This window comes from Fontibacter flavus (assembly GCF_042432905.1).
In the GTDB taxonomy this organism is placed as follows: Bacteria; Bacteroidota; Bacteroidia; order Cytophagales; family Cyclobacteriaceae; genus Fontibacter; species Fontibacter flavus.
Genome location: NZ_JBHLWI010000006.1, coordinates 1 through 57,671, shown reverse-complemented (window position 1 = coordinate 57,671; position 57,671 = coordinate 1). Strand labels below are relative to the sequence as shown.

The following is a 57,671-nucleotide window of genomic DNA, read 5'->3' as shown; positions in this document are numbered from 1 at the left end:
ACGGTGTCAATGTAGCAGATTTCATGAATGAAGCCGCGGTATTGGGCAAATGTAAAACAGTACATAAATTTTACATGGGCACTCCGGCACCTACTGAAGCCAGGGATGTGGTGGACCATAGTTATCAGGTAGCCTGTACCCTGTTTTTCAAGAGTAAAGAAGATCAGGATGCCTACCAAGTGGACCCAGATCATTTGAAGTTTATTGAAAGAAATTCAAACAAATGGTCAGCTGTGAAAGTATATGATTTTGTAATTTAAAACTATTATGAAATGGACTTCGTTATTAGTCCAAAAATACAGCTTAAATCAATGAGTACATTTAGAGTAAAAATTTGGAGTATTTTATTAGTGTTTGTAGTAGGATTCTCCTCCTGTAATCCGGAATCAGAAGAAGTTGAACCGGTGAAAGTAGAAGATACTATCAAGAAAGCGATTTTTGATAGTATGAAGGAATGGTATTACTGGACGAATGATTTGCCTACATCGGTTGATGTATCAAGTTATGCTTCTAATGCGGATTTGTTGAATGACCTGATGTTTAGACCTCTGGACAGATGGTCTTACCTGACCACAAGCGCTGCATTTAATGCTTCCTTTACAGGACAGGCATCTGGGGCTCATGGATTCAGTTTTGCATTTGATGAAAATGAGCGTCTTTTTGTCGCTTTTGTTTACGATGAAGCTCCCGCAGGAAAAGACGGTTGGCAAAGAGGATGGGAAATAATTGAAATTAATGGAAGACCTATTTCTTCTTACAGAAACAGCAATGGCAGCTATTCTTTTGATTTGGGGGCAAACACCGTTGGGGTTAGAAATACTTTCAAATTTAAGCTTCCTGATGGCTCTGAAACCACTAGAACTATCGAAAAAGGAGCATTTCAGACGAATTCTGTTTTACTCCGAGATGTATATGAAGTTGATGGCAAAAAAGTAGGACATTGGGTGTATCAAAGTTTCCGTGCAACAGCAGGCCTTACGCCCACAAGAAGTCAGGAAGTTGATGACTCATTTGCGTTTTTTCAGCAGCAGGGGATAAATGAATTGATCATTGATCTAAGATACAATGGGGGAGGATCTGTAGCTGTTACAGAACAGATTCTGAACTATCTCGTGCCTTCTTCAGCTTCTGGCAGAACGATGTACACCAATAGGCACAATGGCAATAAGTTTGAAAACAACAGAACAGTTAATTTTAACAAAGTTGGAAATCTGAATTTGAGTAGAATTATATTCATTACTTCTAGAGGTTCTGCTTCTGCATCTGAATTGCTTATTAATTGTCTAAATCCATATATGAACCTGCATATCATTGGTGATGATACTTATGGTAAGCCGGTGGGCTCTTTTCCACTTTCTTCATTTAACAGGACTTTGGCTACAAATGACGTAGAATTGGTTCCGATAACATTCGCCATTGCAAACGCTGACGGTAGGGCTGATTATTTTGATGGTTTCCCGGCTAATTTTAAAGTTGGCGATGATCCTGCAAGAAACTGGGGAGACCCGCAAGAAAGAAGGTTGGCGGCTGCACTGGACTTCATTAGAAACGGTGGGGTAAATTCAAGAATGACTGCCACTTATTATAAACCTATATGGGAAATGATCGATGCTTTTGAAGGCTTGCAAAAAGAGTTTCCGATGTATTGATTGAGGTCTATAAAACCAAAAAAAGCGGCATTTGCCGCTTTTTTTTGGTTTTTAGGTCGATGTTTCAGTCTTCTTCAACTTCCCAATCCCCTCTGTTTTTGATGATATCATGTGCCTCCATGATTGCAGCCCTCATTGAACCGTCGTCTGCAATTTTTTTACCCGCGATATTGTAGGCTGTGCCGTGGTCTGGAGAAGTCCTTACTATAGGTAGTCCTGCAGTGAAATTTACACCCGTTTCAAAAGCAAGGGATTTAAAAGGAATCAAGCCTTGATCGTGATACATAGCCAAAACCCCATCAAACTTTTTTTGGTGCATCATGCCAAAGAAGCCATCTGAAGAATATGGTCCGAAGACCAAGTGCGCTTTGTCCTTGTATTCCCTAATGACTGGTTTGATGATGTTTTCTTCTTCATCTCCCAATAAGCCATCTTCTCCTGCATGGGGGTTAAGACCTAAAACTGCCACTCTTGGTTTGCCAATACCAAAATCATTCTGAAGAGATTTCAGCATGATGTCCAGCTTTTTTCTGATGTTTTCGGCTGTCACATGCTGCGCGACTTTTTTCAATGGCATATGCCCGGTCACCAATCCAACTCTAATATCTTCTGCAACGAGAAACATCAAGCTTTCCTTTATTTCAAAAGCCTCAGTCAGGTATTCTGTATGACCAATGAATTTTTTTTCAGGACTGTTGATATTGTTTTTGTTGAGCGGGGCAGTTACTAATCCATCTATTTTTCCATCTTTCAGATCTTTGATGGCGTGGTCCAAAGCAGCCAATGCCATTTTCCCGGCTTCCTGAGTTTCCACACCAGGAATAACTTCAGGGCTTTCCTCTACCACATTGATGACATTGATTTTTTTATGGTGGACTTCTTCAATACTTCGGATTTGCATAAAGTTGAAATCTTCAAGTTCCAACTGCTTACGGTAAAAGGTTATTACCTTTCCATGACCGTATATGACAGGTGTGACCATTTTCAACAACCTGTTGTCCAAAAGTGCCTTGATGGTAACTTCAGGTCCGATTCCATTAATATCTCCTATACTTATTCCGATGACGGGTTTATTTTTTCTTGGGTTCATTATACTTAAACAATAGCTTCGTTTTTAAAATTTATTTTTATGATCTCCTACATATTTCTGGTCCCGGTTTGATTCACCGGCCATTTAAATGTCACTGAATTGAAGAGAATGAGTTCAAGGTTTATAGTAAGGCTTTGTGATAAATCACTTATTTTTGAACTGCAATTTATATAAAATAATCATAGCAAAGGCAATGGAGAAGGTCAAACCCAAAAAACACCTTGGACAGCATTTTCTGACGGATCTCAGTATCGCTGAAAAAATCGCCAAGGCGGTGACAGGGCACCAAGGAATCAAAAAAGTCCTTGAAATCGGACCTGGTATGGGGGTACTTACTGATTTTCTGATGTTAGGTCCTTGGGATCTTTATTTGGTTGATATTGATACAGAATCCATTCAATATCTCCATCAGAAATATCCATCCCTTAGTGAAAAGATCATTGAGGCGGATTATTTGAAAAAGGATTTTGGATCAATCATGCAAGGGCCCTATGCAGTTGCAGGGAACTTTCCATACAATATTTCTTCTCAGATTTTCTTTAAAATTCTGGAGGAAAGAAATATGGTGACAGAGGTGGTCTGTATGTTGCAAAAAGAAGTTGCGCAAAGGATTGCTTCCCCAAAAGGCAATAAAGATTATGGTATTTTGTCTGTCTTATTGCAGGCATTTTATGATATTGAGTACCTGTTTACTGTTCCTCCGGGTGTGTTCAATCCCCCTCCAAAGGTAAATTCTGGTGTGATCAGGTTAAAGCGCAATCATGTGCAGCAACTTGCTTGTAACGAGAAACTGTTTTTCCGAGTGGTCAAACAAGGCTTTGGAACCAGAAGAAAAACCCTAAGAAATTGTCTAAAGTCCTTTGGTCTGACGGATGAACTTAAGGAAGATCCGATTTTGGACAAAAGGGCAGAACAGTTGGGTGTAGAAGAATTTGTTTCACTGACAAATAAATTACAGGAATCTTGGAACCAATAAAATCATTTGAATTATCCAAAGAATACCTGGAAAGCCTTCGGGAAGGCATAGCATTTCAGGATAACGATTTCATCATTGAATCATTTGATGGTGCCAATGTAGCTGATATTGCGGCACTTTTGGATGAGCTGGATTTAGAGGAGGCTATTTATGTTCTTAGACTTTTGCCCTCTGATACAGCAGCGGATATCCTGATTGAGTTGGATGAAGATTCTTTGATCAAAGTGATCAGGGAAATGGAGCCTTCGGAATTGGCTGCACTGATTGATCAGATGGAGTCTGATGATGCAGTAGATATATTGATCCTGATGCCTACCAAAGAAAGGGAGGATGTGATTTCTTATCTTCAGGAAAAAGAAAAGTCAGCCAACATTCTGGACCTGTTGCGTTATGATGAATATTCTGCAGGTGGTCTGATGGCCAAAGAATTTATCAAAGCCAATCAAAACTGGAATGTAGTTCAGACTATCGAAGAGATCAGAAGGCAAGCTGAAAAGGTAGAAAAAATCTATTCTATCTACGTGGTAGACAATAAGCAGCATTTATTGGGAAGGGTTTCCTTGAAAAAGATCATCCTGGCCTCTTCTGACACCAAGATATCTGACATATACGAGCCGGAACTGATTTCTGTCCCTACCCATATGGAGGGAGAAGAAGTAGCAGAGATTATGCGTAAGTACGATTTGGAGTCAGTTCCAGTTACCAATGCCAAAAACAGATTGGTAGGAAGAATTACTGTGGATGACGTCCTGGATTTGATCCGTGAACAATCTGAAGAAGATATGCAGGCTATGACTGGTATATCTGCCGATGTAGAAGAATCTGATTCCATATTCAGGATTTCAAAAGCACGCTTGCCCTGGCTTCTGATTGGAGTGATTGGTGGATTAATGGGCGCACAGATTATTGGTTTTTTTGAAGATGGTTTGAGCAAGTATATCGCTTTAGTCTCATTTATACCTTTGGTAGCTGCTACAGGTGGAAATGTTGGGATCCAATCCTCTTCTCTGGTGGTTCAGACCTTGGCCTCAAAGTCAGTTTTTAATGATACTCCATGGCAAAGGTTTATCAAAGGTCTCTTGATCGCCTTGGTCAACGGTATTGTTCTTGGTTCATTTGTATTTTTAGTAGTTGTATTTATATATGGTTTTGAAAGCATATTTGGTCTGACAATAGGCCTGGCTATGTTTTGTGTAGTTTTATTGGCGTCTTTTATGGGTACAGTTACTCCTTTGGTTTTGGATAGATTTGGTATCAATCCCGCTATGGCCTCAGGCCCTTTTATTACCACTGCCAATGACCTATTGGGATTGGCAGTTTATTTTGGTGTTGCCATGGCTTTGTTGAAACTTTAAGTGGGAAGGATCGTGGAGGTTTGAAAAAGAGATTCACCAAAAAAGATAACTGGTAGCTTATAATATCGAGCTGGGTTAAAAATTATGAATTCAATGAGATGATTGTGTCAAAGAAGGTATTGATCATAGATGAAATGCACCTTTCGATTATTCCAATGTTGGAATCAGAAGGGCTGACTGTGGATTACAGACCCGAAATCAAGCGGCAGGAAATATTGGAAATAGTAGGGGACTATGTCGGTCTGATCATCAGGTCAAAAACACCAATAGACCGGGAACTACTTGAAAAAGCAACAAAACTGAAGTTTATCGGAAGAGCTGGAGCCGGCTTGGATAAGATTGACCTAGCTTACTTAGCAGAACACGATATTCAGCTTTTTCATGCAGCGGAAGGCAACAAAGATGCTGTAGGTGAACATGCTATTGGAGGATTGTTGGCTTTGTTCAATCATATTAATCGCGCAGACCTTCAAGTCAGGAAAGGAGTTTGGAAGAGGGAAGAAAATAGGGGAGAAGAGTTACAGGGAAAAACGGTTGGCATAATGGGTTATGGAAATATGGGTTCTGCCTTTGCCAAAAAGCTAATTGGTTTTGATGTCCGTATCATTGCCTATGACAAATACAAGAAAGGATTTGGAAATCAGTTTGTGGAAGAGGTGGATTTTACTGAATTAGTTGAACATGCTGATGTTTTAAGTCTACATGTGCCATTGACACCGGAAACGAAGGATTTTTTAAGTTTGGAGATCCTCAATAAATTCAAAAAACCCTTTTATCTCATCAATACTGCGAGAGGTGAGATTATTTCGTTTGAAACATTGAATAAGGCTTTAGATCTGGGGGTATTGAAAGGGGCGGTTTTGGATGTTTTGGAAAATGAAAAATTCAGTGCGTTTTCTGAGGAGCAAAAAGCTTCCTTTGCTAAATTAGCCAAAAGAGAAAATGTTGTTTTCAGTCCCCATGTAGCCGGTTGGACCTTTCAATCCTATGAAAAGATCAATCAAGTACTAGTTGAAAAAATGAAAGTGAGAGGTGTGATTTATTGATCAAATCTGTAAGCAGTTTTTCTTTTGAGGCCATATATTGCTTTCTGAAATTGATTTGATTACCTTTGTTTCATTACATAAGCAAAAAGTATAGGAGAAACGGTTTCAGCAATGAGACCGTTTCTTCTATTTTTCATAGCACATATAATTTTAATACCATGGGAAAAATACAGTATTATACTGAAGAAGGACTTAGGAAGCTGAAAGAGGAGCTTCAGGAGCTGAAAACCAAAGGACGTGCGGATATCGCAAAACAGATCGCTGAAGCAAGAGATAAGGGCGATCTGAGTGAAAATGCTGAATATGATGCCGCTAAAGATGCCCAAGGGCTGTTGGAACTTAAAATTGCCAAGCTTGAGGAAGTTGTGGGTAATGCTAGGGTAATGGACAACTCTAAATTGGACACCTCCAAAGTAGGTATCTTAAGTACGGTGAAAATCAAAAATGTCAAAAACGGAATGACCGTGACTTACACTTTGGTATCTGAAGAAGAAGCAGATCTTAAAGCAGGTAAGATTTCTTTGGGTTCTCCGTTTGGAAAAGGATTGCTGGGCAAAACCGTTGGTGAAATTGCTCAGATCAATGCACCGGCGGGTGTTTTGGAATTTGAAGTCCTTGATATCAATTATTAAATATTATACAGTCCCGATGGTTTCTCCCTCGGGATTTTTTATTTTTACCCCATGGCAAGCATATTTACAAAAATCATCAACAGAGAAATCCCCGCAGAAATTATTGCAGAGGATGATAATTACATCGCTTTTCTGGATATTATGCCTTTGGTCAGAGGGCATGTTTTGGTTGTTCCAAAGGCTGAGGTGAACTATATTTTTGATTTGGAAGACGATGTCTTGGCGGGATTACATGTTTTTGCCAAGAAAGTTGCCAAAGCCATTGATAAAACAATCAAATGTACCCGAGTAGGGGTGACAGTGATCGGGCTGGAAGTGCCGCATGTACACGTGCATCTTGTTCCGCTTAGGACAATGGACGATATCAATTTTACAAGACCAAAATTGAAATTGACACAAGAAGAACTGGCTGAGATTGGTGAGACGATCAGGAAAGGACTAGCTTAAAAAGTGCTGGTTTCAAAGCCACTTGATAATCCTTTATCATTGATTTGAAATGGTTAAATTTTCAATTGTAAACCGCTTATAAAACTTATTTCAGTAGTATAATGCAAACGTTTTCCATATTCAGGAAAAATGGATAATTTGCTACACTCTAATTTTATTAAACCTATTAAAAACCCAAAATTTATGTCTAAGACTTATTTTCCAGGAATTGACAAGATCAAGTTTGAAGGAAAAGGCTCTAAAAATCCCTTTGCTTTCAAATATTATAATCCCGATCAGGTTGTGGCAGGAAAGGCCATGAAAGATCATTTTAAATTTGCTATTGCCTATTGGCATACTTTCTGTGCCACCGGCGCTGATCCATTTGGTCCTGGTACAATGGCTAGACCTTGGGATGCTTCTTCTGATGCTGTCCAAAGAGCCAAAGATAAAATGGATGCAGCCTTTGAGTTTTTTACCAAGATTGGTGCTGAGTATTATTGTTTTCATGATGTTGACTTGATTGACGAGGGTGCTACTATAGAGGAGTATGAGGAGCGCATGCAGATCATCACAGATTATGCGCTTCAAAAACAAAAAGAAACAGGTGTGAAATTGCTTTGGGGTACTGCCAATGTATTCAGTAACCCGAGGTATATGAACGGAGCTTCCACCAACCCGGATTTTGATGTAGTGGCATGGGCTGGCACGCAAGTGAAGAATTCGATCGATGCAACCATCAAATTGGGCGGGGAAAATTATGTGTTCTGGGGTGGCCGTGAAGGTTATATGTCCTTGTTGAACACCGATATGAAGAGAGAAACTGAACATTTGGCCAAATTCCTCACCATGGCTAGGGACTATGCAAGATCTAAAGGGTTTAAAGGGAATTTCCTGATTGAACCTAAGCCAATGGAACCTACCAAGCATCAGTATGATTATGATTCTGCCACTGTGGTTGGGTTCTTGCGTCATCATGGATTGGATAAGGATTTCAAAATCAATATTGAGGTCAATCACGCCACTTTGGCCGGACATACTTTTCAACATGAATTGCAGGTAGCAGCTGATGCAGGTATGTTGGGCTCTATTGATGCCAACCGTGGTGATTATCAAAATGGATGGGATACAGATCAGTTTGCGATCAACTTACAGGAATTGACAGAAGCCATGTTGGTGATTTTGCAGAGCGGTGGTATACAAGGTGGAGGTGTGAATTTTGACGCCAAAGTGAGAAGAAATTCTACAGATCTGGAAGATTTGTTCTTGGCACATATAGGGTCTATGGATGCATTTGCAAGAGGATTGTTGATTGCAGATAGAATTTTGGAAGAATCTGCCTATACAGAATTGAGACAAAAGCGTTATGCTTCATTTGATTCCGGTAAAGGAAAAGCTTTTGAAGAAGGCAAGCTTTCATTGGAAGATCTTAGGGCGCATGCAATATCTGTTGGGGAGCCAAAGCAAACCAGTGGCAAGCAGGAGCTTTACGAGAATATTTTGAATGAGTTTATTTAAAATAGGATTTCGAAAGTCGGATTTCGAAAGGGCCAGCAGGGAAAACTCTGCTGGTTTTTTTAACTTAACTTGTTAAATCATTCTTTCTGATAACCTGATTTTTATGGAGTTTATCCTTGTAGTTTTTTGAATTGTAAGATGAGGAATTGTAATTTTGGTATCGATGAGTCCTGATCCTAGCCATAACCTCAACCAACTCTCTGATCATCAAGCATGGGAAATGCTGAGGTCTGGTGATGTAAAGGGGCTTGAAGTGATATACAGAATTTTCTCAGCTGAGCTTTTTAGGTTTGGAATGTCCTTGGTCCAAGACGATGCATTAGTACTGGATAGCATTCATGAATTGTTCTTAGATTTATGGAGGTACCAAAAGAATCTTTCTGAGCCAGAAAACCTTAAATTGTATCTTTTTAGATCCCTGTCAAATAAAATTAAAAGGGCAAAAAAATCTCAAGCCAAACAGCCTAAAGTTGGATTTACTGGTAAAGAAGATTTATTTTCTATAGGTTCAGCTGAAGATGAGTGGATTTCAAGACAACAAGATGAGGATTTAAAGAGGAGATTGGCCAATGGTATCGAAAACCTTCCGCTTAGACAAAAAGAGGTCATCCAATACTTATTTTTTGAAAAACTGAGCTACGAAGAATGCTCCAAAATTCTGGAAATAAATCTTAGATCAGTTTATACTTTAGCCTGGAAAGCAATTAAAAGCCTGAAAAAACACTTGGGCTTCTTGTGGCTTATATGTTTACTGGAAATTCTTTTTAACTTTTTTTAAGATCGAAGGATAACTTTCAGGTCTTCTTGACTCATGTATTCAGAATAGTGAATTATGAGCAGAAGCGATTATAGCATAGAAGACTTTGTCCTCGACCCGGAATTTAGATTATGGGTCTTAAATCCCAATAACGCTAATAGAACCCTTTGGGAAGAATTTCTTCTTGAGCATCCCCATAAACAAGCAGATATCCAAAAAGCAAGGATTTTGGTCATCAATATGTCCAGAAAAGTAAATCCTTGGACAGCCGAAAAAGAAGAGGCATTGTGGCAACTAATTGAAGATTCAGTATCTACCGTAGAAATAGCAGGCAAAGAATCAAAAGTGATTTCAATAGTCCCAAATGTGCGGGTGGGCATGAAGGACAGGGAATTAGTGAGACCAAGTATTCGTAAAAAAAGAACTTTTGTCAATTTCACATTTTTGCTGATTTTTTTGATGGCGGCCGGTTTGACATACCTTTTGATGACTTCCGATGCTTTCAAGCCTATGGAAGAAATAGCTCAGTTGGAATGGGTAGAACACAAAGTTCCGAAAGGTCAGAAATCTGTTTTTATGTTGACTGATGGTACCCGGATTACCGCCAATGCTGAAACTGTATTGAGACACTTGAAAAATTTCGAAGGAGATAGAAGAGAAATTTATCTTGAAGGTGAAGCCTATTTTGAAGTTGCAAAAGACGAGCTTAAGCCATTTTCAGTACATTCTGGAGATTTGGTAACAACAGCGTTAGGTACGGCCTTTAATATTAAAGCCATTGAGGGTAAGGAACTGAAAGTTTCTTTGCTTGAAGGTAAAGTAAAAGTAGCTACACCGGAAGAAGAAGAATTTTTATTGCCTGGTAAAGCAGCTTCCTATTCGGATGGTGATAATGGTATTAAAGTGTCTGATTTTGATGAAGAGGAGGTTTTGGCGTGGACCAAAAAGATTATCTACTTGAAAGACACCGACATTAAGGAGGTTTTTGATATTCTCGAAAAATGGTATGGTGTGGACATCACTTTTGTGAACAGCCCCAAAAAGGAAATAAAAGTTACCGGAAAATACCAGGATCAGACTTTGAAAAACCTGCTATCAGGTCTCAGCTATTCTGCTGGGTTTAATTATGAAATCAATGCCAAACAAATCAAAATAACTTTCAAATAAACTAACGTTAATGCCTATGGAATTAAGCATCATTTGATTATCAACTGTCTCTGACAGTTAATACACCACAACTATTGAAGGTGGAAACCAACGATTAACACAATCCAAAAACCTTAAAAAATTATGAAAAATATTTTACGGCGCTATGTTTTTAACATGCTAAAATTATTTTCTATTGCTTTAGCTTTTCTTTTAATGGGGATAGGTGCCAAAGTAAAGGCTGCTGATGACCAAGCTAAAAGCATAGAGAATGTGTATCTTTCAGTTTCATTGAAAGAGCAAAATTTATCCAAAGCTTTCGAAGTCATTGAAAAGAATGCTGGATTTAATTTTGTTTATGTCAACCGAGACGTGAAAGATGCAGGGAAAGTTTCGGTAGAGGCTAATTCCATGTCTCTTTATGATATCCTAAGTGAAATATCTGTTCAGACCGGTTTGGATTTCAAACAGGTCAACGAAAATATACATGTAAAGAAATCTGATTCGAGACAACCAGTTCAGGTAGTATTACAACCTGAAGTTACGGTTACCGGAACCGTAGTTGACCCATCCGGTCAGCCATTACCAGGAGTGACTGTTGTCGTAGAAGGAACCAGCAGAGGTACTGTTACTGACATTGATGGTAAATATTCCATTGATGCAAATCCAGAAGATGCTTTGGTTTTTTCATTTGTAGGCTTTGAGACACAGCGTTTCGTTATTGGAAATACCAATACCATTAATGTCACTATGCGTGAGGATATTTCTTCTTTAGGCGAGGTGGTAGTCGTAGGTTATGGTACCCTAAAAGAAAGGGATTTGACTTCCTCAATAGCCACACTTAAGACGGATGTGATCACACAAACGCCAACTCCTAATGCTATGCAGGCATTGCAGGGAAGGGTAGCGGGTGTTCAGATTGTCAGTAATGGTGCACCTGGCGCTTCTCCAACCGTAAGGGTTAGGGGCGTTGGTTCATTTGAAGGCAATGCAGCACCATTGTATGTGGTGGATGGAATGTTTTTTGACAATATTGACTTCTTGAACCCAAATGATATCGAGACCATTAACGTCTTGAAAGATGCTTCTGCTTCTGCTATTTATGGTGTGAGGGCATCCAATGGTGTGGTGCTGATTGAAACCAAGTCAGGAAAGTATAACCAAAAACCAGAAATCATTATCGATTCTTACTATGGTACCCAGGTTCCTCAGAATGTTTTGAAAATGGCCAATGCCCAGCAATTTGTCCGTTATATTAATGAAACAGGATCTACTGCTGATATAGCCTTCGTCAACAATGCCATGCAGAGATTTGGTAGGAGCAGGATTGACCCTAGTATCCCAAATGTCAATACGGATTGGTATGCAGAGATCATGAGTCCTGCAGCCATTCAGAACCATAATTTGAGTTTTAACGGAGGGAATGAAACTACCAGGTACTCTTTGGGAGGTTCTTATTTCGACCAAAAAGGTCTTCTAAATGATACCAGAAATGAGTACAAAAGATTGAATTTTAGGGCAAAAATTGATACTGATGTCAGAGATTGGCTAACCGTTGGAGGTAATTTCAATGTCAGCGTTGCCCGTCAGTATAACGGTGATGACGGAGCTTGGTTCCAGGCTTATTTTGCTGTTCCAATTCTTCCAGTGTACGATGACCTGAATACACAAGCTGAGCCATTTAGACTTTCCAATGCACAACGTCTAGGTTACAGAAACAGACAGAATCCTTATTATAGTTTGTTATACAATGATAACCGAAACCATGTCGGTAAGGTATTGGGTAATTTCTATGCTGATTTTGAAATTCTGCCTAGCAAACTTTCATTCAGGACAGCCTATAATTATGCTCTTGAAATTATCAACTCAAGAAATGTAGGTTTTGATTTCAACGATGGTGTCACAGATTTCCAGTCTTCCATCGGGAGAACCAATTTTGCAAGATTTGACCAGGTTTGGGATAATTTCTTTACCTATACCGACTATATCGATAAGCATAGCTTCACTGCTGTTTTGGGCCAATCTTTCAGGAGTGAATATTCAGAAGTTTTGTTTGCAAGAGGAACAGGTATTTCCCCAATTCCGGATAGGACTTTAGAGAACTTCTGGTATTTGTCCAATGCAACCAACTTTGATATCAATGGAATTGGAGATACTGGAGATGTTATCAATTCCAGGCTTTTCTTCATGTCTTATTTTGGCCGATTGTCATACAATTATGATGACAGATACTTGCTTTATGGTACCTTCAGAAGAGATGGGAACAATAAGTTTCAGCAGAAGTGGGGAAATTTTGCCACTATAGGTGCAGGTTGGGTGGTGTCCTCTGAAAGATTCTTTAATGTTTCGGCTATTGACTTCTTTAAGCTAAGGGCTTCTTGGGGGCAGTTGGGTAATGATGGCATCAGACCGTCTGTGGGAAGGCCAACGATACAAGAGACTTCCACAGCCATCAATGATGTTCTTATATTCGGTAGAAGGTTGAATCCAACTTTTGACTTGATCGATAGATGGGAAACCACAGTTGAAAAAAACTTCGGTTTCAATGCTAAATTCCTGAATAATAGGCTGTCATTAGATGCAGACTACTTCATCAGAGATACTAGAAATCTGGCTGTAAATATCATTCCTCCTGTATTTAGGGCAACAGAAAGAAGGAGTGTGGGAGAAATTAGAAATCAAGGGTTGGAATTTACGTTGAATTGGGAAGATAGGGTGAGCAAAGATTTCTCTTATTATATAGGGGGGAATTTTGCAACGCTTAAGAATCAGGTGCTCAGTCTAGGAGGACCACAATATTTGGATGGCGGTTCTGCTGAATTCCGTCAGAGATCTATTGTTGGTCAGCCGTTTCAGGCATTCTACGGTTATCAGGTAGCTGGTGTATTCCAGAATCAACAGCAAATTGACCAAAGCGGATACACTTCCCAATTTATCGCTGAGAATAATTTACAACCTGGAGATTTTCAATTTGTGGATCAAAACGGTGATGGAATCATCAATGATCAGGACAGGGTAGTTTTGGGCTCATTCTTACCTAAACTTACCTATGGATTCAATATGGGATTCACTTACAAAAATTTCGATGTTTCAGCATTGGTACAGGGACAGGCTGGATATAGCATTCTGAATAGAAAAAGAGGGGAGTTGATCTTTACCAATGACACCAACATTGATGCGGAATTGGCAGAGAATCTTTGGAGAGGTGAAGGCACTTCAGACAAATATCCCTCTGCTGCTGGGTTGAGAAAAGGTTGGAACCAAAATATGAGCGACTACTTTGTGGAAAGCGGATCTTACTTCAGGATACAAAACGTTAGAGTATCTTACAATCTATTGGACAAATCTCTTTTTGGTGTTCCAATGCCGGCGACAAGGGTGACATTTACCGCTGAAAGGCCGCTCACCTTGTTCAATTACAACGGCTTCAATCCTGAAGTTGCCAATGGTATCGATAGGCAGGTATATCCTATCCCAGCAATCTACACTTTGGGTCTGAATATCAAACTTTAAAGCGCACTACCATGACTAGAAATATTAAAACTAAAATACTTATTCCATTAGTTGCTGTCTTATTTGGGACTTCCTCTTGTATGGACCTTCTTGACCAACCTTTGGAAAACCAAATAGTAGCTGATGGAACTGACTATACGCAATCAGAAAATATGGTTCTGATGCTATATGGTTCTTATGCAGAATTAAACTCATTGCAATGGGAAACCTTCCCGATCATCTCTGTGAGAGGCGATGATGTGAATGCTGCAGGAGATCAATTTCCTTTGACGGAAACAGATCTGTTCAGGTACGACCGTAATTTTTGGATGTATAATTCCACTTGGTTGAATTTATATACCGATCTGCTTTATTGGCATGGAGCCATGGAAGAAATCCAGAAATATCAGGATGCAGGAGCTAATGCTACCTTGGCGCAACAATACATTGCGGAAATTAAAGTGATGCGTGCCTTTGAGCTATTTCAATTGGCCAGGCTTTGGGGTAATATCCTAATTCCGAATTCATCACAACCCAGCGCATTGTACAATGTAGAAGTGTCTTCTTTTGAGGACGTACTACAACATATTGTTTCCCAGATGGATGAAGCAATTCCTTCTTTGCCAACAGTACATCCCAATCAAAGATCAGATGTCAGAGGAGGAATTACCGCTTACACTGCACTGGCAGTGAAAGCAATGGCCAACTTGGAGCTTAAAAATTATCAGGCAGTGGCTGATGCTACTGGTCAGATTATCAGTAGTAATCTATTCGCTTTGGAGCAGGATTATTATAACCTGTTCAAAATTCCAGGAAAACTTAACAGAGAGAATATTCTAGAGCTTCAATACTCTGATTTTGGTACTCCTACAGGTACCAATACCAGATACCTATGGGATTTCTTTGGACCTGCCAGCTGGACACCGGCAGTAGCAGGTGCAGGTGGTGGTTGGGGCTTCTGGGAGCCAAGTATGAAATATGTGAAATTCCTGCTTTCTAGGGGAGAGCAGACAAGGGTTCAGACTTCAATCTTGTTTACTCCGGATGCCATCACCGAATTGAGAAATGATCCTGATTTCCAAAACTTACCTAGCTGGGTTTCACATATTACTCCTGATGGGGATGTTTTCAACAATCACCCTAGGTACAAAATGTTAAGTGGTAAGTTTTATTTGCCATCAACCCAACTTACTCCAGGTAGGTTTACTTATGGCGAGAATAAAAACTTTGCAGTCATCAGGTATGCGGAGATTTTATTGATGCATGCAGAGGCATTGGTGAGCGGTGCAAACAGTACTGTTTTATCAGCCGAACAGGCAGTCAATCAAGTCAGGTCAAGGGCAGGTTTGGCTACAGCCTCATCGGTCAATTTGGATGTAGTCTTGGATGAAAAATATGCAGAATTTGGTACTGAATGGGGTATAAGATTTTATGATTTGGTGAGACATGGAAAAACCTCAGAGTTGAATTATGAAGGCAGGTCATTCCAGCAAGCCCAGCATAGATTCCTTCCTTATCCGTTGGAACAACTGGATATTATTCCACAATTAAGAAATGCCTCTAATGGAGGTTGAGTATTCATTAACCAAAATAACTGAGTTATGAAAAAAATGCAGATAATTTTACTAGCTGTAATCTTTGCTTTTGCAGGGTGTACAGATAGCTATATAGACGATATTGTAGCTGTTGATCCAGGACCGGACAATGCTGCTCCTGAAATCCTGATCAATTTCCCGATTGAGGGTGCCTTAATCAGGGTGGTAGAGGATGTGACTTCCATTGATATCAATTTCGAAGTCAGAGACGATATTGAAGTAGATGTTGTCACTATTTCTCTGAATGGCAATCAACTGGAATCTTTTAATGATTTTCTTGACTACAGAAGAGTGGTAAAGACCTATACTTATCCTTCATTGGGGAACGGAGAACATATACTTTCGATCACAGCGACAGATAAATCAGGTAAATCCACAGTGGAGACTGTTAGGTTTGAAAAAGTAGAGCCTTATCGACCTGTTTATGAAGGGGAAGTTTTCTATCTCCCATTTGATGGAGATTATACGGAGTTGGTGAATATCAGAAATGCAAATGTTTCTGGATCCCCTGGATTCGTAAATGGCATTTCAGGAAGAGCCTATTCTGGGGCTTCTAATGCATATTTGACTTTCCCAACAGCAGGCTTGTTAGGTCAGGAATTCTCTGCGGTGTTCTGGTATAAAGTGAATGCATCGCCTGATAGGGCAGGTTTGTTGGTGATAGGACCACCTGATCCAAATAATCCGAATAATCCAAATAATAGATCAAAGGGTTTCAGATTTTTCAGGGAAGCAGCAGGTCCAAATCAACGTTTCAAATTGAATGTAGGGAATGGTGGATCTGACAACTGGTTTGATGGTGGGGCTGCTGCAGACCTCAATCCTGCTGATGGAGAATGGGCCCATTTGGCATTTACCATTTCAGGAAGTCAGGTGACTGTTTATATCAATGGAGAAATTGTGAGTCAGGGAGGTTTCCCTGGAATCGATTGGACAGGATGTGATGTATTGTCAATTGGATCAGGAGCACCACGATTTACAGAATGGGGTCATTTGTCTGATCAGAGTTATTTTGATGAACTGAGGTTATTTAATAAGGCATTGAGTCAAAATGAGATCAGGACAATTATTGATGCCGAAAAACCATAAACTTTAATTAAGCAAAGGGGTCAGAGGACTCCTTTGCTTTCTCAAACCCATGTGACCATGAAGCACCTTGCGCTGTTTTTTGTTTTGTTTTTTTTACTTGTATCCTGTGGTGAACGAGGAGAAGATGTGCCAGCGTTTACATTGTTGAAAGTAGAAGTAGGTACTGAAACAATCAATTTGGATCCGCCTTATAGTGAAGGTCTTCCTTTGGATAGGCCGATAACCATGTATTTTAGCAGGCCTGTAGATGAAGGTGTGCTCAATCAAGGGATTATTTTAAGTAGATTGAACGGTAATCCAGTAAATGTCAATTTTGCCACATCTTCCGATAATACAAATGTCATTTTGAGGCCAATTGGCGCACTGGAAGCGGGAGAAACGTATTTGTTGTCTATTTCTGATTTCTTAAGAAGTGAATCAGGTCAGACTATTTTGTCCAGACAAATTCAATTTAAGACCCAAGAAGATGGCTTAAGGATTGAAAGTATTCAATTTGAAGGAGGTCGGTTGGTCAATTCCAATAGGGTTATAGATGTGAATGTTGACCTCAATATTGAAATCAATTTTTCAGCGCCGGTGGACAGATCTACTGCTCAAAATGCCTTCCGAATAAGTGGTCAGGCAGTTCTGGGACTGCAAGTCGAATATTCAAATGAAGACAGAAAAGTTACTTTGAAATCATCAGGCAAGCTTCCCTACTTTTCTAAATTTGAGCTTGAAATTTCCAATACACTTAAGTCTGCATCAGGTGCTGCATTTCCGGAAGAAAAGCGTGTATTTTACACCGGACCAGATGGAGTTTTGAAATTCCCTCTGATCTCAGATGATGCATTATTGACCAAAATCCAGGAACAGACCTTTAAGTATTTTTGGGATTTTGCCCATCCTGCAAGTGGTATGGCAAGAGAGAGGAATACCTCGGGAAATCTGGTAACGGTAGGTGGATCTGGATTTGGCGTGATGGCAATCATTGTGGGTATTGAAAGAGGCTTTATTTCTCGGTCAGAAGGTGTTCAACGCTTAGCTCTGATTGTGGATTTTTTATCCAAGGCTGATAGATTTCATGGTGTCTGGCCACATTGGTTGGATGGTAATACAGGTAAAACCATTCCTTTTAGTCAAAAAGATAACGGAGGAGATTTGGTTGAAACTGCCTTTATGATACAAGGACTTCTTACTGTAAAGGAGTTTCTCCAACCATCAATTCCAACAGAAAAGATTATAATAGATCACATACAGCAGTTGTGGGAGGAAGTAGAATGGAGCTGGTACACCAGAGGTAGTCAAAATGTGCTTTACTGGCATTGGTCGCCAGATTTTGGCTGGGATATGAATTTGCCAATTCAGGGATACAACGAATCATTGATAGTTTATGTTTTGGCTGCTTCTTCACCTACCTTCCCAATCTCCAAAGAGGTTTATGATCAAGGATGGGCTAGAAATGGTCAAATGAAAAATGGAAACAGTTTCTATCAATTCAATCTTCCATTGGGAGAGGATTTTGGAGGGCCCTTATTCTTTTCACATTACTCCTTTTTGGGATTGGACCCGAGAAACCTGAAAGATGCTTATGCAGATTATTGGGAGCAGGGAAAGATGCATACCAAAATCAACCGTGCGCATGCAATCAACAATCCAAAAGGATTTGCCGGTTATGGGGAGAACAGTTGGGGTTTTACAGCAAGTGATAACCATCAAGGTTACAGTGCCCATTCTCCCATTAATGACCTTGGCGTCATATCATTGACAGCAGCACTCTCTTCTTTTCCTTATACCCCAGAAATATCAATGGAAGCATTAAGGTTTTTTTATTTCGAAATGGGAGATAGGCTATGGGGCCCATATGGTTTCTACGATGCTTTTAATGTTACGGAGTCCTGGTATGCGAACTCTTATCTGGCCATAGACCAAGGCCCTATTATCCTAATGATCGAAAACCATAGGTCTAGATTGTTATGGTCATTATTTATGAGAAATCCTGAAGTCCTTTCAGGATTACGGAATTTAAATTTCACCTATTAAACTTTAAAAAATGAGATATTTATTCTTTTTGATATTATTGATCAATTTGACTCAAATCTGCTCCTGTAAGGAAAAGAAGGGGGAAGTTGAGTTGGAAACCAATGTCATCAGCGATGACTCCCTGATGACATTGGTACAATATAGGACGTTTCAATATTTCTGGGAAGGAGCTGAGCCTACCTCAGGAATGGCCCGCGAAAGAATTCACATAGACGGAGATTATCCACAGAATGATCAAAATGTAGTCACTACGGGAGGTTCAGGCTTCGGTCTTATGGCGATATTGGTTGGGATTGAAAGAGGTTTTATTACCCGTGATGAAGGCTTGAAAAGATTAGATAAAATCGTGGACTATCTTGCCAAGGCAGACCGGTTTCATGGGATTTGGTCACATTGGATTGAAGGTGAAACAGGAAAGGTAAAACCTTTTGGAAGAGATGATGATGGCGGAGATTTGGTGGAATCTGCTTTTTTGGCCCAAGGCCTCCTTACGGTAAGGCAATATTTTCAAAATGACCATCCTTCGGAAAAACTGCTTGTAGAAAAGATCAATCAATTATGGGAGGAAATGGAATGGTCCTGGTACATTAAAAAGGGAGACAATGTCTTGCTTTGGCACTGGTCTCCTTCTATTGGATTTCAGAAGAACCACCCGATTAAGGGATATGATGAAACCCTGATCACTTATATTTTGGCCGCATCTTCTCCAAATTATCCAATTACTGAAGAGGTATATCATGATGGTTGGGCAAGAAAAGGTGAAATTGCATTTAATGCAGAACCTTATGGTCATCTTTTGGAATTGAGACACAATGGTGCGGAAGAATTGGGAGGACCCTTGTTCTGGGCGCACTATTCCTATTTGGGTTTGGACCCTAGAGGATTGAAAGATCGATATGCGGATTACTGGAGACAAAATGTAAACCATACCCTGGCCAATAGGGCCTGGTGTCTGGAAAATCCTTTAGGTTTTGCTGGATATGGAGAAAAATCCTGGGGATTGACAGCAAGTTATTCGGTAAATGGCTATGCAGCCCATGCGCCAGGAGAAAATAAAGATAAGGGGGTTATATCCCCAACAGCAGCACTATCTTCATTCCCTTATACACCGGAATACTCTATGGAAGCGATGAGATTTTGGTTTGAGAACTATGGGGATAAGCTTTTTGGGCCTTATGGTTTTTATGATGCGTATTCGGAAGAAGAGGATTGGTTTCCCCAAAGGTATTTGGCCATTGACCAAGGGCCAATAGTAGTCATGATTGAAAATCACCGATCCGGATTACTTTGGGACTTATTTATGTCTGCACCAGAAGTGAAAGGCGGATTAGTTAAATTGGGTTTTAGTAGTCCTCATTTAAACTGAACCGGAATATGAATAAGAGCAATGATTTACTTTTATTGATTTTCGCTTTGGTGTCATTTCCTTTTTTGGCCCAATCGCAAAATCCTGTGATGGAAACATATTGTAATCCGATCAATCTGGATTATACTTACATGATTTATAATGCCCATAATGATTTGTCTTACCGTTCAGGAGCAGATCCTGCAGTGGTAGAGTTCAGGGGAGAATACTACATGTTTGTGACCCGTTCAATGGGATATTGGCATTCTACGGATTTGGCAAATTGGACATTTATCAAACCTGAAAAATGGTATTTCGAAGGTTCCAATGCACCGACTGCTCATAATTATAAGGATTCCGTGCTATATGTTTCCGGAAACCCTTCTGGAGCTATGAGTGTATTGTATACCGATAATCCAAAGAAAGGCGATTGGAAAGCAGTACCTGGGATTTTATATGATTTGCAGGATCCTCATATTTTCATAGATGATGACGATCAAGCTTATGTCTTTTGGGGTTCATCTAACGTTTACCCAATTAGAGCAAGAAAATTGGACTTGAAAAATAAGTTCCGTCCAGATAAGGAAATTCATGAACTTTTTAATCTTGATATGTCCAAACATGGTTGGGAAAGGTTCGGGGAAAACCACGCTGACACAGTCTTGGGGGGGTATATGGAAGGCCCCTGGCTTACGAAGCATCAGGGGAAGTATTACCTGCAGTATGGAGCGCCTGGGACAGAATTCAATGTATATGGTGATGGGGTCTATATGAGTGATCATCCATTAGGGCCGTATACTTATGCTCCAAATAATCCGGTTTCCTATAAGCCAGGTGGTTTTATGAACGGGGCAGGTCACGGTAGTACTGTTTTAGGACCTAAAAAGGCTTACTGGCATTTTGGGACCAATGCAGTATCTGTCAATGTGAACTGGGAAAGAAGAATCTCCATGTTCCCCACTTATTTTGATCAGGATGGTTTGATGCATGTGGATACATACTTCGGGGATTATCCTAGGTTTGCACCGGCCACACCAGGTAAGAAAGGTGAGTTTGCCGGATGGATGCTGCTCTCCTACAACAAGCAGGTAAAGACTTCATCAGAAATTGATGGGCATAGTGGCCATCATTTGGTTGATGAAAATGTGAAGACATTTTGGTTGGCTCAACAAAATGGTACCCAAGAATGGGTTGAAATTGATTTGGGAAACCCTTCATCTGTAAGATCTATACAGATCAATTACCATGACCATAACTCAAATCTTTATGGGAAAATTGAGGGTTTATTTCACCGGTATAAGGTGAAAACCTCCCTAGATGGCAAGGAGTGGGTGACTGTCGTGGATCGAAGTAATAGTTTTAAAGATGTGCCAAATGATTATGTGGAGTTGGATTTTCCAGTAGATGCCAGGTATGTCCGCTATGAAAATATCCATGTTCCAACGCCTTCTTTGGCAATTTCAGGATTTAGGGTCTTTGGCAATGGCAAAGGTAAAGCCCCTTCTAACGTCAAGAATTTAAAAGTCGTTAGGCAGACTGATAAAAGGGATGCCATGATTACCTGGGAAACTGTAAAGGATGCTCAAGGGTACAATATCATCTGGGGAATTGCACCTGATAAAATGTACAGTTCTTGGTTGGTATATGGAACCAATCAATTGGATTTAAAATCACTGAACACAGACCAAACCTATTATTTTTCAATCGAAGCATTCAATGAAAACGGGATTTCCGAAAGAAGCGCTTTGCAAAAAGTAAATTGATAATCATAAAGAAACAAAAAGAAGGAAATGATGAGAAATTCAATATTATTTGTTTTGCTATTGATGGTCATGCTGGCCTGCAGCAAACCAACTGCTGAAAAAGGCACCAATGCTTATTATATTCAAAAAGCCGACTCTGTATTGGCATTGATGACCCTTGAGGAGAAGATTGGTCAGCTTAATCTTCCTGCAGCCGGAGATATCACTACCGGTCAGGCATCAAATTCCAACATTGCAGAAAAGATCAGGGAAGGTAAGGTCGGAGGACTTTTCAATCTTAAATCAGCTGAAAAGATCAGAGATGTTCAGCGTATTGCTGTGGAGGAAAGCAGGTTGAAAATACCTTTGATTTTTGGAATGGATGTTATACATGGTTATGAAACCATCTTTCCGATTCCTTTGGGGATTGCAAGTAGTTGGGATATGGAGCTAATCCAGAAATCTGCCAGGATAGCAGCTATAGAAGCCAGTGCAGATGGGATTTCCTGGACTTTTTCACCTATGACAGATGTCTCCAGAGATCCAAGATGGGGTAGGGTATCTGAAGGAAATGGGGAAGACCCATTTCTTGGTGCCGCTATAGCCAAAGCTATGATTACCGGATATCAGGGAGATGACCTGAGTTTGGATAATACCATTATGGCCTGTGTCAAGCACTTTGCTTTGTATGGAGCTCCAGAAGCCGGCAGAGATTATCATACTGTGGATATGAGCCGTCAGCGGATGTTCAATGAGTATTTTTTGCCTTATAAAGCTGCCGTTGAAGCAGGAGTAGGAACTGTGATGACCTCATTCAATGACATAGACGGTATTCCTGCCTCTGCAAACCAATGGTTGATGACAGAAGTTTTGAGAAACCAATGGGGCTTTGATGGATTTGTTGTAACTGATTATACAGCTATCAATGAGATGATAGACCACGGTTTGGGAGATTTGCAGCAGGTATCTGCATTAGCTTTAAAAGCCGGTGTAGATATGGATATGGTTGGCGAGGGTTTCCTTACTACTTTGGAGAAATCATTGGAAGAAGGTAAAATTACCCAAAAGCAAATCGATGATGCAGCAAGGAGAATATTGGTAGCTAAATTTAAACTGGGGTTATTTGAGGACCCATATAGGTATGCAAATGTAGAAAAATCCAAGCAAGTAGTTTTTTCACAGGAACATAGAAACATTGCCAGGGAAATAGCTGCCCAATCTTTTGTGTTATTGAAAAACGATGGAAATGTTCTTCCTCTTCAGAAAAAAGGAACAATTGCACTTGTTGGTCCTATGGCGGACAACAGGGAAAATATGACCGGTACCTGGAGTGTGGCTGCTAATTTTGAAAAATCTGTTTCCCTAAAAGATGGACTTGAAAAGGCTTTGGGAGAAAAGGCCAGAATTATACATGCCAGGGGGGCTAATGTGGTAGAAGATCCAGAGTTAGAGTCCAGAGTCAGTATTTTTGGTAAACCAACCTATAGGGATGAAAGGCCTGAAGCGGTGATGATTCAGGAAGCTGTAGCGGCCGCCAGAAATGCAGATGTGATTATTGCTGCTATGGGAGAAGCTGCTGAAATGAGCGGTGAAGCATCGAGTAGGACTGATATTGAATTACCGGCTAACCAAAGAAGGTTGTTACAGGCATTGAAAGCGACAGGGAAACCGATAGTACTGGTGCTCTTTACGGGTAGACCACTTGCCATCAAATGGGAGGCTGAAAACATCCCCAGTATTTTGAATGTTTGGTTTGCAGGTTCCGAGGCTGGTGATGCCATTTCAGATGTCCTTTTTGGAGATGTCAACCCATCGGGTAAGCTTCCGGCCACATTTCCTCAAAATGTCGGTCAGGTACCCATATACTACAATCAAAAAAATACAGGGAGACCTTTACCTGAAGGCGAATGGTTTCAGAAGTTCAGGTCCAATTACCTTGATGTATCCAATGATCCACTATATCCTTTTGGTTTTGGTCTAAGCTATACAGAATTCAATTACAGTAACTTGCAGATAAGCTCTAATTCCTTAAAAGGTGATCAATCATTAATAATTTCAATTGAAATCAGTAATGATGGGAAATATGATGGAGCAGAGGTAGTGCAGTTATATATCAGGGATTTGGTAGCTTCGATCACAAGACCGGTAAAAGAATTAAAAGCTTTTGAAAAGTTATTCCTTAAATCCGGTGAAAAGAAAAAAGTGGAGTTTGAGCTAAAGCAAAAAGATCTTATGTTTTATGATCAGGATGCAAAATTTGTCTGGGAGCCAGGTGAATTTGAAATCATGGTTGGTGGTAATTCCAGAGACCTGATCAAAACCAAAATCGATTGGAATTAAACCAGACACATTATCTCTCATACCTAAAATAAAACCCAATAGCTTGAAGCTGATCATTCAGCTTCAAGCTATTGGGTTTATTTTTTTATTTTATTGGGTCCACGGTCTTGATCTTGCCGTCATTTTCATGGATCAGCTCAGTCATTTTGATGTTTCTTAATGGTGTTTTTCCTGATATTTCTGTGTCATGGTAAAATAAGTACCATTTGCCCTCAAACTGGACAATAGAATGATGATTAGTCCATCCCTCTACAGGATTTAGGAGATTTCCCTGATAGGTGAATGGCCCATAAGGATTGTCTCCTGTAGCATAAGCAATAAAATGGGTGTCACCAGTAGAGTAGGAGAGGTAATATGTTCCATTATGCTGATGTACCCAAGCTGCTTCAAAAAACCTTTTATTGTTATCACCGGCTTTAATGGGATTCCCATCTTGATCAAGGATGATGACCTCTTTGGGCCTTTCTGCCAACTCTACCATGTTATCCTGTAGTTTGGCAATATAAGGCATCAAAGCGGTTTCTTCAGCTGACGGTAGGCCATCTGTTGGGCCTTTTCTTCCTTCTACAAGCTCTTGGTCTTCAAACCATTGGAGCTGTCCTCCCCATATGCCGCCAAAATATAGGTAATGGCTTCCATCCCCATCTTCAAATACAGCTGGATCCATACTGAAAGTTCCTTGGATATAATTCGGCTCGGCTTTGAAAGGTCCTGCAGGATTATCCGAAACTGCCACTCCTATGCGGAAAATATCATTTTTGTCTTTCGCAGGAAAGTATAAATAATATTTCCCATCTTTCTGTGCTGCGTCAGGAGCCCAAAGCTGTCGGCTGGCCCAAGGGATATCTTCTAATTTCAATACAGGACCATGATCAATAACTTCAGAACCCGGTTTTTCCATGGAAAACACATGGTAATCCCTCATGTCAAAATGTGAACCCATGTCATCTTGAGTTACTGCTGTTTCAACATCATGGGATGGATAGATGTAAATTTTTCCTTCAAAAACATGTGCTGAGGGATCCGCAGTAAACATATGCGACACTAATGGAGGGTGTGCAAATTTGCTGACTTCTTCAGTTTGTTCAGTTTGTTCTTTCTCTTTAGGACTACAGTTGAATAGCCCCAGCATCACACAAAATGCTAGTGGTTTGGAGTAATGTTTCATTGTTTTGTTAATAGGTTTGTTTAAAAATAGGACACTTTATCAAATAAATCTATTCATTATTTTTCATTTCAGGTATATTTCAGAATAAATCCCAATCCTATGAGACCATCAATTGTCCAAATTTCCATAATTCTGATTAGCGTATTTGTGTTTTTATCCTGCAATCGTCCGGAGAAAGAGCAGTCAGACCAAAGGCCTAACATCATCTTTATCATGTCTGATGACCATGCCTATCAGGCCATTTCTGCTTATGATTACAGATTAATTCAGACTCCGAATATTGACAGGATTGCGAACATGGGTATGTTGTTTACCAATGCCAGTGTAACCAACTCTATCTGTGCTCCATCGAGAGCAACGATATTGACCGGAAAGCATTCTCATATAAATGGTAAAATCGATAATCACTTTGCCTTCGATACGGCCAATATCACTTTTCCACAAATATTGCAGCATGAAGGATATCAGACAGCCATGTTTGGCAAGCTGCATTTTGGCAACAACCCAAAAGGATTTGATCAGTTCAAAATCCTTCCTGGTCAAGGGAAGTATTATAATCCTGATTTTATCACCAAAAATGAAGGGAACATTCAGGTAGAAGGATATGTCACGGATATTATCACAGATATGACATTGGATTGGCTTCAAAATGAGAGAAAAGCAGATCAGCCATTCTTGTTGATGTACCTTCATAAGGCACCACATAGGGAGTGGTTGCCTGCAGAAAGACATTTGGAAGAATATACCAACAAGACATTCCCAGAGCCCAAAACATTATTTGACGATTACTCAGGTAGGGGCACAGCTGCCCGAGAAGCAGAAATGAACCTGCTTAAGCATATGAACTGGGCAGGTGACTCCAAGGTTTACCCGGAATTATTGGATGAATTGGGTATCCAAGATGCTTCAGGTTGGGATAAATCGGCTTTTGAGGGAGAAGTTGGAAGGCTAAATCCTGCGCAAAGATCCAATTGGGATAAATATTATACTCCGATTATGGAGCGTTTCAAGAAGGAATTTCCAAAAATGACTGATGAGGAAAAAATGAAATGGCGGTACCAGCGCTATATGCAGGATTACTTAGGTACTATTGCCTCTGTGGATGAAAATGTGGGAAGGGTTTTGGATTATTTGGAAAGCAACGGATTGATGGAAAATACCATCATAGTCTATACATCTGATCAGGGCTTTTATTTGGGAGAGCATGGATGGTTTGACAAGCGTTTTATTTACAACGAATCTTTCAAAACGCCATTGATGATTTCATGGCCAAAAAATATAAAAGCAGGAAGCAGATCGGATGAAATGGTTCAAAATTTAGATTTTGCCCAGACATTTCTGGAGGCTGCCGGAATAAAAGCACCTGAAGATATGCAGGGAGAAAGTATGATGCCCTTATTGACCGGAAATATCGCAAAATGGGATAGGGATGCCGTCTATTACCATTATTACGAATATCCTGCAGTACACATGGTCAAGCGGCATTATGCGATTGTGACAAAGGACTATAAACTAGTCCACTACTATTTCGATGTGGATGAATGGGAATTGATTGATAGGAATAACGATCCCTACGAAATGAGGAATGTATATGGTGATCCAAAGTATGCAGGAATACAAAAAGAATTACATGATCGCTTGGAAGCACTTAGGTTGAAATACGGTGATTCTAAGGAACTCAGCCAGCATTATATCAATACTTATTTGGATGATATAGAAGCCAAGGGAGTTTGGGGTGCTAATCAGGAAAAAGTGAAAGAAATTTTAAAAAACAGGAAAAAAGATTGATGCCAGAACCGCTCTTTTTTATTAAATATAATACCATGATTGAAAACCAGAAACATCTATTTCAACTCCCAGAGGATATCCATTACCTGAATGGGGCATATATGTCTCCATTGCTGCGTTCTGTAGAAGAAATTGGCATTCAGTCGCTTACCCAAAAGAGGAATCCAACCAGCATTCAGCCCAAGGACTTTTTTGAAACTGGGGAGAAAGTCAAAGCAAATTTCGGAAAACTGGTGAACTGTCCTGCCCAACAGGTAGCCATCATTCCTGCCGCATCTTATGGTCTGACCACTGCTGTCAATAATTTACCTTTGGATAATGGCAATACCGCAATTGTTGTCTCTGATGAGTTCCCAAGTGGTTATTATGCCATAGAAAAATGGTGTCGGGATCATGACAAACAATTAAAAACCATTCCCGCACCGGAATTCAAGCAAGGAAGAGGGGAAATCTGGAACCAAAGAATATTGGAAGCCATCAATCAGGATACTGCAGTAGTGCTCATGTCCACCATCCATTGGGCAGATGGAACCCAATTTGATCTGAAGGCCATTGGTCAAAAATGTAAAGAGAATGATGCCTTTTTTATTCTTGATGGTACCCAGTCGGTAGGAGCGCTTCCAATAGATGTTCAGGAATGTCAAGTAGATGCTTTGATTTGTGCAGGTTACAAGTGGCTGATGGGGCCTTATGCCATCGGAGCAGCCTATTTTTCTGAATATTTCAATAATGGGGTACCCTTGGAAGAAACCTGGGTCAACAGGAGCAATGCCCAGCAATTTTCTAATCTCACTCAATATGTGGACGATTATGCCCCAGGAGCAGGAAGATACAATGTAGGTGAATACGGAAATTTCATTTTACTGCCCATGTTCAATGCCGCATTGGAACAATTGTTGGAATGGGGAGTGGCCAATCTCCAAGCTTATTGCGAAGTATTGTCTCAACCAATGATCCAATTTTTCAGGAAAAATGGATTCTGGTTGGAAGAGGATGCCTATAGGTCCAAACACCTATTTGGAGTAGGCCTACCGGAAGGAATGGATAGCAATGAAATCATTCAAAGATTGCAGGAAAACAAGATATTTGTTTCTATAAGGGGGAAAGCCATCCGCCTATCTTTGCATTTATACAATACTGAGGAGGATGTACAGGCTTTAATTCATGTACTGGATGGGGTTTTGGCTGAAAAATCCTAAACTAATTCCCGTTATGGGAACCAAAAGGGAGAATATCACTGCCGACAATTCTTGGGCCTCTGACCATGAGCATATTTTAGCCAAATCCCTTTTCAGTGCTGGCATCTCCTGGCTTGCGGTTTATTTGACGGAAGATCATATCGCTTTGGATATTTTGGCATCAAGGGTTGATGTGGACCCGGAGAGATTAGGTTGTGCAGGACTTTCTGGTGGAGGATTAAAAACAGTCATGTTGGGAGGATTGGATGAAAGAATTGAATGTGCCATCAGTGTTGGTTTTTTGACCACCTGGATTAACTTTTTATTGAAATAATTCCATACCCAAGCTTGAATGTCCTATATTCCAATGCTCTCCAAAGAGTTGGATTTCCCTGAAATTATGGCCTTGAGGGCAACCAAACCAAACATGGTGCTCAATAATTTGGAAGATGGCTCAGATTACATTGGAGGAAGTGAAAAAATCAGACCAGATGTTGGCTGTAATTTTTAATAAGACAGGAGTTTTAGATAAGTACCGTTTTACTTTCCATCTCGGACCGCATAATTTTGATTTGGCGATGCAAGCGGAAGGTTTTGATTGGTTTTACCGTTGGTTGAAAAATTAAGAAATGATGGAATTGAGTAATTTTTTTCTTAGTGATAAGAAGTCAGAAATGTTTTTTAGAAGAATTTTCCGTTTATCCCTATAATCGAGAAGCTTTTCAAAACCGATTTTTAAATTGATTCAAATTTTGTAGCTTTTTGGTTCTATTCACAATCTTCCCCATTATGAAAAAACACCTTTCTTTCTTGGCGTTAGCGGTTCTTTTTTTTCAATTATCCGCTATATCCCAAACTATTGATCAGAACTACATCCAAAAAATCAAAGAGTTTACCACCGATGACAGGTTTTTGCCACAGTCCCTCATGGATGTGGTGGACCATCCTACTATTCCCTCACCTTTAAAACATTTTGGTCATATTACCGGAGCAGAAGGTGTTATCCATAGGTCAAATGAGATTTTTGGGTATTATCAAAAACTGGCCGAAACGTCACCTATGGTGGAAGTTCAGCAAATGGGTACTTCAGAAGAAGGCAGACCCTTTTACATTGTCATCATAGGCAATGAAGAATCGATGCAAAGATTGGATCATTATAAAGGTCAACTTGCATTGTTGGCTGATCCACGAAAAACTACTCCTGAACAAGCCCAAAAGATTGTTTTGGACAGCAAGCCTGTGTATTATGTTTCAGGTGGTATGCATGCCACTGAAATGGGTTCTCCAGAGATGCTGATGGAACTGTCTTATCGTTTGGTTACCTCTACTTCACCTGAAATTCAAAAAATCAGGAACAATGTAATTACAGTCATCAATCCAGTCATGGAACCAGATGGTTGGGATAAGCAAGTGGACTGGTACTACAGGTATACAAAAGGAAGAGAAAAATTTGACGATGGCTTTCCGCGGTCTGCTCCATATTGGGGTCAATATGTGTTCCATGATAACAATAGAGATGGTCTTCAGATCTCTCAGGCGATCACCAAATCTATTTTCAAAGGCTTCTTTGAGTTTCATCCTACTGTGATGTTGGACCTTCATGAGTCTGTTCCCTTGTTGTACATTTCCACAGGTACAGGCCCTTACAATGATTATGTTGATCCCATTACTCAAAGCGAATGGCAGGTGATGGGCAACCATGACGTGGCTGCCGTAGCTTCCCAAGGGATGCCAGGTGCATTTACGTGGGCGTTTTATGATGGTTGGTGGCCAGGATATGGCATTTGGGTTGCCAATAATCACAATTCCAATGGAAGGTTTTATGAAACTTACGGCAATGCCGGAGCAGATACCTATTTGAGGGATCTTTCAACATCACGCTATGCCGGTGATTTGGCTACTTCCAAAGAGTGGTACCGACCTGACCCTGCTACGCCTCAGGTAAACTGGTCATACAGGAATAACATCAATTATACCATGGTAGGCGTTATTGCATCCTTGTCTTATGCAGCAAATAATTCCGAGCTTTTATTGAGCAATTTTTACAAAAAAGGATTGAACAGTGTTGAAAAGGGCAGAAAAGAAGGACCAAAAGCTTACACCATTGCCAAAGATCAGCGTGATCCAGCCATGGCAGCATATCTGGCCAGCCAGTTGATTGCCCAAGGTATAGAAGTACATGAAAATGATACTCACTATGTAGCTCTGACGGAACAGCCTTATCGTAACTTATTAGTGTCATTGATGACACCGACAGCTTATCCAAAAGATGCAAAATTTCCTCCATATGATGCTATCGCTTGGACATTGCCTAATTTGTATGGTGTGGCAGTTGAATCACATGAAAGTCTAGATTTGAATACTTCTTCTTTGAAGAAAGTAGACACTACTGTCAAATATGAAGGGAAAGTGGCAGGGCAAGGAAATACCTATGTTTTGGCTTACAAGGCTCAAAACAATGTGCTTCCTGCTTTATATGCCTTAAAATCCCAAAACAAAAATGCTGAGATGACCATCCTCCCGAAAGAAACAATTTTTGAAGGAGATACACTGAGTGCCGGGTCAATCCTGATCAAGAAAATCAACCAAAATCAAGCAGCTAAAATTGCATCGGATTTTGGATTGGACCTAAAAGCTGGTGGTGATGGGATTGTTGCTTCAGCTCAGAAAAATATCCAATTACCAAGAGTGGCGATATATCATACCTGGTACAATACCCAAGATGAGGGATGGTCAAGGTTCACTTTCGAGGAGAGGGGGATTCCATATACTTCAATAGACAAGGACGTTCTTAAGACAGGTAATCTTAGATCAAAATTTGATGTAATCCTATTGCCTAGGGTAAGGGGAAATGCCAAAAACTTCATCAATGGAGTGGATAAAAAATTTGGGCCAATGCCTTATACCAAAACACCTGAGTTTCCTTCCCATGGATTTCCGGCCTATACCCTTGATATGACAGGTGGTCCAGGATTTTTGGGAATGGAAAATCTGAGAAAATTCGTAGAAGAAGGAGGACTTTTGATCACATTGGATAATACTAGTAATATCATTGCTGAAGCAGGTATTGCTTCTGAATTGAGTCCGGTAAGTGCAGGAAGTTTATTCCATCCCGGCTCCATTGTGATGGCTAAAGTCAGAAAATCAGATTCACCCATTCTTAATGGTTTCCCTGAAAGTTTCAATATCTTCCGTGGAAATGGACCTTTGCTGCAAACAGACAAATACAACCGTGACATGATGCTGGTGCAATATGGCTTTCAGCCTTTAAAAGATGAAGTTCCATATGAAGGGCCAATTATGGGCATGAGAGATAGAAACGAGGCAGCCAAAGCAGACAAGAAAGATGAGAAGAGCCCATCATATGTAGTTTCTGGAATGGTACGGAATGAGCAGGAAATCGTAGGTCATGGTGCTGTATTCAATGTGCCTGTAGGAAAAGGGAATATTCTAGCATTTACTTTTGATCCATTGCATAGGTATCTTAACCATCATGATGCTCCTATGGTTTGGAATGCCTTAATCAATTGGGATAAATTGAGATAAATCAAAAGCTATAAAATATAAGAAACCAGGATGACTTTAAGTTGTCCTGGTTTTTTTATTGGTTCAAATAGCCCTTGCGTTTCTTTTTTCAATCATGTTAAATAATGAATGTTTTTTTTATTCGTATTTGATTTTGCAGAAGGTATTGGAATAGTTATATTCAGAATAATTCAGCAATAAGTGATATGAATCGTCGGCAATTCACAAAAAAGCTCAGCCTAATTACCTCCATATCTTCAACTATGCCATTTTTACTCTACGGGAAAACAGCAATGCCTGAGAAGGCAAAATTAAAATTTGCAATTGCTTCAGATGGACATTATGGTCAGCCGAATACAGATTATCAGCAAAGTCATCATATGCTGATTTCTGCATTACAAAAAGAGAACGATTTGGACTTTGTGGTTTTCAATGGAGACCTGATTCATGATGATCCCAAATGGATGCCAAAAGTGAAAAGCACTTATGACCAGCTTAATGTGCCTTATTTCCCAGTTAGGGGAAACCATGATCAAGTGGATAAAAATATGTGGGAGGAAATCTGGGGAGTTCCTACAGATTACGCTTTTATATTTCAAGATAAATATGGATTGATTTTAGCAGATAGTTCCAATGAAAAAGGAGATTATCTTTGTTCTGATGTGGTTTTTTTAAAAGAGAAACTAGAGATGTTCAAGGATCTTCCCTATGTTTTTGTATTTATCCATATTTCCCAAAATGACTGGACAAGACATGGCGTGGCGTGTGAGGAATTATTGAAGCTTTTTGGAGAGTATGCAAATATTCGAGCCATATTTCATGGACATGACCATGATGTGAACGGGATTATGTGGAACAGAAAGAAGCCTTACCTTTGGTCCGGGCATTTTGGAGGGAGCTGGGGTTCTTTATATCCTGGTTATCGGATTTGTGAAATAGGAGAAGACGGCAAGGTAGTCACTTATCTAAAATCCATGAAAGAAGGGTATATTCTGAACGGCCATACTGTGTAATCATCTTTGCAAAAATCCCATTCTTACATAAATTCGCATATTTCCAGCATTGAGTAAAATGAAAAATATACTTCGAAAAATTCGTCTAATGGTCTTGCTACTGATCTTATTTGCTTGTCAAAAAGAGACAGTACAAAATGAGATTAACTTACCTAAGATTTTTGCCAACAACATGGTTTTCCAAAGAAACCAACCTATCCGTGTTTGGGGTGATGGCAGTCCCGGGAATTCTGTAGTGGCTAAATTCAATGGTGAAGAAAAAACTGTAAAAATTGGTGATGACGGATTTTGGCTTGTAGAGTTTGATCCTCTGCCTGCTTCAGGTCCTTATGTTTTGGAAGTCAATGAACATATGTTTTATGATGTTCAGGTAGGAGATGTCTGGTTGGCAGGTGGACAATCCAACATGGAGTGGGTGATGAGTGCACAGGTAGAAGGGCTTCAGGAAGAAATTATTGACTCTGATTATTCTTTGATCCGTTTTTTCAAAATACCGCATGATTATAATGCAAAAGAAACTTTTGATGTTAGGGGAGGAGAATGGAAAAAAGCTAATGCTGATAATATTTTGAATTTTTCTGCAGTTGCTTGGTTTTTTGCTAAACAAAATCATCTAGAAAAAGGGGTTGCAGTTGGCATCATTGAAAGCAATTGGGGTGGGACACCTGCTGAAGGTTGGATACAAGCAGAAAAATTATTGGGAATAGATGCCTATAGTGAAAAAGCCAGGGATGTGTTGGAAAGAAAAGAGTATTGGATTCAGGAAGTTGTTGATAATAAATTAAGGGAGCTTCAAAGAAATGATATTGTCACTGCCCCTCAGAATGGCGAAATCCAAGGTGTGGTGAATTCCAATTATGATGATAGTGAATGGGAGACTGTAAGTCTGCCTGACGATAATCCATTCGAAGATATAGCCTGGTTCAGAAAGAAGTTCACAGTAAATGATACTGAAGGTTATATGATTCATTTGGGCGATATACAACAAATGGCGTATGTCTATCTCAATGGTGGAAGGTTGTTTGTCAAAGATTGGGGGCATAGTGTCAGAGAATTCCCTATTCCTCCTAGTATGCTCCAAGAAGGAGAGAATACTTTGGCCGTCAGGATTGTCAACACTTGGAACAATTCTCCTGTATTAGGAAAGAAAGGGGAATTTTACCTCAGATCGGGCAATAAAAAAAATTCCCTTGAAGGGGACTGGAAGTACAACAATAGGATTGAGGAAGCATTACCAAAAGTGGAGTGGTACAATTGGTTGCCGGGTATGATGTACAATGCGATGATTGCTCCAGTCGTAAAATACCCCATCAACGGTGTGATTTGGTATCAGGGCGAAAGCAATACAGATGCTCATGAAGAGTATAGGGAACTTTTTGGCACCTTGATCAAAAGTTGGAGAGAAAGTTGGGGCATAGGGGATTTCCCATTCCTATATGTGCAATTGGCCAATTTCATGGAAAGGAAAGATATTCAGCCTGAATCAAATTGGGCCTCTCTCCGAGAAGCACAGACAAAAACATTGGAATTGCCCAACACAGGTATGGCAGTGACCATTGATATTGGAAATGCTAATGATATTCACCCAAGAAATAAAAAGGATGTCGGATTAAGGCTTTGGAAAGCAGCACAGAAAGTTGCCTATGGTGATGATGTGGTATATTCAGGTCCTGCTTTGAAGGAATATCAAGTCAATAATGCTAAGGTTTTGTTGAGTTTTGAACATGTGGGTGATGGATTAAAACTTTCCAATGGAAATGAAGTCAAAGGATTTATCATAAAAGCACAGGATGGCGATTTTAAAAATGCCAATGCTCGGATTATTGGGCAGAACCAAATTGAGGTTAGCCATCCTCAAGTCCAAAATCCCCAAGAAATCAGATATGCATGGGCAGACAATCCTGAAGTAAATCTTTATAATTCAGAAAACTTGCCGGCTGTTCCATTTCGGATTTCAATCAAATAAATTAATCAGAGGTTTTTTAGTTAATGATCTTAAATTCTTTGGAGTTATTGGAGGCATTCTGAATTGAGTGCCTCCAGCTTTTTGGTGTGGGATTGAAGAAAAAAGTGCTTTTTACTTTTCATAAAAGAGAAATGTCATGGATCAATATGATTGGGAATGAAAGAGTTCGTGTTATTTCCCATCTAATTTTGCCTGAGATTTTCCCCCACTCATTTAAAATCCTATTTTTGCAAGGTTATTCCTATTAGACCATTAAAAATGAAAAATATTGATCCCACCCGAACTGCTTCTTGGGAAAAGCTTAACCATTTGGCAGTTGCTCATAAAAACCTACATATTAAGAGTTTATTCGCTGATTCTGACAGATTTGAAAAATTCTCCATCAGATTCGAGGATTTGTTGGTAGACTATTCCAAAAATAGACTAAATACGGAAATCAAAAAGACATTGCTTGATTTGGCCAATGAAGTAGGGCTCAAAAATGCAATTGAAGCGATGTTTACCGGAGAAAAAATCAATGGGACAGAAGGGAGAGCAGTGCTTCATACCGCATTAAGGAACCGTTCCAATGAATCTGTAATGGTAGATGGTGAAGATGTGATGCCTGAGGTGAATCAGGTTTTGGCGCAAATGAAAGCTTTTGCTGATCAGATTTCCAAGGGCACTTGGTTAGGATATACAGGAAAACCAATCAAATCTTTGGTCAATATAGGTATTGGAGGTTCAGATTTAGGTCCAGTGATGGTGACAGAGGCTTTAAAGCCATATCAGAACCCTGATCTTGAGATATTTTTTGTTTCCAATGTAGATGGTACCCATATAGCAGAGACTCTTAAAAAGGTCGATCCTGAAACTACTTTATTTTTTATTGCTTCGAAAACTTTCACCACTCAGGAGACCATGACCAATGCATATACTGCAAGGAATTGGTTTTTGGATTTCGCAAAAGATGAGGCTGCTGTAGCCAAACATTTTGTGGCACTTTCTACCAATGCCAAAGCAGTAGAAGCATTTGGTATTGATACCAAAAACATGTTTGCTTTTTGGGATTGGGTCGGAGGAAGGTATTCCCTTTGGTCTGCTATCGGCTTACCTATCGCCTGTGCCATTGGCTTTGATAACTTTGAAAAGTTACTGGAAGGTGCCCATTCCATGGACCAACATTTTAGAACGACAGCATTTGAGCAGAATATTCCGGTGATATTGGCATTGGTAGGGATATGGAATACCAATTTCTTGGGTGCTTCATCGGAAGCCATCTTGCCTTATGATCAATATTTACACAGGTTTGCGGCATATTTCCAGCAAGGAAACATGGAGTCAAATGGTAAGTATGTCACTAGGAATGGCGATAAAGTGGACTATACCACTGGCCCAATCATCTGGGGAGAGCCTGGAACAAACGGGCAGCATGCTTTTTATCAGTTGATCCATCAGGGTACCCATTTAATTCCCTGTGATTTTATAGCGCCCGCGATTTCCCATAACCCTATTGGTGATCATCATGTGAAGTTATTGTCCAACTTTTTTGCACAGACAGAAGCCTTGATGAATGGTAAATCATTGGAGGAAGTACAAACGGAAATGACCAAGATGGGTAAGCCTGCAGAGGAAATCGAAAAGATAGCGCCACATAGGGTTTTTGAAGGCAATAGACCTACCAACTCAATCTTGGTAAAGCAAATTACTCCTTATACCTTGGGTCAGATGATTGCCATGTATGAGCATAAGATTTTCGTCCAAGGGGTAATCTGGAATATCTTTAGTTTTGACCAATGGGGCGTAGAATTGGGTAAGGTTCTGGCCAATGCGATTCTCCCAAAATTACTGAATGAAAAGGCCGTCTCAAGCCATGATGCCTCTACCAATGGCTTGATCAATGCCTATAAAGCATTCAGGAAATAAATTTCTATTGGATTCAAAAAAGCCGGCATTACTTCAGATTAGGTAAGTGCCGGCTTTTTTTTGTAATGAAGATTTATAGTTGTGTTTTTGTTGTTTAATATCCTTATAATAAACTGTTTAGTCATGATATCCGACAAACATCAAAGGTTCTGACATGCGGATGTCCAGGATTTTTTCTGTTTCCTGACCTGCAATGATAAAAGTGATTTTGAGTTCACTTATTGGAGGAAGTGTATAGATGCAGGAATTGCAGAATATTTCTGCATGGGATACACAACTTTTGCACTGAAACCAATCCCTAAGTCTTTCAAGTTTTTCCTGACTGCTCAAATCCCGGGGCAATTCCCGTAGGAATTTATCGATGATAGGCCCAGATTCTTGCAAGTTTTCAGATTGAATAGGATTACAGAATTGTCTGTTATTCCTGCATTCAAAATCATTCTCAGTACAGTTGGTCAAGAAAAATGCTGAAAGAATAAATATCCATGTTTTTAACCTTTTATAAACCATCATTTAGAGCAAAGCAGGGTTTCCTAATTTTCCCATAAACAGAATCGTACCTGAGCTTTTTTCCTTAATCAGGAAATAGAAAGGTTTGTCCAAGGTGATGACAACAGGGCCTGAAGGCAAAGAAGTGACAACCATTTCTACCACAGTAGCAGCTGCTGCCTCTGTTCCTTTTTCATCAACTTCGATCAAAGCTTCATGTATTATTCTTGAAATCATCATGGGAGGATGCTCTCCTTCAAAAACTTTCGTGAAATTGGCCGGACTCGGATTAAATGCAGTGACTAATCCCATACTTTCCAATTGTTCCTTTAAATTCTCGATTTTATGTTTCATTTTGAATTTGGGCATCTTAAGAATTGCACTTGTTTCATGTGCATTTTTTGACCAACTGCTAAGGTTTTCATGAGTTATTTCTGGCAGTATGTCTGATAATTTCCCTGATTGTGGTTGTATGATAGCCATCTGATATTGACCAGTGCTATAGGGTATTTCCATATAGTTCACTTTAGCATCACCTCCCCGCCATAAGCCCACTCTGTCTTTTGATTCCATCATATCTACTTGAACAGCCGGGCCTTGCTCAGGATAGAATGGTGCTTTTTTGGTTTTACTTGGATCAAATTGGTATTTCCAGTCACCTTTGAAATAAATCGCATTGACCAAATACATGACTGCTTCTCTCGGAATACTGTCTATAATGTCTTTGATAAGGTCATTGGTTTGGGATGCTATCCAATTATTGATGACTTGGTGTGCATTGGGTTCGTTGAAATCAAGAGCACTGATGTTGGCATTGTAATAGTTTTGCATCTCGGACTTAAAAGTAGCCTGTACTTTTAGACCTTCCCGGTACCAAATACCATTCGCAATATTGACCTTAACTTTAGGGTCCACAGTTTTGAGATAGGAAGTAAGACTTTTGACTGCCAGGTTGGCTTCTTCTTTAGAAAGTCCATGATAGGCGAGTACATCCATGTATTCCTGTAATACATCTCCATCGTTTCCATTCATTGTCATAGAAAGAGCTTGATGGATACTAAAGGGACCTGTGAAGTAGTTGTCCAGGTTTTCTTTTTCCATTTCCTGAAAAAAGCGGACTGCAAAATCTGCATTACTCTGAACAACTTCTGATTCTGTTGCTGTCATTTGTCTAAGATTGGCTTCAACAGGGCCCATATCTGCATCCTGTACAGGATTGCATGAAGCTGCTACCAAGAAAAATGCGATAATCAGTAGGATGAAATTTTTCATAATGAATGGATTTTATACCCTAAAGACGAAAAGTTAGGTGATTTTGCTACAGGAAGACTAGAAAAAAATCGGAGGGCAGTTTTATTGTCCTCCGATTAAACATAGATATCCTAAACGAGCGATTTGTAAATTCGATGTTATCTGGACTTTTCTAAGGCACTTTCTACATCCTGAATGATGTCATCTACGTGTTCTAAACCGACAGAAAGCCTGATGAGTCCATCTGTTATGCCTACCCTTTCCCTTTCCTCTTGAGTAAGCTTACTGTGAGTGGTGGATGCAGGATGGGTGACGATACTTCTACTGTCGCCAAGGTTTGGTGTAATGGAAATCATCTGTAGATTGTCAATGAATTTTTGGGCTCGATGGATTCCTCCTTTCAAATTTAGCGTAATGATACCCCCTCCTGCTTTCATCTGCTTTTTGGCAAGCTCATACTGAGGATGACTTTCCAAAAAGGGATATTTTACAAATTCCAGATCTTTACTTTCCTGAAAGTACTTGGCAGATTTCAAGGCATTGTCACAATGTCTGTCCATTCTGAGAGCCAATGTTTCCATACTTTTGGAAAGGACCCATGCATTAAACGGCGACATAGAAGGACCGGTGTGTCTGGTAAAATAAGTGACTTCACTAATCAGTTCTTTATTACCCAATATCAATCCTCCCAAGACCCTTCCTTGTCCATCGATGTATTTGGTGGCGGAATGAGTTACTATATGGGCTCCCCATTTAGCGGGTTGTTGCAGATAAGGGGTGGCAAAACAATTATCCACTACTAAAATCAGGTTATGAGCTGCTGCGAATTTCCCGGCCCATTCTAGGTCTATGATTTCCAGGCCTGGATTGGAAGGGGTTTCAATAAAAAGCATTTTGGTATTTGGCTGTACAAGTTTCTCCCAGTTGGCGATATCTGAAATGTCCCCATATGTAGAAGTAATGCCCCATTTGGGAAAAACTTTGGTCAACAGTTGATGTGTTGATCCAAACAATGACCTTGAAGCTAAAATATGATCTCCTTGCTGAAGTAAGGAAGCCATACTTCCAAACATGGCAGCCATTCCTGAAGCAGTTGCTATTCCGTTTTCTACTCCTTCTGCTGAGCAGACTTTTTCAATGAGTTCAGCAAGATTAGGATTGGAATACCTGGAATAAATATTTCCTTCAATCTCATCCGCAAACATTTGTCGGGCTTCTTCAGCACTTTCAAAAGTAAATGAAGAGGTAAGGTAAATGGGAGAGGAGTGTTCCCTTTGATTTGATTTGCCATTGGAAATCCTGATGGCATTGGTTTCGAAATGACTCATAGACAAGTAATGTATATTTATTTAATGAGTGGGGAAATACTTAATAAATCTGTGTTTGGAACTTTTAGATCAATCAAATTTAACATCCTGTAAAAAGGAGTGTCATCTGAAGAAGAAATGCTTGTTTTGAGGAGTGAATTCAAAACGACCCTAAAAATGGTTATGGGTAGCTGGGGAAGGAATAATTCTTTTTTGTGCATAATGTCTAATTTATAGTTCCCTTTTTGGGCAGGTATTGGCACCTTTTCTAATGCTAAGAATGGTTGCCAGAGGTTCATAGAGCCTGTTCTCTCGCCTCTTCTATATAAATCAATAAACTGAAGTGTTACAAAGTAAAGCTTGGAATTGCTGAAAAACAAATTTTAAACTTTGTTCTGTTTATTTATTCAAGGTTATTAGGGTTGAACTGAATGCTGAAATAAGGTGGTTTAGTCGTAATTGTTGTCGGATTATAAAGCTTTCATGTTTCGAAATCCGACTTTTTTTTATTTTCTTATTTCCCGATGCTTATCTCTCAATTTTAGTCATTAAACTGCGTCATTGTCATATTAATTCCCACCGTACAAAAACTCAGGATCATGTCAATTGCCTTATCCATGAAGATTGGTAATTCATCTATTTCTTTTTGAGACCATCGTCCTAGAACATATTCAACTTGTTTTCCTTTTGGAAAATCATCTCCTATACCAAAGCGTAATCTGGGATAATCCTGACCTCCACAAAGAGCTTCAATGTTTTTCAAACCATTGTGACCTGCTGCGGAACCTTTGGCGCGCATTCTTAGCTTTCCAAAGGGGAGTGCCATGTCATCTACAATGACCATGATGTTTTCTTTTGGGATGTTGAGTTCCTTCATCCAATAATTGACAGATTTTCCACTTAGATTCATGTAAGTGGTAGGCTTGATCATATACACCTGCCGGCTTTTATATTTAAAATTGGAAATGAAGGCTAATCGGTCGCTTTTCCATTGAGCATCATATTTATCCGCCAGTCTATCTACTGTAAGAAAACCAACATTATGTCTGGTAAGCTCATATTCAGGACCAATATTTCCAAGTCCTACTATCAGATATTTCATCGAATTCTGTTTTTAATCGGGGTTGGCAAAAATAAAAAATCCTGCTTAAGGAATAAGCAGGATTTGATAATATGGTATTCGAAAACTGAATTATTCAGCTTTTTTACCTCTAAGTGCTCTTGGAATACCGATAGTAACGATGGAAACGTTAGGGCTGGTAAGGATTTCGAATCCTTCCGCCTGCAATTCGCCTACTTTGAAAGATTTACCCAAATCCAATCCTGAAATATCAACCTGGATTTTGTCAGGCAGGTTAGCAGCCAAACCTTTAACAGCTAATTTTCTGGTTTTGATTTCCAATTTACCACCTTTTTGGATACCTGGAGAAGTACCAACGATTTCTACAGGAACTTCAAATTTGATAGGTCTTTCTTCACTGAATGCCAAGAAGTCAGCGTGCATCAACACCTCAGATACCGGATGGAATTGCGCGTCTTTCAATACGGCCTTCATTTTTTGACCTTCCACGTTCAAGTCAACCATGTGAACATCCGGAGTGTAGATCAAGTCCCTGAAAAGGATAGCTGGAGAGTAGAAATGAATTTGCTCTTTGATAGCTGGACCGTAAACAACACAAGGAACGTTACCTTCCTCACGGATTTGCTTAAGTTCTGCACCATCGAGATTTGCTCTTTTAAACCCTATAATCTCTAGTGATTTCATAGTTTTTTTGTTTTGTTATTGAGATGATTTATTAACCTGTTGATTTTCAGTAGTTAAATAAGGGTAGATTTTGACTTCAACCTCTTAAATCCTTCCCGTCTTTCTCAAACAGAGTGCAAAGATAGGATAAATATTTTCTGTATGCAAAGTATGGTAAAATCTCTATAGATGAGTAATAATATTTTTTCATTTCTTTTTTTGAGGAACGATTTTGATTTACAAACTTTTATGTGTGAAAAGCAAACTTCATTTTATAAGATGCTGGTAAGGGAAATAGGAGGAAATTAGGTGTGATTTTTCTAAGTAATTGAATTTGTAAAATAAAAATTTTATCTGTTTTATTAAGTGTTAATCACCCCAAATCAGAATAACATATTAATGATCATTATATGCAAAAAAATTTATTTCAAATGATGAAATTATTTTTTGTAGTGAAAAATGACGGTTTTACCAGTTTGAAATCTTGTGCCTATGGAAAAAGTGTATGCCAAAGCAATTCTATTTGCTTTACCGTCTTTTTTATTTTTGGCTAGTATAGCCTATGCGGATGGATATCGATATGAGGATAAAGAGGAAGTTGGTTTTCACCGTGAAATAATTCTTGATTCTGAGGCCACTCCTTCAGGGATTTTTGATAATTTAATCAATGAAGAACCAGAAAAGTTTAAGCTCATTTTTAATAATTCTTATGAAGAAAATCAGCGGTTAGACTTTGAGGAATTTGAATTTTCACCAGGACAAAAGATACAATTAACAGCAGAGCCAAATGCGGGGTATTTTTTCTCACATTGGAGTGTTGATGGGGCCAAAATAAGTGAGACAGCTACTTTGGATTACATTATGCCCAGTAAAGACGTCAATTTGGTGGGACATTTTGTAAAGATTTTAGAACCAAAAGTTCAAATATTATCACCCAATCAAAATGCCTCATTTCTTACGAATGAAACTGTCTTGGTGAACGTTAATGCTGAGAGTCCTAATGGGAAAGTCACGAAAGTTGAATTATTTAGAAACGGTATCTTGGTAGGTTCTGTAGCTGACAGCCCAAACGATATCTCTTTTACTCTTTCAAACATGACCGTTGGCAGTTATAAATTAACTGCCATGGTGCAGGATGACAAAGGAGCTACTTCTATTTCAGCTCCAGTGGACATTTCCATTGTTCCACCAAATGTGTTGCCCAATGTGGAGGTTGTTTCACCGAAAAATGGTGATACTTTTAATGAAGGACAGGATATTAAAGTTGATGTTGTTGCCACTGATTCTGACGGGTATATTTCAAAAGTTGAATTTTTTAGAGGATCGGCTTTGATCGGTACTTCAACAACTTCGCCTTATTCAGTTATTTGGCCAAAGGCTGTAGCGGGAAGTTATTCTCTCAGTGCTGTAGCATATGATAATGTAAATGCCCAAACAACATCAGTTCCAGTGAAAATTGAGGTTATCAAGCAAAATGCCGCCCCAGTGGTTAATATCACCTCACCTACAGCTGGAGCTAGTTTTACAGAAGGGGCAAATATAAAGATCGAAGCAAGTGCTACGGATTCGGATGGGAAAATCACAAAAGTCGAGTTTTACAGGGGAACTACATTGGTCGGAACCTCGACAGTGGCGCCATATGCGGTAACCTGGTCCAATGCTGTTGCCGGCAGTTATAACCTAACGGCCAAGGCTTTTGACGATAAGGGGGCTGCGAATTCCTCAAGTATAGTAAATATTACTGTCAATAAGGTCAACTTGCCACCGGTGGTCAATATCACCTCACCTACAGCTGGAGCTAGTTTTACAGAAGGTGCAAATATAAAGATCGAAGCAAGTGCTACGGATTCGGATGGAAAAATCACAAAAGTCGAGTTTTACAGGGGAACTACATTGGTCGGCACCTCGACAGTGTCACCATATACGGTAACCTGGTCCAATGCTGTTGCCGGCAGTTATAACCTAACGGCCAAAGCTTTTGACGATAAGGGGGCTGCGAATACCTCAAGTATAATAAATATTACTGTCAATAAGGCCAACGTGACACCGGTGGTCAATATCACCTCACCTGCAGCTGGAGCTAGTTTTACAGAAGGGGCAAATATAAAGATCGAAGCAAGTGCTACGGATTCGGATGGAAAAATCACAAAAGTCGAGTTTTACAGGGGAACTACATTGGTCGGCACCTCGACAGTGGCACCATATACGGTAACCTGGTCCAATGCTGTTGCCGGCAGTTATAACCTAACAGCCAAGGCTTTTGACGATAAGGGGGCTGCGAATACCTCAAGTATAGTAAATATTACTGTCAATAAGGCCAACTTGCCACCGGTGGTCAATATCACCTCACCTACAGCTGGAGCTAGTTTTACAGAAGGTGCAAATATAAAGATCGAAGCAAGTGCTACGGATTCGGATGGAAAAATCACAAAAGTCGAGTTTTACCGAGGCACTACATTAATAGGTTCATCTACTGTAGCTCCTTATGCTGTGATTTGGACTAATGCCAATGCTGGAAATCATTCACTTACAGCCAAGGCTTTTGATGAAAAATCCGGTGTTGCAACTTCTTCTCCTGTAAGTGTGACAGTAACTCCTGTTGTAACGTTACCTGAAATTTCTTTGATAACTCCTATAGAACATCAGGTATTTGAGGTTGGATCAAATGTTTCATTTACAGTAATGTTTAATGGAAATAGTAGCTCAGTCAAAAAGGTGTCTTATTTTGTAGATGAAGTTCTTGTTGGGACCTCAACCCAAAGCCCATTTAATTTTGTTTGGAAAAGTTCTAGTACAGGGCAACTTAAGGTAAAAGCCATGGCAACTGGAGGAGAACCTGAAAAAACCAACACATCTGAAATTGTCAACATCACGGTTGATCCAGTTTCTCCTATTAAATTTGATATTGTTTCACCAGTTAAAAACGCAACCTTTAAGAATGGAGAGAATATTGAAATAAAAGTAGATGTTCCTGTTTCCAGTAAAAGAATTGTCCGAGTTGACTATTTCAGAGGCAATATATTATTAGGATCAAATTCTGTTCAACCTTACAGCTTTGTTTGGAATAATGTTAATCTTGGAGTACACAATCTAGTTGCCCGATTAGTTTATGATGATGGAAGTAGTCTGCTTTCCTCCGTAGTTAATGTAACAGTTGAAGAAAATAAAGAACCTAAGGTTTTGCTTAATTATGAAATTAGTTCAAAAGGAAATAAAAAATCAGTTGATATTTTATTTGGTGTCAGTTTCCAGAATTTACTAGAGACAATATCTTCAGTGGAATATTATCTGGATGGGGTTTTAATTGGTAAATCTGAACGGGAACCATATTCTTTTACAAGAAGAAATGTTCAAGGAGGAATTTATCAGGCTTCAGCTAAAGCAATCGATATTACCGGCTATGAATTTTGGTCTGAAAATGTTCAGGTAGAAGTTTCGGGTTCTATTGGTGCTAAAACTGAAGAGGAAACGTCAGTTTTTAATTATACAATTGGTCCAAATCCAACCGCAGACTATCTAAATGTATACTTTGAGGAATTTGAAAGTGATCAACAAATTGAAATTTACCTGGTAGCAATGAAAGGGGACTTCAGTAAAACTTATTCGGCGGAGGCGGAAAATAAAACTCTTACTTTGGATGTAACTGATCTTATTTCAGGGAACTATGTTCTATATATACGCATTGAAGGTATGACTGTGGAAAGTAAAAAGTTCATAAAGAAGTGATTTGAAAGACCTGATTAGGCAGTTTTTTCATTATTATCTTGAAAAATTGAGGAGAATAAAAAAAGACCAAAAAAAAAATATTTTTTTTCGGTCTTTTTTTATTTGCTTTATCAAGAGTGAACTAAATCTGATTTTGTTTTTAAATATCAAAAAATGTAGTTTGGTATAGATATTGTTTATGTTGTATCGTAAGAGTTCATATGGAGCCTATATAAAGCCCTGAATAAGTATTATTTAGGTTAGCGAAGCACTGTGCTTTTGGTATGGAAATTGAGAAAGATTTTTTAAATTTAAGCATTAGCTAATCTCTATATCATAGCCCTAGAATATGGAACAATTATCACCCCTAAGATCGGTTTGTACAATCAAAAGCATTTTACCCTCAAGAATTTCATTATTCAAAGAAACAAGACGTAGTTGTATGTTGATAGCATCACTCAAAATTTGTTAGACTGTTTTCTTGTCAGAATGAATAATAAAATCCAAAAGTTTTGAGGGGATGTTGAAAAAAAAGAGTTTCATTTTATTATTGCTGTCATTAACCTTATTGGTTACTGACAAGTCATTTGCTGTTAAATTAGATATTTTACCGGAGGAAGATGGTCATTCCATTTTCAATGAAATTTCAGAAGTTGAAAAACCGAAGTTGTTTTTTTCAAATTTAATAGAGGATTCAGAAGGTGTTTTAGTATTAGCTGAAGAAGAATATACCTTTAATCCAGGCGAAAAAGTCACAGTTGTGGCAGAACCGAATCAAGGTTTTTATTTTACTCATTGGGAGGCAGATGGCCAAAAAGTAAGTGAGGCAAAAGAATTTGTTTACACAATGCCAAGTAAAAGCGTAACACTTACCGGTATTTTTAAAAAGATTGTAGATCCAACCGTTCGAATCATTTCTCCAGGCAATAGTGCTAGTTTTGAAGTGCAAAAAGATATACCTGTTAAGGTTCAGGCAGAAAGTCCAAATGGAAAAGTCACCAAAGTAGAATTGTTGAGAAATGGTATAGTAGTAGGGTCAATTAATGATCCCTCTAATTCCTTTATTGTATCCAATTTACAGATAGGTACGCATTCACTTACAGCGAGGGTTACTGATGACAAAGGTGCTCGTGCTACTTCAAGTGCTGTTACTATTTTGGTTACTGAGCCTAATAAAGTTCCCATTGTAAGCATTATCAGTCCTAAACCAGCTGAGGTTTTTCCGGAGGGAGTAGACATTAGAATCGAGGCAAACGCATCTGACCCTGATGGATCCATCAGCAAGGTGGAATTCTACAGAGGCAGTATACTGGTGGGTACATCTACAACTTCCCCGTACATTATTACCATGCCGAAAGTGGCTCCGGGAAGTTATAATTTAACAGCAAAAGCTTTTGATAACAAAAATGCCACTGCTATTTCTTCAGTTGTAAATGTAGTAGTTGAGAAAGCAAATGTGGCACCTACTGTGAATATTTCTTCTCCAAAAAACGGGGATGAGTTTGTTCTAGGTTCCAATATCAGAATAGAAGCACAGGCAAGTGATTCTGATGGTACAGTAAATAAGGTGGAGTTTTACAGAGGGGACGTCCTTATAGGCACTGCCACATCTGCTCCATTTGCAGTAACCTGGTCAAATGTGACTACTGGAACACATTCTTTGACAGCAAAAGCTTTTGATGACAAAGGAGCTTCTAAAATTTCAGCTGCGGTCAACATTAATGTATTGAGTGAATTTGAAATTCCTGAAATTAGCTTGGTCACACCAACCGATGATCAAGTCTTGGAAGAAGGCAGTACTGTTGCTTTTACTGTCATGTTTAATGGCGATTCCAAGTATGTGAAGAGGGTTGAATATTATGCTGGTTCTCAGCTATTGGGGACATCTACCTCAAATCCATATAATTTTGATTGGAAAAATGTTCCTGTAGGGGAACATGAATTAAAAGCCGTTGTCATAGGGGGAACTCCTGAAAAAATTAAGAACTCTAATCTTGTAAAATTAAGCGTCAAACCCAAGCCTACGATTCCTTTTGAGATTACGGCTCCATTGAGGAATTCAATAATTGCTACAGGGGTTGACCTGACCATCAGTGTACAAGTTCCAAATTCTATCAAGAAAATTAAAACGGTTGAATATTTTAGAGGGAATGTCAAAATAGGTCAGACGACTATTGCTCCATATGATTTCGTTTGGAAGAATGTGAGTTCCGGAGAATATAACCTGGTTTCAAGGTTAGTTTATGAAGATAATACAGTGATTCTGAGTCCGGTTGTGAAAATTTTCGTTGAGCCATTTCCAGGTTTGAGCATAAATTATTTGGTGCTTGATAAACCAGGTCAGGAAGATGTTGAAGTTCAGTTCACGCCAACTTTTCTTGATCTGAAATCCCCAGTAGCTAATGTCCAATATTTTGTGGATGAAAATCTGGTTGGAACTGTTGATAGGGAACCGTTCATATTGAGTTGGAGAGGAGTCTTTCCAGGAACCTACAAGGTCTATGCAGTGGCGAAGGATCAAAATAACCTTGAATTCAAATCTGAAGAGATTATAATGGAAATCAAAGGAGAGATTTCAGTCGAATCAGAGCCAGAGGATTTAAAAATGAGCTATGTTCTTGGGCCTAATCCTACTTCTGATTTTCTAAATATTCATTTTTCAGAACTTGAAGAAGAGCAGGAGTTTGAAATCAACGTGATTTCGATGAGCGGGCATTTCAGTAAGGTTTTTGTTGCTAAAACTACTGATTCGTCTATTACTATTGATGTTTCGAATTTAAAGTCTGGAATCTATGCGATTCATTTACAAAATGATGGGAGATATATTTCGGGAGACAAATTCATTAAAAGATAAATAAAAAGTCAGCGGGTATGCCGCTGACTTTTTTTTATAATTTAGAATCATCCAAAAAGAGATAGAATTCCAGAGCTTTTTACGATCAACTCATCCATGTTTGCTGTATCATTTGGATCCAGTCTTTTTAATTTAAATGGATCTGTATGAATTGTATTGAATCCTTTTTCCGTCGTTAATCCAAATTTAAAACCTGCATTTTTTGCAATCTCAATGTCTCTGATTGAATAATCACCATTAGGATAGGCGAGCGCATTGATGTTAAAGCCATATTCTTTTTCAAGTATTGACCTACAATTGGTGATTTCGAATGATGCTTCTTGGTCATCACATTTTGGTAAGATGGGGTGGAAAACGGTATGCGATTGCATGTCTACCCATTTGCTCATTTCCATAATCTCTTCTTTGTTCATGGCCCATGGGGTATCAAACTCTTTTTCCTGTTTGAAACCAAGATCTTCTAGACGTTTAAGACGCTCTTTGTTAGAGAGTTTCTTAAGTTCTTCATTTGTGTATTTTTCTTGCTTGAAACGAAACCAATAATGCCTATTTGTGCCGATTATACCTGAATTTAAAAATATGGTGACAGGGATCTTATGCTTTTTGATTAGGGGAAGTAGCTGAAAGTTGCTCTTTCTGCCATCATCAAAGGTGATCACGAGGGCATTTTTTGGCAATAGTTGTTGGTTTTTGGATTGGTGCGCTTTGAAGAAATCCTGAAGTGAAATGATATTGTAATTTTTGATCAGATAAAGAAAATTTTTTTCTGCCACCTCGGGTGTCATTTCATGGTAAACTAAGATAGTAACCTTGTTTTTTTGGACAAGGGTTCTAAATAAATAGGGAAGTCCCGACAACCTGATAATTTTAAAAATCAATTTTTTCATTATTCTAAGCATTACAGAAGTTCCATATTTTGAAAGCCATAATCAACGGCAAGTTTTTTGGAAATTTTCTTGGTACAATAATGTCCTTTTGAAATGAATGCATTTCTAATATTGGTTTTTCTTGTTTCAAGTGCATTCAAAGCTAGTATGGCTAATTCTTTCGGATCATGTTTCAAAGAAACATGGCAATTCGGAATGTCTGATAGAATTTCAGCAACATCCCCTACAGGTACGGAGACCACAGGAAGGCCACAAGATAAAGCTTCTTTAACTGACTGTGGTGATCCTTCTGTTTTTGAAGTCATCAGTAAAAGATCTGCTTTATTTAGAGTTTCCCTTACTTGGTCTCTATTCAAGTTTTCTATGTGTTTAACCTCAATCTTATAGGAGCTCATCTTTCTGATTTGTTCTATTACTTCACAAAATAGAGGATAGTTTTTAACCTCTCTTGTTGGACTACTGGGAAAAATAATGGTTTTGGAATTCTTGGGGATATCAAAATCGTCTAGAATATCAAAATATTCAGTGTCAATTCCGCAGGTAAGGATTTCTGCATTCTTATTGTATATCAGAGCATTCTTTAACATTTCGCTATTTTGGGCAAACACTTTGTTTGCCCGTTTGATTACCTGTCTTGAAACCCAAACCTGATGTTTATTGCTGCCTCTATCATTAAAATCACTACCGTGTAAAGTGACAAAAACCTTTTGTTTCGGTTGGAAGAAAAGAAGGAATAATCCTGAAATACCGTAATGAATATGGATAATGTCAGGATTATAGGCTCTAATTTTTTTTGGAATGGTAAAAATACTTTTTAGGTATTCACCTTTTCCCTTATAAATACCATCAATGATCAATACCTCATATTCAAAATGATGTATTTTTTGTAATTCTTCTATTTGTTCCTTGATAAAGATTCCATCAAATGGATGTTCCTTTGTTGGAAACATGTTGGTTATAAAAAGTATTTTTTTCATAATCTTATATGGGTTTAAAAAATCAGAAAGAACTGAATTATGAAAATTATCTACCAAAATCTCGTTACAAATTGTGGAGTAGAAATTAGACCCTAATTGAGTAATTAATTTTGGTGAAATTTACATATGAATATAAAATCAACTTTTAATTTTTAAAAATAAACACAAAATAATTACATATTATTTTTATTATTCAATGCTTAGAATTTGTTGTACTTGATCAGACATCTTGCAAACAATTTAAAAATAGACCCGGAATTTTTCTGATTGAACTTAATGAGATTTTTCAGGTAAAAGAAAAATACCCGCAAGCCTAGCTGGGAAGATTTTTTACTGACAAAATAAAACATGTTGCCAAGCACTTCATCAAATGCATTTAGATTGTAAAGATTAAGTTTTTTGTTTTGTTCCTTTAAAAGTAGTAACCAATTAAAACTGTCCATATAGTCTTTCCAGTTATCAAAAACATGTTTTGACTTTATTCTCCGGTGTTTGATAAGGTTTTCTTCATTTTTTTCCAACGCCAGTTTGTCAAATGCTTTTTTATTGATGATGGTATGAAATTCCAGCATTTTCGCTTCCTGATCCTCATATTTTTTCATGATACTTGTCTCAGAAGCTCTGTAGGAATAGAGAATTTCGCCTAGGTTCTGTAATGGAAAGTGGAATGAAGCTTCAAAATAAAAGTCATAGTCCTCAGCGACCAATAATCTTCTGTCATACCTTATTCCTGTTTTTTTTACAAGAGCCATATTATACATAGCGGTAGCAGGATATATTGATGGATAAAAAAACAAAGAAGCTTTGATGATTTCTGGATTGGTGGAAGATTTGAGTGTTTTTTCCCTACCTTCTCCTATTCTTACCATCCATGTACCACAAATACCTATTTCAGGGTGTTGCAAAAGGTAGTTAAGTTGTTTTTCTAATCTTTGGGGATGTATTAGGTCATCGCAATCCATCCAGGCCATATATTCACCTTTAGCTTCATCTATACCGACATTTCGGGTATAGCCTACGCCATAATTTCTTTCATTTTGAACTAGTCTTATTCTTGGGTCTTTGATGGATTTGATTATTTCGACAGATTGATCAGTGGAGCCATCATCAATGATGAGGAGTTCGAAATTATCATAAGTCTGTGCTAAAACGCTTTCTATTGCTTCTTTCAAGTATTTTTGCCCGTTAAAGACAGGCATAGCAACAGTCAAAAATGGTTGTTTTGTCATAAGATTGTCATTTTTACTTAACTTCCTCTAATCGTTCCGAAAAAGTTTTGCTAGAATTTAATTTTTGGATCTTTAGTAAAAGTTTTTTTGCCAGCATTTCTCTTTTTTGGACATCGAGAGCTGTTTGATAAATATATATTGCAAAAATAGTAGCAACTAGGTAATGGTAATGGTATACAGAATACCATGTCACGCTTGTGAAAAGAATATACCACAGGTAATATTTCACGTAGGCATATTTTGCTGGTACTTTTATCGTAAAACTCTTGTACCAAATTAAGAGGAATCCTAAAATGGCGAAAACACCAAACATGGCATAAACCGCTATTATTCCAACATCAGACATAAAAAATTCTTTTTCCAAGGCAAGGGATTCAATAAATTGGCCATAGCTAGATACTCCCCAATTGGGTGCCCCATTGCCAAAAATATAACTCCAATTATTGGGTGAGAAATCCTTAATGAAATATTCTCCTGCCAATACCCTGATATAATTTGATCCCAATTCGGCATCTCTTTGTCCGACTTCCAGTAGACCTTGTATCATGGGTAAGTCAGATTGTAAGAGTAAAATGAAGCCTCCAATAAAAAACAATACAACCATCATTTTTTTAAAGAAGGAAGATCCTTTTGAAAAGTGTATTAAATATAAAAGATAAACTCCAGCAATAAACTGTCTGGTAACCTGCATTACAGGTATGATTAAGCCTAAAACTGCTACCCCTATCCAAAACCATTTATATTCTTTCGTCGTGGTGATTTTCGTGATAGAAATAAAAATGGTCAACAAGAAGATTCCTGCACCAGGAAAAATAATTCTAACTGCTCCTCTTTGTTCTAAAAATTCGTCTCCCCATAATGGTTTGCCAAAAATAACTGTGCCGGAATTTGCATATTGGTAGAAATATAGAATCGCATAAAGAAGACCAAAAGCAACTATTATTTTTTCAAGGGTCTTAATCGGTATTTTCAAGTATAGCAAGAAAAAAAATAAGGGCCATAACATGAAATCAGTCGTTTCTAATAATCCCTCAAACAAGCTTTGATCCCATGAATAATATGCCATAAAAATGGAAAAGGCAATGGAAAAAAAGATGAGTCTAACAGGAAAAGTAAATTCTCCTTTTTGTTTAACTATTTGGACCAAAGAAAGTCCTATCATTGTCCATGTACATAAAAATGCCATGTATTTCACTGGTTTTGGATCTAAAAATTTTGCATCAAAAAACTTTAAACTTATAGCAACAACAAGGACTAAAAAGACAATTTGAACTATGGACTTGATCTTTTTCTCTGTACTTTCCGAAATCATGATTGATCAGTTTTTTCATTATTTTAATGAACAAAGGCATCTTTTGTCATAAAGCAACTCTTCCATGGTTAAGCGAGATGTTTAGACTTTTTATGATCCTTTTTTGCATATATTTCCTCAAGCTTCATGAATATTGCCCCTATGTCATAGTTTTTCCGAATTAACTTTTCATTCGTAACTCCCATTTTCAGCCGTAAGGAAGGGTTTTCTATAAGCCGGGTAGTCGCCTTGATGATTGCGTCAACATTTTTTGGAGGTATTTCAATGCCGTTAAGCCCATCTAATAGTTTTTCCCGGAGCCCACCCGAGCTCGTATAAATGAGTGGCAATCCAGAACCCATGGCTTCTAAAATGGAAATAGGAAAACCTTCACCATGTGAGGAAGGAAAAACATATATATCGGACATTTTAAGAAGTTTGATTTTTTGTTCTCCCTTAAGGTATCCATGAAAGGTGATGTACTCAAAATAGCTTTTCGCCACTTCGCTATTAATAACTTCCTCAAAATCATTGCCTACCCCTGCAATATTAAAATGAAGGTTGTGATGTTTTTCAATTAATTGAGGAATTGATTGCATAAACTCATAAATACCCTTGTCTTTTTCTATCCTTGAGAGGAACAAGATATTGGTTTTATCAGATGTAATTTTTTTAACCTTTTCAAAGGAGTGATAGTCAATTCCTGTTGTCAAGGTATCTATTTTCTTTTTTGAGAAACCAGATGAAATCAATTGTTGCTTAAAGTCATCCGCCAAAACAATGATTTGATCGGCGTTTTGATGAAATTTTATCATATAATTCTTCCTGTTTTTGATTAAAAAATCATGAAATGTATTATCCCATCCATGGATAAATATTACTTTATTAGCACTAGGGGCAAAAAGAACTGAAAGTTCTAGATAGATAAAATCTCGGATAAATGACTTTTTGATAAAAGAAGTATTGATTTCTATTACATCAGGAGAATGAATTAAAAGGTGAACCGGATAATAGAAATAGGACAACAAAAGATCTATATATCTGATTATTCTATTCGATAGAATGGGATGTCCAAAAATTTTACCTGTTCTGAAGTGCAAATAGGTATTATTGGAAGTTGGAAAATACTTCTCTAAGTCCAGCTGAAAATTGACAATGCCACCAGGATTATTCTTATGCTCGTAAAGTTTTAGAACTTTCATCTTTATGGGAATTAATTGGGTGTGATTAAATTAAATGTTATCTAAAAATCGTTGATTTTTAGCTTTTTTTCATTAAATTTTCAAAATAGTTTTTCAGATTTGATGATATTATTGAACCCCAATGATGTTGTTGATTACTTTTTCTGATTTCTGATGAGTTAAACTGGTTTTTCCTTGTTATCAATAAGTTAAGTCCATTACAAAATGATTCTGCATTATCTTCTATCAATACACCGTTTTGATCATTGATGACTTTAATATTTTCTTGAGTTTTAGTGGCTATCACCGGAAGCCCTGATAATAGATATTCGTAAGTTTTGGTGGGAGGCTGTACATCAAAGTAATCTGTCATCGGAACGAAGCTTATTCCAATGTTGGCTTCCTCCATGTAAGGTTGTAGTTTGGTATTTAAAACATATCCTTCTGTCTTAATAACTTTTTCCAGGTTGTTCTTTTGGATATATTCTTTGATTTCCGACAGTTCATTTCCAGGGGAATCTCCAATCAGAGTAAATTTGATGTTTTTGGCAAGAGTTTCATTCCAATAGTTTTTCAAAAACAAATGAAACCCCTTGACACAACTGATCATATCTCTGTTTTCTAAAGTACCAACATAGATCAAATGGATATTTTCAAAGGTTTTATCTTTTTGGGTGAAGCTTTCTCCGCCAAGTGGTAGAAGGTGAAATTTCTTGATGTTAAGGTTATTAGCAACACCTTCAGTTATGACAGAAATGTTGGTGAAAAATGAACATTCGAGTTTTATAAATAAATCATTTAAAAAATTCCTAATTGGATTTTTTAAAACTGAGGCAGTCCTTATGTCCAGATTAATTAATTTTGTAGGATTGGTAATCTTTAGCAATGAAACACCAGGAAAGAACACCATGAATATCAAATCGAATTTTTCTGAATTCATTTGATCGTGGACATCTTTTAAAAATTTAAGATATCTTAAGATTTTATTTCCTTTTCGAGGTAAATAATGAGTATCAATTCCTGAAATCTCTGATTTAAGTAATCCAAAATCCCATGAGACATAAGTAATATTGTATTGATCTTTGAGGTATTCACAATACTTTAAAGGATCAATGAAATAGCCAAATTGAGTTTTAGTTATGATCAATATTTTTTTCATGATTTACCGGTTTTTGACTGCTGCCACCTTAAGTAAAAGGCTAGAATTTTATCTTTGAAAAGGTAAGCAGCCATAAGGAAAAGTGTGGAAAACCCAAAGAGTATTTTGATCAATATGCCAAAATCTGAAAGTATAAAGTTAGATGAGATGAATAAAATGATTGCAAAAATCCACATCAGTATTTTGTCTTCCACATTGATAGATGTAGTCTTTTTGAAAGTGAACCATAAATAAAACTGAAAAATTGCGAATGTTCCTACAAATGCAGTAGCAAGTCCTAAAGCACCGAAAGTACTGCCATAAAAGAGGATAGGTGTTGAAATGGAAGAGTTGACTATTGCTAACTTCAGTATTTTCCTTTCATTATTTGTAGCACCAAGGATGGTTCCTATCAAACTATCCACTGAGGAAAGAAAAAAGTACCATACCTGCATTTGGCAGATTATTACAGCGGGGGCATAACTTGCCGGGAATAATAAACCGAGGATTTCACCTGCAAAAAGCGTGAAACCGAAACACAAGGTCATCCCCAATAACATATAATATTTAAATCCTTTTTGGATTACTTGTCTGAACTGTACCTGATTGGTTATCCATAATGCGGAAAGATTTGGAAATATTGCGGTTAGCGCCATATCTAAAACAATAGAAACCGGTCCAGTAAATCTTTCTGATAAATTAAAGTAGCCTACTTGTTCGATTGTGGAATTTATATCCAAAAAATTATTGGAGAGCTTACTAAACGGAAGCATAATGAGTATCATGGCAAAATAGGGCCAGCTTTCATTTACAACCGCTTTGGAAGATTTCCAAAAATTGGGAATTGGGCCTAATAGCAGGTTTGCTCTTTTAAGACTGAGAAAAAACACCAAGTTTTTAAATGCATTTAGTCCAAAGAAAACAACCAATAAAAAGAATACTTCTATCCAAGATTCAGGTATGATAAATACGAAAACAAACCATATGAAAGAAAAAATTAAATTGATTATTGCGGGAGGCAACATTTTTTGATGACCCAAATAGGCCATTTCAAACAATTTCCCAAAAACAGAAATATAGGCAAATGCAAATACTAATATTAGATCAACAGTATCTAAACTTCCCAATAAATAATTATATCCAATGTATATAAGGCATAATAAAGTGACAGCTAGACTTCTAAGTAGCAGACCATTGTAAACCATGTCATTAGTTTTGGAAGGGTCTCTCGCAATAGTTCGTATAAATACATTCCTAATTCCCAAATCACCTATATACATTAGTAGGGTTCCCTGAGCCATAATAAAGGTATAGCTTCCATAATCATCAGGATGTAGGACTTTTGTAATTTTTAATACTGTAATTAACCCCAGTATTTGAGAAACTACCGTTCCAAAAGTGAGATAGGAAAAATTCTTAAATACCTTATGCTGAACTATCTTTTTTAGCATTTTAAATAAAAGGTGGCATTGAATATTTCCGACTGGTTTTTATTAATGGATAAAGACCAGCCGGATTTTTCATTTTGTTTTCTCAGAATAGAAAGTTATTTCTGATAATAATTTGAGGCGTATTTGTTACCGTATCCGTAAGTGATTTCCATTTTGGCATCGTTGAGTACGATGAGTGGCAATTTGAATTTTTTATTTGTTCTGATGTCTTCGATTGTTTTGATCTGTGGTTTTGAAGAATGTCCGTACCGAACCATGAAGACGGTGATTTCGGCAAAATCGGCGAGCATGAAAGCGTCCGATACGAGTCCAACGGGAGCTGTATCGATGATGACGAAGTCGTATTTAGCGGACAGTTCGCTGATGAGCATTTTCATTCTGTCCCCTGCCATGAGTTCGGAAGGGTCTTCGGTTGTTTTTCCTGCTCCGAAAACGGTGACATTGTCCAATCCCGGCATCTGTCTGGCAATATTTGTGGTTTTGATTTTGGGGTTTGCCAGGTAATCGGAGATTCCCTGTCCCTGGCTGATGCCTATAGCGGAGAGCATTGCGGGTCTTCTGAGGTCGAGTTCGAGTACCGCCACTGATTTTCCGATTAGGCCGAGACTAGCGGCGAGGTTGATGCTGAAGAAAGTTTTCCCCTCCCCGCTGATACCGGAAGTGACCATGATGACCTTTGAGTTGTTTTTGGCGGCAATTGCGGTCAGGTTGCTTCTGATGAACCGGAACTGTTCAGCGATGAGGTTTCTGGTATTTTTGGCAATGACGGGCCCATCCGGAGTCTGTTTGCTTCTGGAGATTTCGCCGAGGATTTTGGTTGATGTCAGTGCCTCAATGTCGGCCCTGAACTCGATTTTCTCCTCGATGAGGTCCCTGATGAAGATGAGCCCGATCGGGAATGCGAGTCCGAGAACAATTCCGAGCCCGTAAATGAGTATTTTTTTGGGTTTGACGGGTTTGCTTGATGCCCTTGGCGGGTCAATGACCTTGGAGTTGGTGACCGAAGTTGCCGCGAGCGAGAGCGCAGCCTCTTCCCTTTTTCTGGTCAGCAGGAGGTAGTGTTCCTGTTTGATTGCCTGCTGTCTGGAGATGTCGAGGAGTTCCCTTTCGATGACGGGTACCCTTGAGGCCCTGGACTGGAACTGGTCAGAGGTTTCCGTTAGGCTGTTTCTTGAGATTTCGAGGCCGTTTTTGATGTTTCTGATGTTCTCAAGGATGTTTGTTCTCAGGGATGCTATCTGCTGGTTGAGGCTGACCACGATGGGATTGTTGGGCTGCGTAGTCCTGAGCATTCTTTCCCTTTCTCTCTGGAGGTTGTTGAAAGAAGCGATGAGTTCAGAGAGTGTCTGGTCGTTGATGGACAGCGAACTGGGGACAATTGCCGTGTTTGAGGGATCCTGAGTG

The 57,671-nt window shown here is 38.7% G+C and carries 42 protein-coding genes and 1 riboswitch (1 of these 43 running past the window's edge); of the genes, 27 read left to right on the top strand and 15 right to left on the bottom strand.

What is annotated here, in order from left to right; genetic code table 11:
* Together ACFFIP_RS03030 and ACFFIP_RS03025 are read left to right on the top strand one after the other, a co-directional pair.
* Window positions 1-260, top strand: the 3' portion of a protein-coding gene (locus tag ACFFIP_RS03030) for a Dabb family protein (RefSeq protein ID WP_382386086.1). 130 nt of this gene lie to the left of the window's left edge; only the last 260 of its 390 coding nucleotides appear in the window; its start codon lies beyond the left edge, outside the window; the stop codon is at window positions 258-260.
* A 51-nt stretch (window positions 261-311) separates the two neighbouring features.
* A complete protein-coding gene (locus ACFFIP_RS03025; protein WP_382386085.1) occupies window positions 312-1,649 on the top strand; it encodes a S41 family peptidase in 1,338 nt (445 codons plus the stop codon).
* Window positions 1,650-1,713: 64 nt separating this feature from the next.
* Here ACFFIP_RS03025 and pdxA read toward each other — a convergent pair whose 3' ends face one another.
* The gene (gene pdxA / locus ACFFIP_RS03020) at window positions 1,714-2,739 is read right to left on the bottom strand and encodes a 4-hydroxythreonine-4-phosphate dehydrogenase PdxA (protein WP_382386084.1); all 1,026 of its coding nucleotides are present in this window, start codon (window positions 2,737-2,739) and stop codon (window positions 1,714-1,716) included.
* A gap of 193 nt (window positions 2,740-2,932) precedes the next feature.
* Here pdxA and rsmA point away from each other — a divergent pair, with 193 nt between their 5' ends.
* The 15 genes from rsmA (at window position 2,933) to bglX (ending at window position 24,220) form a co-directional block, all read left to right on the top strand.
* Window positions 2,933-3,715 carry a 16S rRNA (adenine(1518)-N(6)/adenine(1519)-N(6))-dimethyltransferase RsmA gene (gene rsmA, locus ACFFIP_RS03015; RefSeq protein ID WP_382386159.1) on the top strand — a complete coding sequence of 261 codons (783 nt, stop codon included), beginning with the start codon at window positions 2,933-2,935 and terminating at the stop codon, window positions 3,713-3,715.
* Window positions 3,703-5,070 (top strand): magnesium transporter, encoded by a 1,368-nt coding sequence (gene mgtE, locus ACFFIP_RS03010; protein ID WP_382386083.1) that lies wholly within the window; start codon window positions 3,703-3,705, stop codon window positions 5,068-5,070. Before rsmA ends, mgtE begins: the two co-directional genes overlap by 13 nt.
* 104 nt (window positions 5,071-5,174) lie before the next feature.
* On the top strand, window positions 5,175-6,116 hold the full coding sequence (locus ACFFIP_RS03005; protein ID WP_382386082.1) for a 2-hydroxyacid dehydrogenase: 942 nt from the start codon (window positions 5,175-5,177) through the stop codon (window positions 6,114-6,116).
* 158 nt (window positions 6,117-6,274) lie between these two features.
* Window positions 6,275-6,748, top strand: coding sequence for a transcription elongation factor GreA (gene greA / locus ACFFIP_RS03000; RefSeq protein WP_382386081.1), 474 nt, complete (start codon window positions 6,275-6,277; stop codon window positions 6,746-6,748).
* Window positions 6,749-6,799: 51 nt separating this feature from the next.
* Entirely contained in the window at window positions 6,800-7,195 is a 396-nt protein-coding gene (locus tag ACFFIP_RS02995; protein ID WP_382386080.1) for an HIT family protein, read from the top strand.
* 183 nt (window positions 7,196-7,378) lie between these two features.
* Window positions 7,379-8,692, top strand: coding sequence for a xylose isomerase (gene xylA, locus ACFFIP_RS02990; protein WP_382386079.1), 1,314 nt, complete (start codon window positions 7,379-7,381; stop codon window positions 8,690-8,692).
* Window positions 8,693-8,855: 163 nt separating this feature from the next.
* A complete protein-coding gene (locus ACFFIP_RS02985) occupies window positions 8,856-9,470 on the top strand; it encodes an RNA polymerase sigma factor (RefSeq protein ID WP_382386078.1) in 615 nt (204 codons plus the stop codon).
* Window positions 9,471-9,524: 54 nt separating this feature from the next.
* Entirely contained in the window at window positions 9,525-10,616 is a 1,092-nt protein-coding gene (locus tag ACFFIP_RS02980) for a FecR family protein (protein ID WP_382386077.1), read from the top strand.
* Window positions 10,617-10,739: 123 nt separating this feature from the next.
* Entirely contained in the window at window positions 10,740-14,108 is a 3,369-nt protein-coding gene (locus ACFFIP_RS02975; RefSeq protein ID WP_382386076.1) for a SusC/RagA family TonB-linked outer membrane protein, read from the top strand.
* Between the two features lie 11 nt (window positions 14,109-14,119).
* Window positions 14,120-15,661, top strand: a complete 1,542-nt coding sequence (locus ACFFIP_RS02970; RefSeq protein WP_382386075.1) for a RagB/SusD family nutrient uptake outer membrane protein — start codon at window positions 14,120-14,122, stop codon at window positions 15,659-15,661.
* 36 nt (window positions 15,662-15,697) lie between these two features.
* Complete coding sequence (locus tag ACFFIP_RS02965; protein WP_382386074.1) at window positions 15,698-16,771, top strand: LamG domain-containing protein; 1,074 nt, start codon at window positions 15,698-15,700, stop codon at window positions 16,769-16,771.
* A 57-nt stretch (window positions 16,772-16,828) separates the two neighbouring features.
* Complete coding sequence (locus ACFFIP_RS02960) at window positions 16,829-18,793, top strand: glucoamylase family protein (protein ID WP_382386073.1); 1,965 nt, start codon at window positions 16,829-16,831, stop codon at window positions 18,791-18,793.
* A 10-nt stretch (window positions 18,794-18,803) separates the two neighbouring features.
* Complete coding sequence (locus tag ACFFIP_RS02955) at window positions 18,804-20,159, top strand: glucoamylase family protein (protein ID WP_382386072.1); 1,356 nt, start codon at window positions 18,804-18,806, stop codon at window positions 20,157-20,159.
* An 8-nt stretch (window positions 20,160-20,167) separates the two neighbouring features.
* Window positions 20,168-21,901 carry a family 43 glycosylhydrolase gene (locus ACFFIP_RS02950; protein ID WP_382386071.1) on the top strand — a complete coding sequence of 578 codons (1,734 nt, stop codon included), beginning with the start codon at window positions 20,168-20,170 and terminating at the stop codon, window positions 21,899-21,901.
* A 30-nt stretch (window positions 21,902-21,931) separates the two neighbouring features.
* Complete coding sequence (gene bglX / locus ACFFIP_RS02945; RefSeq protein ID WP_382386158.1) at window positions 21,932-24,220, top strand: beta-glucosidase BglX; 2,289 nt, start codon at window positions 21,932-21,934, stop codon at window positions 24,218-24,220.
* An 85-nt stretch (window positions 24,221-24,305) separates the two neighbouring features.
* Here the strand turns inward: bglX and ACFFIP_RS02940 are convergent, their stop codons facing one another.
* Window positions 24,306-25,388: a glycoside hydrolase family 43 protein gene (locus tag ACFFIP_RS02940; protein ID WP_382386070.1), complete on the bottom strand. Its 1,083-nt coding sequence runs from the start codon at window positions 25,386-25,388 to the stop codon at window positions 24,306-24,308.
* 99 nt (window positions 25,389-25,487) lie between these two features.
* Between ACFFIP_RS02940 and ACFFIP_RS02935 the strand changes: the two genes are divergently transcribed.
* From ACFFIP_RS02935 to pgi, 8 genes are all read left to right on the top strand, one after another.
* Window positions 25,488-27,176, top strand: a complete 1,689-nt coding sequence (locus ACFFIP_RS02935) for a sulfatase family protein (RefSeq protein WP_382386069.1) — start codon at window positions 25,488-25,490, stop codon at window positions 27,174-27,176.
* Between the two features lie 35 nt (window positions 27,177-27,211).
* On the top strand, window positions 27,212-28,375 hold the full coding sequence (locus tag ACFFIP_RS02930) for an aminotransferase class V-fold PLP-dependent enzyme (RefSeq protein ID WP_382386068.1): 1,164 nt from the start codon (window positions 27,212-27,214) through the stop codon (window positions 28,373-28,375).
* A gap of 13 nt (window positions 28,376-28,388) precedes the next feature.
* A complete protein-coding gene (locus tag ACFFIP_RS02925) occupies window positions 28,389-28,688 on the top strand; it encodes a hypothetical protein (protein ID WP_382386067.1) in 300 nt (99 codons plus the stop codon).
* An 18-nt stretch (window positions 28,689-28,706) separates the two neighbouring features.
* On the top strand, window positions 28,707-28,865 hold the full coding sequence (locus ACFFIP_RS02920) for a hypothetical protein (RefSeq protein WP_382386066.1): 159 nt from the start codon (window positions 28,707-28,709) through the stop codon (window positions 28,863-28,865).
* A 278-nt stretch (window positions 28,866-29,143) separates the two neighbouring features.
* On the top strand, window positions 29,144-31,900 hold the full coding sequence (locus ACFFIP_RS02915; protein ID WP_382386065.1) for a M14 family zinc carboxypeptidase: 2,757 nt from the start codon (window positions 29,144-29,146) through the stop codon (window positions 31,898-31,900).
* A 242-nt stretch (window positions 31,901-32,142) separates the two neighbouring features.
* Window positions 32,143-32,892 (top strand): metallophosphoesterase family protein, encoded by a 750-nt coding sequence (locus ACFFIP_RS02910; RefSeq protein ID WP_382386064.1) that lies wholly within the window; start codon window positions 32,143-32,145, stop codon window positions 32,890-32,892.
* Between the two features lie 58 nt (window positions 32,893-32,950).
* Window positions 32,951-34,858, top strand: a complete 1,908-nt coding sequence (locus tag ACFFIP_RS02905; protein ID WP_382386063.1) for a sialate O-acetylesterase — start codon at window positions 32,951-32,953, stop codon at window positions 34,856-34,858.
* A 258-nt stretch (window positions 34,859-35,116) separates the two neighbouring features.
* A complete protein-coding gene (pgi, locus tag ACFFIP_RS02900) occupies window positions 35,117-36,763 on the top strand; it encodes a glucose-6-phosphate isomerase (protein WP_382386062.1) in 1,647 nt (548 codons plus the stop codon).
* Between the two features lie 117 nt (window positions 36,764-36,880).
* Here the strand turns inward: pgi and ACFFIP_RS02895 are convergent, their stop codons facing one another.
* From ACFFIP_RS02895 to ACFFIP_RS02875, 5 genes are all read right to left on the bottom strand, one after another.
* Entirely contained in the window at window positions 36,881-37,276 is a 396-nt protein-coding gene (locus ACFFIP_RS02895) for a hypothetical protein (RefSeq protein ID WP_382386061.1), read from the bottom strand.
* A complete protein-coding gene (locus ACFFIP_RS02890) occupies window positions 37,277-38,524 on the bottom strand; it encodes a serpin family protein (RefSeq protein WP_382386060.1) in 1,248 nt (415 codons plus the stop codon).
* A 137-nt stretch (window positions 38,525-38,661) separates the two neighbouring features.
* A complete protein-coding gene (locus ACFFIP_RS02885; protein WP_382386059.1) occupies window positions 38,662-39,831 on the bottom strand; it encodes a trans-sulfuration enzyme family protein in 1,170 nt (389 codons plus the stop codon).
* A 207-nt stretch (window positions 39,832-40,038) separates the two neighbouring features.
* Window positions 40,039-40,142, bottom strand: a riboswitch (SAM riboswitch).
* Window positions 40,143-40,351: 209 nt separating this feature from the next.
* Window positions 40,352-40,912 carry an aminoacyl-tRNA hydrolase gene (pth, locus tag ACFFIP_RS02880; RefSeq protein ID WP_382386058.1) on the bottom strand — a complete coding sequence of 187 codons (561 nt, stop codon included), beginning with the start codon at window positions 40,910-40,912 and terminating at the stop codon, window positions 40,352-40,354.
* 90 nt (window positions 40,913-41,002) lie between these two features.
* Entirely contained in the window at window positions 41,003-41,575 is a 573-nt protein-coding gene (locus ACFFIP_RS02875; RefSeq protein ID WP_382386057.1) for a 50S ribosomal protein L25/general stress protein Ctc, read from the bottom strand.
* A gap of 471 nt (window positions 41,576-42,046) precedes the next feature.
* On the opposite strand from ACFFIP_RS02875, the gene ACFFIP_RS02870 reads away from it, so the two are divergent.
* Together ACFFIP_RS02870 and ACFFIP_RS02865 are read left to right on the top strand one after the other, a co-directional pair.
* Window positions 42,047-45,280 (top strand): Ig-like domain-containing protein, encoded by a 3,234-nt coding sequence (locus ACFFIP_RS02870; protein ID WP_382386056.1) that lies wholly within the window; start codon window positions 42,047-42,049, stop codon window positions 45,278-45,280.
* 499 nt (window positions 45,281-45,779) lie between these two features.
* Window positions 45,780-48,113, top strand: a complete 2,334-nt coding sequence (locus ACFFIP_RS02865) for an Ig-like domain-containing protein (RefSeq protein ID WP_382386055.1) — start codon at window positions 45,780-45,782, stop codon at window positions 48,111-48,113.
* Between the two features lie 47 nt (window positions 48,114-48,160).
* Here ACFFIP_RS02865 and ACFFIP_RS02860 read toward each other — a convergent pair whose 3' ends face one another.
* The 8 genes from ACFFIP_RS02860 to ACFFIP_RS02825 all read right to left on the bottom strand — a co-directional run.
* Window positions 48,161-49,000: a polysaccharide deacetylase family protein gene (locus ACFFIP_RS02860; protein ID WP_382386054.1), complete on the bottom strand. Its 840-nt coding sequence runs from the start codon at window positions 48,998-49,000 to the stop codon at window positions 48,161-48,163.
* 11 nt (window positions 49,001-49,011) lie between these two features.
* A complete protein-coding gene (locus tag ACFFIP_RS02855) occupies window positions 49,012-49,977 on the bottom strand; it encodes a glycosyltransferase family 4 protein (protein WP_382386053.1) in 966 nt (321 codons plus the stop codon).
* A 200-nt stretch (window positions 49,978-50,177) separates the two neighbouring features.
* Window positions 50,178-51,206, bottom strand: a complete 1,029-nt coding sequence (locus ACFFIP_RS02850) for a glycosyltransferase family 2 protein (protein WP_382386052.1) — start codon at window positions 51,204-51,206, stop codon at window positions 50,178-50,180.
* Window positions 51,207-51,219: 13 nt separating this feature from the next.
* Complete coding sequence (locus ACFFIP_RS02845; protein ID WP_382386051.1) at window positions 51,220-52,518, bottom strand: hypothetical protein; 1,299 nt, start codon at window positions 52,516-52,518, stop codon at window positions 51,220-51,222.
* Between the two features lie 68 nt (window positions 52,519-52,586).
* On the bottom strand, window positions 52,587-53,522 hold the full coding sequence (locus ACFFIP_RS02840) for a glycosyltransferase family 4 protein (protein ID WP_382386050.1): 936 nt from the start codon (window positions 53,520-53,522) through the stop codon (window positions 52,587-52,589).
* Window positions 53,523-53,757: 235 nt separating this feature from the next.
* The gene (locus tag ACFFIP_RS02835; protein WP_382386049.1) at window positions 53,758-54,837 is read right to left on the bottom strand and encodes a glycosyltransferase; all 1,080 of its coding nucleotides are present in this window, start codon (window positions 54,835-54,837) and stop codon (window positions 53,758-53,760) included.
* Window positions 54,834-56,267, bottom strand: a complete 1,434-nt coding sequence (locus ACFFIP_RS02830; protein ID WP_382386048.1) for an oligosaccharide flippase family protein — start codon at window positions 56,265-56,267, stop codon at window positions 54,834-54,836. Before ACFFIP_RS02830 ends, ACFFIP_RS02835 begins: the two co-directional genes overlap by 4 nt.
* A 95-nt stretch (window positions 56,268-56,362) precedes the next feature.
* On the bottom strand, window positions 56,363-57,671 hold a 1,309-nt coding region (locus ACFFIP_RS02825), incomplete at its 5' end, for a GumC family protein (protein WP_382386047.1).

Excerpts from the sequence above, each read along its gene's own strand:
- ACFFIP_RS03025 (WP_382386085.1), top strand. The coding sequence starts at position 312 with ATGAGTACATTTAGAGTAAAAATTTGGAGTATTTTATTAGTGTTTGTA.
- pdxA (WP_382386084.1), bottom strand. The coding sequence starts at position 2,739 with ATGAACCCAAGAAAAAATAAACCCGTCATCGGAATAAGTATAGGAGAT.
- rsmA (WP_382386159.1), top strand. The coding sequence starts at position 2,933 with ATGGAGAAGGTCAAACCCAAAAAACACCTTGGACAGCATTTTCTGACG.
- greA (WP_382386081.1), top strand. The coding sequence starts at position 6,275 with ATGGGAAAAATACAGTATTATACTGAAGAAGGACTTAGGAAGCTGAAA.
- ACFFIP_RS02995 (WP_382386080.1), top strand. The coding sequence starts at position 6,800 with ATGGCAAGCATATTTACAAAAATCATCAACAGAGAAATCCCCGCAGAA.
- xylA (WP_382386079.1), top strand. The coding sequence starts at position 7,379 with ATGTCTAAGACTTATTTTCCAGGAATTGACAAGATCAAGTTTGAAGGA.
- ACFFIP_RS02985 (WP_382386078.1), top strand. The coding sequence starts at position 8,856 with ATGAGTCCTGATCCTAGCCATAACCTCAACCAACTCTCTGATCATCAA.
- ACFFIP_RS02980 (WP_382386077.1), top strand. The coding sequence starts at position 9,525 with ATGAGCAGAAGCGATTATAGCATAGAAGACTTTGTCCTCGACCCGGAA.
- ACFFIP_RS02975 (WP_382386076.1), top strand. The coding sequence starts at position 10,740 with ATGAAAAATATTTTACGGCGCTATGTTTTTAACATGCTAAAATTATTT.
- ACFFIP_RS02970 (WP_382386075.1), top strand. The coding sequence starts at position 14,120 with ATGACTAGAAATATTAAAACTAAAATACTTATTCCATTAGTTGCTGTC.
- ACFFIP_RS02965 (WP_382386074.1), top strand. The coding sequence starts at position 15,698 with ATGCAGATAATTTTACTAGCTGTAATCTTTGCTTTTGCAGGGTGTACA.
- ACFFIP_RS02960 (WP_382386073.1), top strand. The coding sequence starts at position 16,829 with ATGAAGCACCTTGCGCTGTTTTTTGTTTTGTTTTTTTTACTTGTATCC.
- ACFFIP_RS02955 (WP_382386072.1), top strand. The coding sequence starts at position 18,804 with ATGAGATATTTATTCTTTTTGATATTATTGATCAATTTGACTCAAATC.
- ACFFIP_RS02950 (WP_382386071.1), top strand. The coding sequence starts at position 20,168 with ATGAATAAGAGCAATGATTTACTTTTATTGATTTTCGCTTTGGTGTCA.
- bglX (WP_382386158.1), top strand. The coding sequence starts at position 21,932 with ATGAGAAATTCAATATTATTTGTTTTGCTATTGATGGTCATGCTGGCC.
- ACFFIP_RS02940 (WP_382386070.1), bottom strand. The coding sequence starts at position 25,388 with ATGAAACATTACTCCAAACCACTAGCATTTTGTGTGATGCTGGGGCTA.
- ACFFIP_RS02935 (WP_382386069.1), top strand. The coding sequence starts at position 25,488 with ATGAGACCATCAATTGTCCAAATTTCCATAATTCTGATTAGCGTATTT.
- ACFFIP_RS02930 (WP_382386068.1), top strand. The coding sequence starts at position 27,212 with ATGATTGAAAACCAGAAACATCTATTTCAACTCCCAGAGGATATCCAT.
- ACFFIP_RS02925 (WP_382386067.1), top strand. The coding sequence starts at position 28,389 with ATGGGAACCAAAAGGGAGAATATCACTGCCGACAATTCTTGGGCCTCT.
- ACFFIP_RS02920 (WP_382386066.1), top strand. The coding sequence starts at position 28,707 with ATGTCCTATATTCCAATGCTCTCCAAAGAGTTGGATTTCCCTGAAATT.
- ACFFIP_RS02915 (WP_382386065.1), top strand. The coding sequence starts at position 29,144 with ATGAAAAAACACCTTTCTTTCTTGGCGTTAGCGGTTCTTTTTTTTCAA.
- ACFFIP_RS02910 (WP_382386064.1), top strand. The coding sequence starts at position 32,143 with ATGCCATTTTTACTCTACGGGAAAACAGCAATGCCTGAGAAGGCAAAA.
- ACFFIP_RS02905 (WP_382386063.1), top strand. The coding sequence starts at position 32,951 with ATGAAAAATATACTTCGAAAAATTCGTCTAATGGTCTTGCTACTGATC.
- pgi (WP_382386062.1), top strand. The coding sequence starts at position 35,117 with ATGAAAAATATTGATCCCACCCGAACTGCTTCTTGGGAAAAGCTTAAC.
- ACFFIP_RS02895 (WP_382386061.1), bottom strand. The coding sequence starts at position 37,276 with ATGATGGTTTATAAAAGGTTAAAAACATGGATATTTATTCTTTCAGCA.
- ACFFIP_RS02890 (WP_382386060.1), bottom strand. The coding sequence starts at position 38,524 with ATGAAAAATTTCATCCTACTGATTATCGCATTTTTCTTGGTAGCAGCT.
- ACFFIP_RS02885 (WP_382386059.1), bottom strand. The coding sequence starts at position 39,831 with ATGAGTCATTTCGAAACCAATGCCATCAGGATTTCCAATGGCAAATCA.
- pth (WP_382386058.1), bottom strand. The coding sequence starts at position 40,912 with ATGAAATATCTGATAGTAGGACTTGGAAATATTGGTCCTGAATATGAG.
- ACFFIP_RS02875 (WP_382386057.1), bottom strand. The coding sequence starts at position 41,575 with ATGAAATCACTAGAGATTATAGGGTTTAAAAGAGCAAATCTCGATGGT.
- ACFFIP_RS02870 (WP_382386056.1), top strand. The coding sequence starts at position 42,047 with ATGGAAAAAGTGTATGCCAAAGCAATTCTATTTGCTTTACCGTCTTTT.
- ACFFIP_RS02865 (WP_382386055.1), top strand. The coding sequence starts at position 45,780 with ATGTTGAAAAAAAAGAGTTTCATTTTATTATTGCTGTCATTAACCTTA.
- ACFFIP_RS02860 (WP_382386054.1), bottom strand. The coding sequence starts at position 49,000 with ATGAAAAAATTGATTTTTAAAATTATCAGGTTGTCGGGACTTCCCTAT.
- ACFFIP_RS02855 (WP_382386053.1), bottom strand. The coding sequence starts at position 49,977 with ATGAAAAAAATACTTTTTATAACCAACATGTTTCCAACAAAGGAACAT.
- ACFFIP_RS02850 (WP_382386052.1), bottom strand. The coding sequence starts at position 51,206 with ATGACAAAACAACCATTTTTGACTGTTGCTATGCCTGTCTTTAACGGG.
- ACFFIP_RS02845 (WP_382386051.1), bottom strand. The coding sequence starts at position 52,518 with ATGATTTCGGAAAGTACAGAGAAAAAGATCAAGTCCATAGTTCAAATT.
- ACFFIP_RS02835 (WP_382386049.1), bottom strand. The coding sequence starts at position 54,837 with ATGAAAAAAATATTGATCATAACTAAAACTCAATTTGGCTATTTCATT.
- ACFFIP_RS02830 (WP_382386048.1), bottom strand. The coding sequence starts at position 56,267 with ATGCTAAAAAAGATAGTTCAGCATAAGGTATTTAAGAATTTTTCCTAT.